The following is a 57,671-nucleotide window of genomic DNA, read 5'->3' as shown; positions in this document are numbered from 1 at the left end:
GTCGTATTCCCGCTTCGTCAGCTCGATCTTCCCGGCTCCCTTGCGCACCTCGCGGGAATCCAGATTGACGCTCAGGTCCTGGAACGACAGCAGCGCCTTGTTGTCCTCGTCTCTGTCCTCCTGTCTGCGGAAGACGACCCGAATCCGCGCCAGCAGCTCCTCGATCGCGAACGGCTTCGGAATATAGTCGTCCGCTCCGCTGTCGAGGCCCGATACCCGGTCCGTGACACTGTCTCTGGCTGTTAATATCAGGATCGGCGTTTTCTTGACGGTCCGGATTCGCCGGCATACTTCCATACCGTCTATACCGGGCAGCATCAGATCGAGCAGGATGACGTCCCAGTCCTCTCTCAAGGCGAGGTCCAGTCCCGACGGCCCGTCGTAAGCCGTCGTCACCGAGAATGAGGCGTGGCGCAGCTCCAGCTCGATAAACCTCGATAAATGTCTCTCGTCCTCGATCAGCAAAATGGTCTTCATCCCGCAGCTCCGCCCTTGGTTCATCTCATTAAGTGAGAATAGTTATCATCATTCTGCTGTTATTGTATAAGAAAAAGGCTGGCGCATCAACCTTTGGCGGATATGCGGTAAGGGCGGCGTCCTTAAAGAATGGGCGGGCAGGTGACCGGACTAAACGGACCGGACGACACAAATCGGGGTGCTGAGCTGCGCTTTGTAATCGAAACGGTTATCTCCCCTCCAGCTCCCGGACTCGTTTTGTCAGCTCCTGCACAGCCTTAATCAATGGCGCGATAAACTCGGTATAACGCAAGCCGTAAACCGGTTCGCCCGCAGGACCTCCATCATTGTCCAGGGGAACGGAACGGGTCAAGGCGGCAAAATCAGAATCCGCCATCCCGAGCCGGCTGATCACCCTCTCCACATCCTGCGCGACTAATCCGTAATGGACGCGCCCGCTTTGCCCGTCCGTCATCTTGAACTTGGAGGGAGTAAGCAGGTTAACGAAATCCAGTCCCAGGTCGGAAGCTTCAACGTCGTACTTCAGCCGTTCGTCCGACGTCTGGATGACCCCATTGGCCGCGTAAATATCGTTAAACCGATTGACCGGCTGCCCCAGATTTTGAACGCCGTCTGATGTGGGGTGCAGGTCGCCGTTTGCTTTATACAGAAACCTCGGTGTCCCGTTCAAAGAAACCGATACGTCGCCGCCTCCCGTAATAGCCTGATCCGCCGTCGAAGTCCCGCTGCGAAGCGTCAGACGCGATACACCGTCAATCGTACCGGCGGTATAAGACGCACCGTCCTGAATGATGGACAGCTGCTTCGCCAGCCGGTCCGCCGTCCCATTGCCGGACGCAGCCGCACCGGTGACAACCGCGGTCGAACCTCCGTCGCACATTACGCCATACCGCGCATTCTCGCTGGCATTGACCTTCGTCGCCCTTGCCACCGCTCCGAACGCGAGCGAAAGTCCGTCCCGGCCGTTATAGGAAGCCGTCGCATTCGTACACGATATTCTCCCTCCGTACTCGCCGTGAATTCCGTTTAAACTGTTGTACACGGCCGTCGCGCTATCCGCGCTGAGCTGGGCGCCCGCCCTGGCCTCGAACCCGTTCGCCGCATTGCCTGCCGAAATCGTATTCGGAGCAACCAGCGATCCGCCGTTAAACGCAAAGCCTCCAACGAGCCGATTGCCGATAAAAAAGGCCGCGCTCGTGTTAAAGCAGCCGCCGTAGTCCGCGATCACGCCGTCCAAATAATTTCCGGCGGCTATGCAGAACTTGATCTCGATCGCGGCGGAGGTGCCGACGTAATACCCTCTTCTGCCGTTTCCCGTCGATACGGCACCTTTCCCGTACACGCCCGAGCCGCCGGCGACGCATATGCCTTGCTGGTCAAACTGGCTCACGCATACGAACTCTCCGAGCGAAATCGAACCGCCGGAAATACCTAGCGGATTTTCTCCTCCCGGTGCCGCCGAGCCGCTCACGATCGTGTTGGACCCGACATAGATGCCGTGCGTGCCTTTCTCCGTCCCGGTCACATTGGCTTCATTCCAGTAGTCGTACATGTTGCCGACGATTCCCACATCCTCCAGAAGCCCGACGCTGGAGCCTCGTACGACAATACCGTCGGTATTGTTGTATTTTAGAATCGTGCCAATCTTGTAAAGATCGGCGGAAGCCAGCGTATGCGCCGGAAATGCCGGCTGACGGTAGCGGTTGCGGACCGTGATCTGATTGGAGCCTGCCGACACGACTTCCCAAAATCCCGCATGGGCGTAATGGTTGCCATCCCCCGACGTCTTGCGAATCATCACCCAATCTCCCGCCGCAAAGCTTCCCGAACTCGTCACGGCGAGCGTAACGAGATAGTGCCCCGCCGTCCCTGTCACGTTCGTCTGACCGACCGCTTTGGCGGTTAACGTCACATCCGCTCCTTTAATCTGAATCTGCTCGGCGTTCGGATGCGTAATCCGGGTAGCGCCCGGCATCACATAGGAACCTGCAGCCAAACGGATGCGGACTACCGAGCTGGACGGGATCATCCAGCGCTCGATTGCATGCAGCGCCGCATTCAGATCGGAATACTGCGCGGGTACGTCCACCGTGATAGCGGCTCCGGGGGGGACGAAATAAACTTGTCCGCCGGCTGCGTCTGCGGCCATCTGGGCGTCGCCGTTCCAATCCGCGGCGCTCGCCAGCTCGCCCAGCTTATCCGCCACGGTGCGGCCTTTGTAGCCGACCAGCTCAGCTCCCTTCACAGGGTCCGCGTTATTCGCCAGCTCCTCCCTCAAGCCGTTGTCCCATGGCTTGCCTTTATGTCCGTAAACCGCCTCCCCGACCGCGCCTGCTTCCGCTTCCGCCAATTCAAGCTTCAACAGCTCCGAGGACAATAAGGCCGCGCCGCCAAGCCCTGCGGCGGCAAGCAGCTTTCTGCGGCTGATCGATGGAGCGGAGCCGCCGCTTGGCGGCAGCTCCTGACGTTGATCTTCATCCTGACGAGGCATTCCGAATCACTCCTTTGCTGGGTGGTTGCTGCCTAAACCGGTTTATTTGCGGCCTTCCGCGTACTTCTTCGTCTGTTCCTCGTCGAACTGGCGCAGCGCCGTGTTCAAGTCGACTTGATCTTTAATGATTTTGCCCATCAGATTGGTGATGTCGTTTAAAGCTCTGCCTGCGAATTCCGTCGGCGGGAACGGCTTGGCCGGTTTGGTTTTAAATACGGCTTGCACGTTTTTCCCTTTCAGGATGTCGAGGTTTTTGCCGAACTCGTCTTCGAACTTTTTATCCTTCAGCACCGATATTTTGCCGTCGCGCACAAGCTCCAGCTGCACTTCGTCGGAGACGACCGTGCTCATGACCTGTAAAGCGGCTTCTTTGTTTTTGCTTGTTTTGGCAAGCAGCATCAAATGAATGTCAATTTGTGTGCCGATCCCCGGCTTCTCCGGAAATACCGGGTAGGAAGCCATATCCCAATTCGTGAAGCTCGACTTGATTTTGTCGTCGTTCATAAAGCTGAGCCAGTTCAGGCCGGCGATCATGGCGATCGTCTGGGTCTGGTTAAAATCTTTAATCCCGTTGCCGAGCGATTTGATATCCGAGTTGCCCGGGATCTCGTAGATGTCTCTGACCATCTGGAACACGCGTTTCCACGCATCCGTATTGGCAATCGATTTGTAGGTGGCCGGATCGATGAGAGGCAGCTCCAGCTGAGAGCCGGGACGGAATACCGAGTCGGGCTCCAAGCCCCGGTACTGCACATTGTCCGCCACCCGCGTCAACTTTTTGGCAAGCTCCGTCACTTCTCCCCAAGTCATGCCGTCCTTCGGGTACTCGACTCCGAACTTATTGAATATATCCTTGTTGTAGTACAACGCGTTAAACTGCAGCGTATACGGCAATCCGACCAGATAGGGGGTCTGATTCGTGATTTTGATCGATTCGAGCGCATCCGCCTTAAAGCCGCTAAGATCGGTTTTTTGACTTTGCACCAGCTCCGTCATATCGAATTGCAGATCCCACTGCTTGAAATCCTGCAGCGTGAGCGAATTCGTCGTAATGATATCCGGCACTTCTTTCGCAGCGATCAAGTTCGGCAGCGTCACCGTTTTGTTATCGATCAGCAGCGGCTTGACCGTGATGTGCGGATATTTCTTTTTCACCGGCTCGTATCACGTACCGTTCCATCTCTTTTTCTGTAAAATAACCGGGTCGATAACCGAAAGTGATCGTTACCGGCTCCTGCTTCACAGGCTGCACGGCAGCTGGCTGTGTGCCGGGCGCGGCATCGGCCCCTTGACCCGCTCCTCCTCCCGAAGCTTCTTTCCCTCCGCATCCGGCCAGCAATGACGCCGTCATCGCCGCGATGGCGGATAAAGCGACCGCTCGTTTTTTCCCCAGCATATGAATACCGACTCCCCTCATGTTTTCATCAGCTACAACGGACTTCCTTACTTGCTCTTGCTATCCTCGATGTGACGGTTAATTTTTTGATCCGCATCGCGCAGAGCGCTGTTCATATCCTGGCCGTTGAAATAGGCCTCGAAGCTTTTCAGCACGATTTGATTGACTGCGCTGTCTTCATAACGCGAGTAGGCCGGTGCCGGGACGGGAGAGCTTTTGAAGATCGACTCCAACCGTTTGCCTTTCAGGAAAGGCATGTCGGCGCCCAGCTGTTTTTTCATCTCGGGGTTTTGCAGCGGAGACAGCCTGGCTGTCGTTCGCGCGCTCAGCAATTGAACCTCGTCGGAGGTAACGACCTGAAGCACCTGCATCGCTTGATCCTTATGCTTGCTCGTCTTCGTAATCGCAAGCACGTGCGCATCGACATGGCCGTACACATTCGGCTTCTCCTTATAGCTCGGATACTGGGCCACGTCCCAATTCAAGCCTACTGCGGCCGCTTCCTCCAATGCTAGATTCAGCAGGTTGATCGTCGTAATCATCGCCAGATTCTGGTCTTTCAGGAAAGCGGGTTTGGCATTGGCGTTCAGGAAATTCCCCGGCTTATTGCCCGGTATCGAATAGATGGAGCGGGCAAGCTCGAACACTCTCCTCCATTCGTCCGTGTCGATTGCGGACCTTTCCTTCCCGCTGTTGACGTACGTGATCCCGAGCGGCTTGGACAACCGGGATACCGCCTCCGGATCGAGACCCCGGTACGAGACCCCTCCCTCGCTGCGGGTAACTCTTTTTGCCAGCTCGATCGTCTCTTCCCACGTCATGCCGTCTGACGGGTACGGGACGCCGAACCGGTCGAAAAGATCTTTGTTATAATAAATCGCATTAAACTGGACGGTAAACGGAAGGGCGTACAGCTCCCGCTGCCCCGACAATACGCGGATGGAATCTAGGACGACCGGCTCGAAGCGGGACAGATCTGCGCCGTGCCGGGCGGCAAGCGGCGTCATGTCGACCAATAAATCGTAAGCCTGAAAAGTAGACAACCCGCCATTCCACGTATACAGCAAATCCGGAGGCTGGCCGGCGGCCACCAAATCTTGAATCATCGTACCTTTGCCGGGCTTTAGCAACTCGATGTCGATATGCGGGTATTTCTTCTTGACCGGCTCGATAAACAAGCGGTTGACGTCCTTCTCCTCAATGCCTACCGCGGGAAACAAGCTCAGCTTAACCGGCGACGTATCGAACGCCTCCGCCTTCTCCGCTGCCTTCTCCACGGTCTCCTTAGCAGGTCCGCAGCCCGCCAAGGCGGGAAGTATGCAGAAACCGGCCAAGATCGACTTCATCCTTGCAGCTTTTCCTGCCTTCACTTGTATAGCCCCCTTAGAAACTGTCGATTAAATGTGTAGAAGTGTTATCTGGCCGTTCCAAGGGAAAAGTTGCCTTCTTCTGCTCAGACAGGTTGTCCGGAATCCCTTGATTTTAAAGGATTTTAAGGTTTGGGATTCCAGACAAAACTCGCCAGAAGGCAATCTTTTCACTTTCCACTAGGTTGTTCATAATGAATCGACAGTCTCCCTTAACTCCTGTAACGCACGCCCCATGATAGCCCGGATGTCCGCCCGAGCAGAGCGCACCTTTATTGCAGCGTCAAGCGCCAATAAACGATTTTTACCCGGTTCCACGTATATGTGATATATAGGTGGTCGCCCTGCGTTACGATAGCCGGATACGAAAATTCCCCCGGCTCGTCTTCCAGTACAAACTCGTCCCCCCACGTATTCCCGTTGTCGTGCGAGAGACGGACGACGAGCGGCGTTCTCGCCCCCCGGTCCTCCCCGACCGGATTGTATACGAGGGCCAGCGTTCCGCTCTGCATCCGGGCGAGATCGATGCCGCTGTTGTTGTTGGGCAGCGGCGTCGCATAAGCGGGTGACCAGGTTTCCCCTTGGTCCGTGCTGTCGCTTCGGTATATCGCCCCTGCGGTGCTGCGCAGCAGCATATGAACGCCCTCGTCCGATTCCCATAGCGTCGGCTGAATGATTCCTTTCCCCGGGAACGTTGCATGATCGATCGGGACGAGACTGCTGGCCTTCCACGAACCGCCGTTATCGCAGGACATATCGACAAAAGCGTCCCACTGCTGCAGCGTTTCGAGCGAAGCCGGAGCCAGCAGCATCCCGTTGCGCAAATAAATCGGCTTATTCCGTACCGGCCCGCGTCCCCCCGTATCGTTCTGAACAAGCGGAACCGGCTCCGACCAGCTTGCGCCGTCGTCCGTAGATGTGCACGTCAGCGTATGCCAATGAGGAATCGTATGGCCGACCTTATAATACAGGCGGAGCTTCCCCTCGTTCGTACGAAACAGAACCGGATTCCAGTGCGGCATCCCCTCGCGGTCCGCAATCTTTTGCGGCTCCGACCATTTCCCGTTCGCCCGTTTCGAGCTCCAGATCGCTACATCGCCCATTCCTTCCTTCGTGCCTCCGAACCAGGCGGCCAGAATACTCCCGTCCGGCAATACGTCCAAGGTGGAAGCATGACAGCTGGCAAACGGCCGGCGGTCACCAAAAATATATTCTTTTTCCGTTAAGCTGTACCTCAATACTCCTCGCTCCCATCCCGCAACACTTGATCGTTTCCGACTGCGGCCGCAATCTGGTATCACTATATCCCCGTACGAACCCGTTTCCAAGAAGCAAACGGGCGCCCGGTGCATCAATTTTCGCACTCCGGCGACCGATGATGCATGTATCTACCTGGCTGCATTTTTCCTACTCGAAGAAACGCACAACAGCCAAGCCCGAAACCTCTCGGCTTCGGGCTTGGCTGTTTCGTAATGCGTTCAATCCGGTATTCCAGCCGCCTCTCTGTTCGCGTCGGCTGCAATCGATTTGCGAAAATCGTTCGGGGACAAACCCTCCACCTTTTTAAACGTGCGCAGAAACGTCGTCCGGTTATGAATTCCTACCTTCTCCGCAATCGCGCCGATCGGCAGATCGGAGTGGACGAGCAGCTCCTTCGCTTTGGAGATTCGCACTTGGCTGATGTAATCGGTAATATTCATTCCGGTTTTCTCTTTGAATACGCGGGAGACGTATTTGACGGACACGTTCATTTTATCCGCGATTTTGTCCAGATATAAATCTTCATTGTAATGCTCGTCGATGTAGCTCATGATGGCGGACAGAAGCGCCCCCGACCTGTAAGCATGCTGCTGACGAACCATCGTCTCCGCGATCCCGCTATACAACCTGTGCAGCAGCTGCCGCCTCTCCTCCGGGTCGGCGGCGCTAGCCTGGAAGCGGAATAGCTGTTCCTCTTCCCGCTCCGTTAAAACCGCAGCGACGCCGATGCCCTTCTCGGACACAAATCTCAGCCCGGTATAGGCCATATCCGAGATGAGCGAGTGAAGCTGTTCGGCGGAACCGCCCTTGAGCTCGCATGACCTCAAAAGGTGATCGACCGCCTCCGACAAGCCCCCTTCGTCCCCCAGCTTCAGCAGATTCAGCAGCTTGTTTTCGTCGGAGAACAAATAGGAAGCGTCTACTCTCCTATCTGGCTTGTCCTCCCTCAGAATGACAAAATCCGGAGAGGACGTTTTCCTTCGCAACTGGTCCATTGCCTCCCGGTAAGAACGCGGGATGCCGTCCAGCCCCGGGTATAAACGGCCTGTCTCGATATGGATGCTGCAATAGATCGCATCATACCGGAACGTTTCCGCCAACTGCTCCAGCCCTGAACGGATGCCGGCGAACTCCTCCTCGTCGTCCAAATTAACGACGCAAATATATTGATGCTGCCTGCACTCAAGAACGTACAGATCGGCATAATCCTGAAGCGTTCCCCAGATCAGTTTCTTAAGCTTGCTATGAATGAGCATCCGGTCGACATCCTGCACCCCGGAATAAAAGGTCGTCTTAAACTCGAACAGGATCGTACAGCACGCAAAGCCGCTTTTCGAATATCCCATCTGATCGAGCAGCAGGCTTTGCTGTTCCCGGGACAGCTTGCCGCCCTGCAGCAATTGAAGCAAGGCAACGTCCAAATATTCCGTGGACACGTTGCGCAGCTTCTCCTCGAACTGCCGGTTGTACCGAAGCAATTGATCGATGCCTTGACCGATCCTCTCAAACTCGTCTGATGGCGTTACACGGCCGGGCGCCGGCTCTGTCCCGTTTTCGCCTTGATTGAGGATGTCCGAGATGCGCCGGATCGGATTGTAGATTCGAAAAGTAAATACGAATGAAAACGCAATGCTGATTACACCCAATACGGCGCAAATCAGGAGCAGCATGTTGACAATGCCACCAGCCTGCTTATTGAATTCGGCGGCAGGGGTGAGCGCGTAGTACTTCCATCCGTATATGTCGGATTGGACGATGGCCGCCAAATACTTTTTCCCTTCGATGGTTATCGGCTCGGACAAGGAGGCCGGCTTGCCGGCTATCCGGTCGATCTCCCCGGCGGTTTCGCTATTGGGAAACGCCTGATCCGAAGCTAGAATAAAACGGCCGTCACCGCTGGTTACGATGAAGCGGGTGTTCGGGTATGCGACGTTTCCCGAGAGCGTTTTTCGGATCGCGTCAAGCGATACGGAGGCCACGATGACGGCTTTGTTTCCCTGGATGACGCCCGAGGTCAGGAGCGGAACAACCTCCCTTTCGTAAAACGGAGTTTGGACCATGGAGCGGTCCAATATTTCTACCTGCGGCGCGTCGGTTCGTTTCCGTTCCCAGAAGCTCCGGTCATACTCGGCGAACCGGTAAAAACCGGTGAAAAAGGAACCGAAATCTTCCACTCCTCCGCTGGTGTAAACTTTATCATTATCGACATACACGAAAATTTCGTCCGTCGTCGTGTTTGCGATCGAACGGATTCGCCTCAAGCCGTTCAGCAACTGATGAACCTCCGTCCGTTCTTCCAGTGAATAAGCGGCGAAAGGCTTCATGAGCCGGATGACGGACGTGTCGCCAAACAGGCCGACAATCGATTCCTGGACCATCCGCAGGTCGTTATCTATCGCTAGGGCTGAAGACCGCATGTTCATCGTTATTTTCTCTGTAAACTCCCGCTTGAATTGATCGACGAAGCGGTCGTAGGTGAACGTACCGATCAATGCGATCGGAAGCAGCAGCGATAAGAAATATAGCAAAATTTGAACGAAAAGGCGGTTGACCCGAAAATACTTCCTCCATAAGTTCATTGCAAACTTCCCCCACACCGCTCTATGGCCGTACACGCGCCAATGCGTCGTTATAGATCGTCTCCATCTCGGGTACGCCGGCCCCAGTCAATTGCTCGGCATAAGCCTCGTATTCGCTTAACGGCCTTGTCCCTATTATAAACTTGAGCAGCTCCTGCTCGAGTGGGGCCAGCCGGGAACGGATGTGGGTCAACCGGTCCCGTTCCTCCTTCGTAAAGCTTGGAGCCAAGTTGTCGATGACAATCGCCCCCGGATCGCGCTTCAGCTGCTCGCTCCAGCGCAGCAGGTCGGGACTTGACAGCTCCATGACCGGCCTTTCATCGACAAGCGGAGAAATGGCCAGCAGACCGGCCCCGACTTCCGACTGCATCATGCGAATCGGATCGGCCGTCTGTTTGTAGGTTTCGGCGAGACGGGCGCTTACTCGGGGCTCTCCGTCCACGATCTCGTACGTTTCCCCACGAATGCCGAAATTCGATGCCAACGCTCCTTCGGGACTGTACAGCCAGTCGAAGAGTTTGATAGCCCGAAGAGGGTCCTCCACATTGGAGCTGATCGCATAAATATCGGATAGCCAACCTTTCGGATACAGAAATCCTCTTGTGCTGCCTTTAGCATTTGCAAGGTAAGGAATCAGCTCCAGACGATAGTCCGGATGATCCCGCTTTAACGCCTCGTTGAAATTAAGCGCAAACGTATAATTGTCGTAATAAAAAAAGGATTTCCCCGAGCCGAGGTTATCGCTCCAGCGCTGCTGACTGTTAACATCGAAGTCGGAATCGATCAGCCCCTCGCGGTACAGCCTGTTCAGGTACGTCAGCACTTCTTTGAATTCCGGCTTGTTCGTCCCGTACAAGTACCGCCCGCCTCCCAGGTCCGGATCGAAGTACATCCCCGCTCCCGAGCCGAGTCCGAAGGCGACCGCATTCAGAAACGATCCGATCCCTCGCGCCGTCCATGGAATCGAGTCCGGATACAGCTCCTTCAGTTTTTGCAGTACGGTATACAACTCGTCAAACGTACGGGGGACCTCGAGCTGATGCTTCTTCAAGATGTCGGTGCGAATCATCGGCGCTTTCGCATTTTGGATGTAATGCTGAGCCGTTACTGGAAATCCGTACAGTTTGCCGTCTACGTACAATCGCTGCATCAGCGGATTTTCCTTGAGGATGCTCCGGAAATGGGGCATCTGTTCCAAATAGTCGGATACGGGCAAAAAAATTCCCGTTCTTGCAAACTCAGTCATCTCATTCGGATTGATCAGCAAAATATCCGGCATATGGCCGGTCGTCATCAGCGACCTCTTCTTGTCCGAATAGCTGCTGAGCGGAATCGGGACCAGGTTTAACGTAATGCCGGTTATGCGCCGGATCTCCTTTAAGACAGGCGTGTCCGTCCGCAGAACCTGTGCCGGATGGTCGCTCCTTACTAACTCAAGCGTAAACGGCTCCGATGTTTGCGCTTTCATGTAGCTGCAGCCGGAGACCGCCGGGAGCAGAGCAAGAAGCGTACCCAGTGCAATTCGATTGAAAGCCGATTGCCTGTAACCGATCACGAAAGATCCCCTCCCTGTGAACAAGGTCGTTTGGCAATAGCCAATACAGGTTCAATTGTAGGTACTAAATGGAAAAAAGACAAGAATTATTTGTTCACCAATAAGGAACGTGGTTCTATATCAAATCAAAGTGTCATGCAATATCCTCCCTTCAAGCCGCCGCGATCAAAATCCGCAACCGGATTCGGCTGCGGCTACGATTACGTTTTCGTATGCGAAGCTTACAACATTGAAAGTTTTCCGTAAGTTAGATCCATGGCGCTCCGGGCGGCCGGATGCGATGATATCCATAGAGAATTCGCCGAAGCTGATGGTTTCGAAGCCGATATTGCTTCGCAAAACGTTGAAGGAGTGTACCGTACATGCTGGAAGTCAGAAACGTATCCAAAGTATATGAAGGCAAAGTAGCCTATCAAGCGTTGTCAGGTTTAAACTTTACGATTCAAAAGGGAGAGTTCGTCGGCGTCATGGGACCGTCCGGCAGCGGCAAAACGACGCTGCTGAATGTCGTCTCGACGATCGACAAGCCTTCGTCGGGCGAGGTGCTTATCGACGGCGTCGACACCCACCGGTTAAACAAGCGGCAGCTGGCGCTGTTCCGCCGCCAGGAGCTCGGCTTCGTCTTTCAGGATTTTAATCTGCTGCAGACGTTGACTGTAAAAGAAAACATTATCTTTCCGCTGACGCTGGAGAACGTCCCGATCGCCGAACAGGACAAGCGGGTGCAGCAAATCGCGGAAAAGCTCGGCATCGCGGGCATCCTGAATAAGCGCACCTATGAAATTTCGGGCGGCCAGTGCCAGCGCACCGCCATCGCGCGGGCGATCATCCACGATCCGAAGCTGATTCTCGCGGACGAGCCTACGGGCAACCTCGATTCGAAGTCGGCCAAAGACGTGCTCGAGACGCTTCAGAGGCTGAATCGCGACGAAGGCGCCACGATGATGATGGTGAGCCACGATCCGCAGGCGGCCAGCTACTGCGACCGCGTCATCTTCATCAAGGACGGGGCGCTGTACCGGGAGCTGCACCGTTCGGACGGACGCGAAGCCTTTTTCCAAAACATCATGAACGTATTGTCTTCCATAGGAGGATCGTCGGATGAATTTTCGTCAGTTCGCGTTTAAGAACGTTTTCCGCAACAAGCGTCTGTATGCCGGCTATTTTTTCAGCTGCGCCTTCTCGGTCATGATCTTTTTCGCCTATTCGATGTTCGTCTTCCACCCGGAGTTGAACTTCTCGACCCACGGCAGCTACGGCAAGGGCGCGCAGACAAGCATGGACGTGTCGCAGTATATCATTTACGTATTTACGTTTCTTTTCATTTTGTACTCGATGAGCGTCTTTCTGAAGTCGCGGAAAAAGGAGTTCGGCATCTGCATCATGCAGGGCATGTCCGATCTGCAGCTCCGGAAGCTCGTCTTCCTCGAAAATGTGATCATCGGGTTGACCGCTACCGCTTCCGGCATCGCGGCCGGACTGCTCTTGTCGAAAGGGATGCTGATGCTGGGAACGTCCGTGCTGGCGCTGGAGAAGCCGCTTTCCTTTTATTGGCCGGTCACGGCGGGATGGTTAACGCTCTTCGCCTTCACGCTGCTGTTCGTCGTGATTTCGCTCTTTACGGCCATCATCCTGCGAAGCAGCTCGCTGATCGATCTGCTGAAAGGAACCGCGAAGCCAAAGCCGGAGCCGAAGGCGTCCGCCGGGCTGGCGATACTCGCCGCCGTACTGCTGGCCGTCGGGTATGCCATCGCGTTTATCGTGAAAGGGATGCTCGTCCTGCTGGCGCTGCTTCCCGTCGTAGTCATCGTAAGCGTGGGTACGTACTTTCTGTTCACCCAGTTGAGCGTGTATATCATCAACAAGCTGAAACGCAAGCAAAAGCTGTATCGCAGCAATACGAACATGATTACATTGTCCGATCTGGCTTATCGGATGAAGGATAACGCCCGGATGTTTTTCCTGGTGGCGATCATCTCGACGGTCGCGTTCTGCGCAATCGGCACGCTTGTTGGGATGAAGTCGATGTTCGTCAGCATGATGTCGGAATCGACGCCCGCTTTCAAATACGAATCGTTTGCCGGCAACGCCCGAGCAGACGAGCATACTTCCCTGATCGAGCAGAGGCTGCAGCAGGAAAATACCGAGTATGAGAAATTCATCGTGAATATCAAAAGGCTCCAGGTAGCCGAATCGGGCAGACAACACCTCTTCATCCCGGCCGGCGACTACAACCGTTTGATGAACGAGCAGATCCAACTCGGCGATCGTGAAGCTTATCTGTATTTTCCCGACGATATGGGCTTCGGGCGACCGGAGGAAGGCGATCAGGCCAAACAGCTGAATGTCAAAGAAGGAGCTACGTTTGCGGTGACGAAAAACGAAGCGATCCCGGCCCCGCTGAAGCAGTTCGACTACGGGAGCATCGTCATCGTCTCGGACGCGGCTTACCGGTCGCTTCCCGAATCGGAGAGAGGCTCGATCACTTACGTGTATGAGGTGAAGAAGTGGGAGCAGACGCTGGATACGGCCAAAACGCTCAACGGGGAGCTTCAGGGCGAGCAGAAGCAGTTCAGCTTTACGTCCCGGGCTTACGAGATCAACGAGATGAACCAAAGCTTCGGGCAAATTTTGCTGACCGGATTGTTCATCGGCGCCGTCTTTTTCGTCGCGGCGGGCAGCTTCCTGTACTTCCGCTTATACGCCGACCTGGACAACGACCGGGTGCAGTACCGGGCGATCTCCAAGCTCGGTCTGACGGAAGCCGAGCTGTCGAAGATCGTCACAACGCAAATCGCGCTGCTGTTCTTCGTGCCTATAGACGTCGCGCTCGTTCACGGGGCGGTTGCGCTGAATACGCTGCAAAATACGTTTAACGCCAATCTGGTGAAACCTTCGGCACTTGTGCTGGGCACGTTCCTGGCGATCCAGATCGTCTACTTCCTTTTCATCAAGACGAGTTATTTGAGAAAATTGAAAAATGTGATGTAATGTGATCATACTTGCGCAACTACAAAAGGAGCGGCCGGTGACGGCCTGCTCCTTTTCTTCGTTCTAGCGTTCGATCTAATTAGGAAGAGAAAAGCCCGAATACCGTCAAGGTACTCAGGCTTCTCCCATACAACTATTCTAACATTAAGAAACGATTAAAGACCGCGCACCCGTCTTCTGTACAGAAGACCGGAAATACCTGCGGCAACCAGTGTCAAACCGGCCACTTGAAGCGGCAAATCACTGTCTTCTCCGGTTTTGGGAAGTTCCTTTACCCCCGCGCCGTTCGACTTGTTGTCGTCCGAGTTGGCCAGAGCCGAATGGTTTCCGCTCGTATCGGAGTTGTCCCGGTTAAGCTCTGCCGGTTCTTCGCCTTTCTCCTGATTGCGGCCTGCCCCTGCGTTATCCGAATCCCCTGGCGTTGTAGTACCAGGGTCCGCCGGTTTCTCCGTATCTGTCGGGTCCGTCGGTTTGCCTGGATCTACTGGATCGGTCGGATTGCCTGGATCGACTGGATTCGTCGGTTTACCCGGATCTACCGGGTTCGTCGGCTTGCCCGGATCAGTAGGGTCCGTTGGTTTGCCTGAATCTACCGGATCGGTCGGCTCCTCAGGATCGACTGGATCAACCGGATTTACCGGATCGACCGGCTTGCCTTGCTTCTTGTTTTTGACCTCGATTACCCCGATAGTACCTGCACTCGCTGCATCCAAAATAATGGTCAATTCCTTCGAGTCAAGCACATAACCGTCCGGTGCTGTAATCTCGGTCAACATATAAGTGCCGAATGGCATGTCGATAAACGGGAGCAATCCGTCCGGGCCAGTCGTATACGTCCCCATGATCACTTTGCCATAGGTCGAACCTGTGACTGTAATCCCGGTCCCGTAAGTCGAACCCGTAACCGTGATTCCCGCTCCATAAGTCGAACCCGTTACCGTAGTTCCCGTACCGTATGTCGAGCCCGTTACCGTAGTTAACCGCTCCAACTTGAAGATGGCTCCCTGCAGCGGCATTCCCGTGAGGTCGTCCACTTTCTTGATGAAGAAATTTCCCGTTTTCGGCACTATGACTTGCAGCTTATTTTTGACTTCGATCTCATGGGAACCCGCAGCTTCGGTATTGGCTGCCGTCAGAACGATCTCCCGTTCTGCCGGATCAAGCTCATACCCGGACGGCGCCGCGATCTCCGTCAAAATGTAAGTGCCAAACGCCAAATCTTCGTATTTCAGCAATCCATGGATGTCTGTCGTATACGTTGCATGGGTGACCGTAGTCCGGGTGCCGCTGGACGCCTTATGCTCCAGCTTGAATTGTGCCCCTTGCAGAACCTTGGCCTTCGTATCGGCATCCACTTTTTTGATGATCAGATCGCTTGTCGTTCTGATCTTATTCGTAACTATATACTCGTAGTAACCCAAAGTTTCGGTATTGGCCACGCCCAGCATGATTCTATGTTCTGTCGTATCCAGTACGTACCCGTACGGTGCTTGGGTCTCCGTCAAAATATAAGTCCCCAATTCCAAATCCTCGTACTTGAGCAATCCATCGATGTCTGTAGTATTCGTTGCACTCGCGACCGTGGTTCGTGTGCCGTTAGACGCCTCTCGCTCCAGCTTGAAATGCGCCCCGGGCAGGACCGTATTCGTGCCGTCTACTAGTTTCTTAATGTGCAGACTGCCTATTGTTCTGGCCTTATTTTTGACTTCGAATTCGAAAGCTTTCGTCACGGTCTCGGTATTGGCTGCGTCCAAACTAAATGTATGTTCAGTCGTATCCAACAGATACCCGGACGGCGCCTTGATCTCCGTCAAAATGTAAGTGCCGAACGGCAAATCTTCGTATTTCAGCAATCCTTGGATGTCTGTCGTATACGTCGCACCTGTGACCGTCGTCCGGGTGCCGTTAGACGCCTCTCGCTCCAGCTTGAATTGTGCTCCCGGCAGAACTTTGGTCGGCGTGTCGGAATCTACTTTCTTGATGATCAGATCGCCTGTCGTTCTCGCCTTATTTTTGACTTCGAACTCATGGTAACCCGTAGTTTCGGTATTGGCTACCGTCAGAACGATCTCCCGTTCCGCCGAATCCAGCTCGTACCCGGCCGGTGGTTGGGTCTCCGTCAAAATGTAAGTGCCGAACGCCAAATCTTCGTATTTCAGCAACCCGTGGATGTCTGTCGTATTCGTTGCATGGGCGACCGTAGTCCGGGTGCCGTTAGAAGCCTTATGTTCCAGCTTGAATTGTGCCCCTTCCAGGACCGTATTCGTGCCGTCTTCGACTTTCCTGATAACTAGACCGCCTGTTGTTCTCACTTTATTTTCGACTTTGAACTCATAACCTGTCGTACCGGCACGGTGTGGAGTCAGTTCGATGGAATGTTCCTTCGGATCGAGAGCGTACCCGTACGGCGCTTTAGTCTCCGTCAACATGTAATTCCCCAACGGCAGATCCACATATTTAAGCAGCCCGTTGCTGCCGGTCACATAGGTTGAATTGGAGACCGTGGTCCGGGTGCTGTCCGAATTGACCCGCTCCAGCTTGAATGTTGCGCCTTGCAGAACGGTATTCGTGCCTTCTTTGACTTTTTTGACGATCAGATCGCCTATGGCTCGCTTATTTTTGACTTCGAACTCATAAGGTGCACTGCCGGCCGTAGCGGCATCCAAAATGATCGTTTTTTCTGTCGAATCCGGCTCGTACGAGCGCGGGGCCGCAGTCTCGGTCAATATATAGGTGCCGAACAACAAATCTTCGTATTTCAGCAGGCCATCTGCATCGGTCTTGTTAGTCGCTTGGCTGATCGGAATCCGCTTCCCGTTCGACTCCCGCTCGAGCTTGAACTGCGCGTCTTTCAGAACGGCTCCCGTATCCAGATCGGTTTTTTTAATGATCAAGGTGCCGGTAACGCCGCTTCCGGTACCAGAGCCGGCAGTCTTCATAACCGTCTTGCTTTCGTTCGTAGTCTTTTCGCCTTTTGTAATCTGATCTCCGGTAAAGGTAACCGAATTGCTTACCGATACTTGGCCGGACGCGTTAATGAACGTCTGATACTCCAGAATGTAGGCATCCTTGATCGCATGATTCGGATTTGAATTTTTGAACTTGAGCACAAACGACTGCTTGCCGTTGTCATCCGTGGCAAAGTCCAAGGTGTAGTCTACATCTTTTACCAGTAAAGGTTTCGTCAAGTCTTTCGTTACCGTTCCATCCGAACTAACCTTTGTAGGATACAGCTTGAAAGAACTTTCCACCAAGATTTGATTTGCGCTAGGCTCGTCTTTCACTACTGCGTTCTCTACCAACGACTGTCCTCTATTAATCGGCAGCGTCCAATCCATAAGGACCTTGTTGGCTGAGTGAAGCGCACCGGTTTTGGAGACGAATTCGCCGCCATACTTAATCGGTACGGTTGTTCCGAAACTAGTAAGCGGAGTGCTGATGTTTTCGTACAGATCAGCTGTGTTCGAGATCGTCTTTTCATCAATTTTCACCCCGTCAAGACTAGTCTTGAACGTGATGTAATAGGGGTTGTTGATCACGGTGCCCGGCGGTTTGTCGAATGCTACGCTCAACGTGTTGTTGTTGGCCGCATTCGGTTCCGTGAACGTATACTCGCTGCTATTCACCTCGGCTCCAACTACGATTCCGTTCTCCGTCCCCGACAAAGTCATATGGTGTACGTTCAAAGAACCGGACACATACTTTTGACCTTGTCCGAGAATATCCTTCACAACCGCATCCGTAATCGGTCTGTTGTTGTAGTTGATACCGATTTTCCAGGTCAGTTCCTTCGTTACCGCATCGTAGGAACCTTCTTTAAATCCGTTGGCTTTGGTGAACGTATCCGGGATAAACGGGGCTGTGATCGTTTTCGATTTGTCCACCGTAACGCTGTTTTCAACTGCTTTCCAGTCCAGCTTGCCCCGGTTGTAAAAATTATCCTTGTGCTCCCCTTGAGAAATACCGAATGAATTATCGTGCGGCGGCTTCCATTCATTATCGAACTTCGTCGTGTACGTGATTCGATGTTCGGTCGTTACCGGTTTTAAAAATGTGATCGTAAAGCCGGTAGTCGGATCTTGAGTAATCGTATAGTCCGTGCCCTGGGTCAACGTCGTCGAGCCTCTTTGAACTCTAATCGGCCCATGCAACTGCAATCCGCCAAACGGGAATGTATCTGTAAAGACGAGATTTTGAACATCCGTATACCCGATCTCGTTGATCCGTACAGTCCAATCTATCGTTTTGTCGTTATAGTTTGGATTGCTCGACCCTTTATTGAGAAATTTCTGGCTGATGCTCTGTGTAGCCGACTTCGTGGTCGTACCCGTCGTTACGCTGTTACTCAGGGTATGGTCATCATACACATTCCCTGCTGCTTTGGTTTTGTACTTGATTTTAAAGGCTTGGCTGACTCCGCTAGGAAATTTCAGTTCAAAGCCGTTTTTTCCTGTGGCCGTAGCAGGAATTGTGGTATACCCGCTTGTCAGCTGGTTTCCAGTAACTGCGTTGCCATTCGAATCAAAGCTTACCTCATAGACCTCAACTTGTCCGTCCAATACATGCGTATCGTCAAACAGGTCTACAAGCACCGCTTGTGCAGCAGGAATCTGGTTCAACGAAAAGTTGTAGTCGATCTCCCAGCTTACCGTTTGAGTACTGGAGTCATAACCGCTGGTCTTCTTCTCCAGCAGCGTCCCGCGGTCGACCGTTACGGTCGGTGATGTTGCAAGAGGCTCCGTCGTGCCGCCTGTCAGAGTAGCCTTATTCACAAATGACTTTTTGTCATCCGTAAATCCGGTTGTAAACACAATCTGGTAGGCCGAATCGATATTGCCCAAATTTACGGCAAATTTGTTCGCTGCGACATTGGGATCATAGGTATAATCCGCAGCATTCAATTTGTTTCCACGCACGGTAGTACCGTTGTTTTTAACAATCAGCTCATAGACTTCCACATTAGCGGGCTTGGCAAGCCCCGGCGGAAGCTCGTCAATTACGGCAGCATTGCTTATTCGCTCGAGCTTCTTGTTAACGTCGATCGTCCAGTTGATCCACTGCGTTTGTTTGTTCCGATTGGGAGAACCCGATTTTTTGATCGTTTCCGTCACGTTCGGTTGAAACAAAACCAAAAGATCTTGCGTCTGATTATCCTTGATCGGGATCGAAATGGTCACTTCCGATTCGGATGTTTTGGTGATCTCACTGAACCACGTGTCGAACGTAAGCGTGCCCTTCACACCGGATCGTTTTTGGATCTCATCGTTAAAGGTCATGGTTACTTCGCGCGTGCTTTCCAGCAGCTTGAACGTACCGACTTTCACATTTCCAGCGATAAGCAAATCGCCGGTCACGTCGTTGTAAACTTCAAACAAGTTATGAATTTGGAATGTGAACGTATCGCCGGACTTGTACCCGTGTCCGTTCTCGAGCTCCCACTCGTAGTTTAGCTTTACGGCTGAAGCGGGCGCGACCCGATAATCGGGGTCTAGTGCCGCATCAATGATCGTTCCCTGGCCATCCTTCAAGATTACCTTCGAAAGAATACTGTCCGTAATCGCTGCCGCATGTGCCGTATTAAACAGACCCGTGAAGGTTTGGGCAAATAGCAGAAGCGCGATAGCGAGAACCGATATTTTCCTTCGCATGTTTCTTATGGGCCTCCATCTCTGTTGAATTAACGTTATGAACTTCACTTGCTCTTGCCTGCTTCGCTATTTTCATATCTCTCCTCCTCTCTAATGTGTTTGTTATTTTCAATGATCACCGTATAACAAATTTCTCTACAAATTCTCAACAGTTCCTAACACTCCGCCCCCGATATTTTATTCTCCTCAGTGTGAAAGTCAGCCAGCACAAAAAAGACCGCCCCTCGAGCCTGGGACGGCCTTCTCACCATATATGATTTACTAACCTCGAAGCTTCCACTGCTCCAACCAATTCAGCGTCGTTTCCGAAAGCCCGATCCCGAGTTCACCCTCCAGCATCTCCCGAACGATCCGGAATTGCCCTTCCACGGCAGAACGTTCTCCCATTTTGTCGTACACCTGCATCATTCCCAGATGACCCTCTTCAGAGTAGGGCTGCAGCTGCACGATCCGCTGATAGAGCGATAATGCCGCCGGAAGCATCCCCGTCTCGGTATAACACCCGGCGACCTGCACCGTGTGGTGCAGCCACATCATCCGAAGGCGCTGCCGCTCGCTTTCCGCCCAAGCGTACCCTTTATCCCCGAAATAATCGCCCGAGTACTCCTGCACCCATCTCCGGTGTTCCTCCAGGTGATCCGGCTGAACAGGTCCTAGATTACGGATGCCGTTCTCCCACTCCTCCACATCCAGCGCCACCTGATGCAAGTCCAGCCGGTAGCCGACCCGGCCGCTGATCCGGCTGATCTGTACATCGACATGCGATTCCTTCAACGTTTTGCGGATATGGTAAATGATCGTATACAGATGGGCCAGAGCCTTCTCCGGGTCTGTATCGGGCCAGAACAGATCGATCAGCGTTTCTTTGTATACCACGCTGCCGCGATGGTGGAGCAAATAACAGAATAACTCCTCTGTCTTCGTAGTTCTCCACCGGAACGGCTGCGCAGCATGCCCCTCCTGCTCGAACTGGAGCATGCCGAAACAGCGGATACAGCCGGCCTTGTTCTCACGCATTGCCGTCTGCTCCGCCAGCTGGGACCATTTTTTCTCCAGTCTCCTTACCGTCTTCATCAGCCTCCGGCTTTGAACCGGCTTGACGATGTAATCCATCGCATGAAGCTCGAACGCTTCCAGCGCAAACTGGTTATAAGCCGTCACGAATACGATATTGGTATCCGGACAGCTGTCCGTTATAATTTCCGCAGCCGTCAATCCGTCCATTTCCGGCATGTCGATATCCATAAAAATGACGTCCGGCTTCAGCTCCGGAGCAGCTTGAACCGCCTCCACGGGGTCCGTTAAGGCAGCGATTATTTCGATGTCCATCAATTCTTTCAGCAACTGCTCCAAATAGACGAGAGCCAGTCTCTCGTCGTCTACTAGCATAGCCCGGATCATAGTGTCACCGCTCTGTCGGTAATGTAAGCAGGTCCATTATACCATAGTTCGGGGACACTTCTCGTAGCGTGATGCGCTGCCATTCGACAAAATATTGAAAAGAAACGCCAGGACCGCTAAGTCCCGATCCATAACCGAAGCCCGTACAGGACCGCCAGATGGCCAGGGTAAAATCCGCGATAGAGCCATTTGTTCAGCTGTACCCGGCTATTCAGCTCCTGGGCGCACACGATCAGGAAAGTGCCGAATACGCTGAACAACTGGATCGCATAACCGAATCCGTATACGAGTACATGGGCGGCGTCCAGCAAGAAATGATAATGCACCAGCTGCCATTGCCTGAAATAACGGAACAGCAAGGCAATCATCACTCCGTAAAGTCCGTAGCTCATCGGAACCCAAAGAGCGATGCCGACAGCCCCGCCAACCAGAAGCAGCTTGAAGATGCCTTTTGCCCCGGAGTCGAGCGTGTACAGCACCCCCAGAGCCAACAATAGCGTAAAGATAACGTTAAGCTGCAACAGCTGCAGCGAGAGCGTGTACGGAAGCTGCGACAAAACGGCGAGTCCGAGCAATCTGAACGCGTACCTTTTTAAATTTCCCGTGTGCAAATACCCTTGAACTAAAAACCAGCCATACAGCGGAAACGCGATCCTTCCGATGACCCGAAACGCCGCAATATCCGGATAAAACACGATGCCGACATGATCCGCAAGCATGGTTATCATAGCGATGAACTGCAGCAGACTGGATCACCCGACTTTCGAAAAGGACGGTAGGGAAGCCGCGGCGCTGCCTGTCAGGACTTCAGCTTCGTCCAGGCTAATCCGCCGTTGAAGCTTCCCCGTTTCCCTTACAATAACATCCCCCGCCGGCAATGTTAAGACCTGATACCCCGATGCCTCCCCCGGTCTTCGTTTCCGGCGCTTTTATTTTTAATTATCCCCGGTCCAGCTTGCCGAACAAATCTTTGAATATCGGATCTCGATGGACGAAGTTTCGCATAGCGGATCAAAGGCCGCGACGAGTATGCGGCCATTGGAAGGCGTGCCCTTCCAGCCAAAAAAGGACCGCCCTAACCATAAGACGGTTAAAGGGGGTCCTCTTTTTTTACGTTTTGGTTACACACTACGCTAACGTGCGTGCTGCATCTGCATTTCCTGCTTCTGGTCTTTGTACTGCAGCTCGAACAGTTTGTAATAGTACCCTTTCAGGGCGAGCAGCTGATAATGGTTGCCGGTCTCACGCACTTTGCCTTTGTGCATGACGATGATCTGATCCGCATGCTGGATCGTGGACAGCCGGTGCGCTACGATCAGCGTCGTGCGGTTTTTGGAGATCGTCTTGAGCGCGTCCTGTACGACAAGCTCGGTCTCCGTATCGATATTCGAGGTCGCCTCGTCGAGAATGAGAATTTGCGGCCGGAATACGATCGCGCGGGCAAAGGACAGCAGCTGGCGCTGACCGAGCGACAGGTTGACGCCCCGCTCGCCCAGAGGGGTCGCGTAGCCGAGCGGCTGTTTGCGGATGAACTCATCCATATGCACCATCCGTGCGGCTTCCTTCACCTCTTCGTCGGTAATTCCCGCCTCGTTCAACCGGATGTTCGAGGCGATATCGCCGTTGAACAGGAAGACATCCTGCTGAACGACGCTGATCGCCCGGCGCAGCTGATCAAGCGGAAGATCGCGAATATCGACGCCGTCCAGCCGGATCGTTCCTTTCTGAATGTCGTAGAAACGGTTGATCAGCTGAATGATCGAGCTTTTGCCGGCCCCGGTCGCCCCGACGAACGCCACCGTCTGCCCCGGCCCGATCTTAAACGATACGTCCCGCAGCACCCATTCGCCTTCGTTGTAGGCAAACCAGACATGATCGAACTCGATCTCGCCGCGCACCTGCTTCGGCAAAGGCTTCGGCTCCTCTTTGTCCACGATCGACGGCTTCTCTCCGAGCAGCTCGAATATGCGTTCCGCTCCGACCATCGCCGTCTGAATCTGATTGTACTTCTCCGCAAGGCTCATCAGCGGGTTGAAAAATTGCCGGACATAATGAGTAAAAGCATATACGATCCCGAACGTAATCGCCCCGTCCAACACCGAGCCGCCCCCGTACCAGATCAGCAAAGCGATCGCGAGGTTGCCGACAAAGCCGACCGCCGGCTGGAAGACGGAGTTGATGACGGTATTGCGCATGCCCGCCTTGTAATGCTCCCCGTTCAGCTCGCGGAACTGCTCGAGCTGCCGCTCCTCCCGGACGAACAGCTGCGTAATCCGGATGCCGGACAAATTTTCGGCAAGGAAGGAGTTCAGCCGGGCGAGCAGAATGCGCATTTTCCGCTGCGCCTCGCGAACGACGATGCGGTACCAGACGGTCAAGGCAGCCAGAAGCGGGATGACGACGAGCATAAGACCCGTCAGTTTTACACTCATCTGCAGCATAATGATTAATATCCCGATCAGTACGATAAAATCTTTCACCAAGTTGACGATCACCTGCGAGTACAGCTGGTTGAGCGATTCCGTATCCTGCGTGACGCGGACGACGAGCCGCCCTACCGGGTTTCGGTCGAAAAACGTAGCCGACATTTTGCCCAAATGCTCGAACAGCTCGCCGCGGATGCGGTAAATGATATGCTGTCCGGTATATTGAAGCAGGTTCGTCTGTACATAGCTGAGCACGGCTCCTCCGATCACGGCGATCAGAAACAAAGCGCCCAGCATCAGGAAGCCGGTAAAGTCGCGGTCGCGGAACCCGGAGATCGTCGCGTCGTCCAGTAACACGGCTGGCAGTTGCACCCCTTCGCCAGTGAGACGGACCTCGCTTCCGCCGCCCTCGGCCGTCAGCTTCGCATTCGGAGCCACCCAGCCTTCGGCCAAGTACGACCCTTCTCCGACCTCCACGATCTGGACCTTCCGGAGCGCCTCGCCGCCGGCGGATGACGCCCCGGACTCGGCTGCAGCTGCATCCAGACGAACGTAGGCCGTCCCGTCGATGACGATCGGCTTGCCGTAGCTTTTCAACCGGTCCGCCTGTTCCGCTTCTACGGCGTACATCGGCTTATGAAGCCCGTTAATATGGTCGTCGATCGCCACTTTAATAATGTAAGGACGGGCCAGGTCGGTAACGACGATCAGAAAAGCAAGTGTAATGCACAGCGTAATCATCTTCCAGTGCGGAATCGCATAAGCGAGCATTTTCTTAAGAAGCTGCCCGTCCTTTATATCGACTGACGTTTTCTCTGCATGAATGCTCATCCGGCTTTCCCTCCTGAAGTAGCGCTCCGGACTTCGCCCTGCTCCGGCTGCTCCGATTCCCATTCATGCTTATGCAGCTCGACTGCCTCGTCGAGCAGCTGCTTGTGATACAGATCGGCATACAAGCCGTTGCGCTCCAGCAGCGATTCGTGCGTCCCGCGCTCGACGATGGCGCCTTCATCCAGAACGACGATCTGGTCGGCTGCCTGAACCGACGAGATGCGGTGTCCGATAATAATCGTCGTCCGTTCCTCCATCACCCCGTTCAGTCCCGACAAAATGCGGTCTTCCGTCTCCGTGTCGACTGCGGACAAGCTGTCGTCGAAGATGAGAATCGACGGCTTCTTGATGATCGCCCTCGCGATGCTGACACGCTGCCGCTGCCCGCCGGACAGCGAGATGCCGCGCTCGCCGAGCGCCGTCTGGAACTGGTTCGGAAATTCGATAATATTGTCGTACACCTGTGCCACCTTGGCCGCCTCCTCGATCTCTTCGTCGCGATAAGGCTTCGGGTCGAAACCGATGTTGTCCTTGATCGTGGTCGAGAACAAAAACTGGTCCTGCGGCACGATTCCGACATTGGCCCGGAGCACCTGAAGCGGAATTTCGTGAATATCCCGGCCGTCGATGAATACCGTTCCTTTCGGCGGATTGTACAGCCGGACGAGCAGATGGACGAGCGTGCTTTTGCCGCTCCCGACCCGGCCTACGATCGCAAGGCTGCTTCCTTTTGGCACGTTGAGCGAGATATTGCGCAGCGTGGCTTCGTGAGCTTCCGGGTAGCTGAACGACAAGTTGCGGATTTCGATATCGCCTGCGATCGCGGTGATCGAACGATCGGCGGCGGAATCGTCCGCTACGTCCGGCCGGGTGTTCAGAATCGCAAGCAGCCGGTTCTCGGACGCTTTGCCCCGCTGCATCGTATTGACGACCTTGCCCAAATTCTCGATCGGTCCCATCAGCAGGGACAAATACGAGTTAAACGCAACAAAATCCCCCAGCGTAATCCGGCCGCGCAGCACCATGATGCCGCCCAGCACAACGGATACGAGGAAGCTGATTCCGACTACGGCCGCGCTGAGCGCGCCGAACATCGAATTCGACCGGACCAGCTTGCGGTTCATGGAGACGGCGCGCTCATTGTCTTTGCGGAACAGCTGGTTCTGCTCCCGCTCTTGGACGAACGCCTTCACCACGCGGATGCCGGCTACGAACTCCTGCACCCGGCTCGTCAGATCGCCGATCGCTTCCTGAACGTTAGCCGATTCTTTCTGAATCCGCTGTCTGAACCGGTAAGCGAGAACGCTCAGCAGCGGCAGCGGCAGTAACGTGAACAGCGTCAGCAGCGGATCGATCGACGTGGCCATTGTAACGACCGTGATGGAGATCAGGACGCCCGCCTCCATCGTCTGAAAGACGCCGGATTGGGTAACCTCGCGGATGACGCTGACATCGCTGATCGCGTGCGACATCAGGTCTCCGACCCGACGGTTTTTGAAATATTGGGTCGACAGCGTCTCCCAATGCTTGAATAAGTCGTTGCGGATGCGCATATCCAGCAGGCGCGACAGCCGGAACAAATAAATACGCGAGGAAGAGCGGAGAATAGCGACTCCCAGACCCGCCAGCGCCATCCACATGGCGATCGTCAGCGCATGCTCGTAGGTTAGTTCCGACCGCTCCAGCTGGTCTGTGAACGTACCCAGCAGCATCGGGATGACGAGCTGCATCGCGCAAGAAATGGACAATAATGCAAAGCCGAATACATACGGAAAACGGTGCTCGCTGATGTGCTTCCAAATAATATGCTTCCTGCCCATCCTTGGTCCCCCTTGTTTTTCCTCTACTCCAGCGGTTCATGCGGATCTTTATAGTAAGCTTAACAAAATCTTCAAGAAGGAGACCATGGATATCCATGCTTTAAATAATGGACTATCCGATCATAATGAAGATAACGGGCAAATCAAGTATGGAGCGCTCACGTCCAAGGGAATGTTGCGGAGCGAACTTTCGTGATAAGAGCAGATTTGAGTTTGGCCCTAATATTGAAGCAACCTTCGCTAGGAGGAGGTAACAAGGTCGGGTTTGGCTACTTGCAGGGCCAACCGTCGTTAAGCGGAACGGACACGTTTATTGATTAGGGGATTCGACCTGGGTTGATTTCCACTTTTTAAAATTTGAACTCTTAGCAGCCGGGTTTCGTTCAATAGCGGGTAAATAGGACTAGTTTGCGAATTCGTGATTCATCTGGACCGATGCTGCCCAAATAGTGAGTAGATAAAAGTGGGGAGTTGCAACTCATATTGCCGATAGCGGGTAGATAAGAGCGGTTTGCACCCCTTTTTTCAGCTTCTATGCTTATAATCCGGCGTTTGGGGGAAATTAGGAGCTACCAACCGCTCTTATATTTGCTTTTAAACCCGTTTTGCAAGTAATAAGGGGTATAACCGCTTTTAACGGGGCGCTATCTTGCGCCGATGGGGAAGTGGCCGTGGAGAAGAGCCAAAAGTGGCATTGGGTGGGGACATTTGGAGAAGGGATTTAGGGAGAGCTTTTGGTGGGGCTCTTGATGGGGCTTTTGGCGGGGCTTTTGGCGGGGCTTTTGGCGGGGCTTTTGGCGGGGCTTTTGGTGGGGCTCTTGGTGGGGCTCTTGATGAGAGCTTTGGCGGGTGCTTTGGGCAGGGAGCTTGGGGCGGGGTGCTATTGGCGGGTGCTTTTGACGAGTACTTTGGTAAAGAGCTTTGGCGGGGACATTTCGAGGGGCATTTCGAGAGAGGGCATTGGAAGGGGGGGATACAAACTGAGGCGTTCGAGCCTGCCGGTCATTCGCCGTGTCGCCTTCCCGGCACCCGCCATACAATACGAGCGGGCATCCAACCTCCCGCAAACGTCCGTTTCAACTTGGTTGTCTCTGTATCAGATCGTCCGGCGAAAATGCCAAATATGCACCTTGGCCAAACCTCCGGGCACGAATTCGGCCAAACCGGACCATGCCGGATCGCCCATCCCCAGCCGCCTGGTCTTGAACGACCGATAACCGTCCTCATCGTAACCGCGCCACTGCTCAACGAACAGTCCGGGCTGATCCGACCCTTCATAAAGCTCGAACCGGGCGTCTCCGTCCGCAGCCGTCTTGATCCAGCTCATGTATGCGTCCCGCTTATCCGGGAACACTTTATATTCAATAAAAATAATATCCATAAAATCCCGCCCATTTCGTTTTATATTTTTTATTTTAACGCCAGTCGTGTTATGATAACAAGGAAGACCGATGAGGAGGAGACATCTTTTGGATACTGGAACGCATCTGGTAGTCGGACTCGGTTTGGCCGGATTGGCCTATGTGGATCCCGCAGTCGCATCTGACTCCGCTTTGGCTACCGCCGTATTGATCGGAACCGTGCTTGGCTCTCAGGCACCCGACCTGGACGGGCTGCTGCGCTTCCGCAGCAACGCGTCGTACATTCGCAACCATCGCGGAAAATCACACAGTCTGCCCGCCGTCGCCATCTGGACCGCCTTGATTACGCTTATGCTAGCCGTCTTGTTTAGGGGCGTTTCCGTACCGCACCTCGCTCTATGGGTGTTTATCGCCGTAGCGTTTCACGTGTTCAGCGATTTGTTCAACACTTACGGTACACAAGCATTCCGACCCATTACGGAAAAGTGGATATCATGGAACATTATTCACATTTTCGATCCGGTCATCTTCTCGTCCCATTTGATCGCGATATTTATGTGGTCGGTTCATATGGCCCCGCCCGCTCAAATTTTTACGGTACTTTACGGATTGCTGGCTCTGTATTATGTATGGAGGACGATCGTACATTTCGGCGTGGCCAGGCGGCTTAAGCTGCAGGACCCTCAGTACGCTCCGACGCACCGGTACATTTTAATACCGACGATCCATCTGTACGCATGGAACGTGGTGAAAGAGACAGAGCCGAATCATTACACGATCGGCGAATTCCGCAACAACAAGCTTCGCTGGGTCGACAAAGTCCGCTGTCACGATCATGCGGCGATCGACGCAACCAAGAGCCATCCGGACGTAGCCGCGTTTCTGTACTTCACCTCTACGGCTTGCGCCGAAGTGAAGGAACATTCCTGGGGTTATGAGGTCCGATGGACCGACGTCCGCTACCGCCACCGCAAGCAATACCCGTTCGTAGCCGTCGTATTGATGGATAAAGAGCTTCGCGCGATCGACTCGTATGTAGGATGGCGCAGCGAAGGACGTGTCGAGAAGAAGCTGAAGATCAGCACGTATAACCCTTAAGCACACACCGGTCCGGAATATCGGGCATGTCGGCCCCTTATCCTATGCTGGTAAAAGAAGTTCCGGCGCGGGCTCCAGTAGAACTGCGAAGTTGTATCGTTTCAGGAAAAAAAGCGCTCGCAGCGCTTCTTTTTCTTGTTGGCGATATTTTCGGGTATACATGCGTGATGCCGTGTCCGGTATCGCTTCCCTAATCAATAGGAAAGCTCAAGGGACTCGGTCCCTTGAGCTTGTTCAACGCTTATGCGAGGCTGATCCGGCGATTAGCGTGCGCCGCCGGACAGTTGTTGCTCGGCGATTTGCACCAGACGGCGGGTAATATGTCCTCCGATCGCACCTGCGTCGCGAGTAGCCATGTAACCCATGTAACCGTCTTGCGGAATTTGAATGCCGAGCTCTTGAGCCACTTCATACTTCATTTGGTCCAGAGCTGCGTTTGCTTGAGGGACTACCAGAGAGTTGCTGCTGCGAGATTGACCTTTTGCCATAATAATGATGCGCTCCTTTCAATCTGCGTTCATGTTTGTAAAGGTGGTTTGCAAGCTTGCAAACTTATTATGTTACGTAGAACGAAATATATGCGCGAGGTTTATAAAAAACTTTCGAAGTTTTTCCGGTGCGGAATCCCCCGTAGTCCGATCGCTTGTCCGGCTTCGGATTCGTAGGTTTACATGTACCGCTGTACGGTTTCGCAGTTCGAAAGCTTATAAGCTTCCGCCCGGGCCGCTGGTAAGCGTCCCATTGCTTTAACCCTTTGCCGCTGTAATCCATACTCCTTTTCGTTCGAGCGCAAAGGCTGTACACTTAAAGTTCGAGTTCAAAAAGTCCGGTTTACAGCACCGAGAAGATGGGATGAAGCTTGGAAATGAGGAGCGGAGCGTAGTGAAAGCTACGTGAGCACCGGAAGTTCCCGCTGAATTCCATATTCGATGTCGAGTAGGCTTTCGGATCGGCTTCGTGATCAAAAGTGGATTTTTTGAACAACCTCTTAAAGAAGAAACGGGGTGAAAGCATGAGTCGCACACTCGCTTTGCTGTTCGCTTTTGTCGGTACGCTCCTGCTGGTCGGCATAGGCGCCGCTCTCAGCTATCGCAGCCTGCTCGGCGCGCTGCTCCTGGCTGTTGTCTCCGTCGCCTTTATCGGCTGGGGCTTCGTCCTCAAAGCCAAACTTCGCCGCAAAAACGAAGCCCGGGCGGATTCAAGCGCGGAACCTAAAAAACCGTAACCGATGAAAGATCGGCTACGGTTTTTTTTCGAATCCGGCATACGTGTCGGGCCAAGCTCAATCTTTTCCGCCCCCAAGCAAAACTACCGTTTACGCAAGGACATTCGTTATGGAAAAGGGTTCGTTTAGCCGCCTAGAACCTATTTAGTTGAATCCAGCATCGCTTACCGTTTATGGCTTCACGAAGCCCATCTTCTCTTTAACGCCTCTTAACGTCTCGTTCGCGATAACCGATGCCTGCTCGGCGCCTTGACGCAAAATCGTTCTCAGCTCGCCGGAGCTGCGGATGTCGCGATAACGCTGCTGCAGTGGCTCAAGTGCGCCTACGACCGCCTCAGCCAAATCTTTTTTGAACGGTCCGTATCCGAGTCCGTCGTATTTCGCTTCAATCTCGGCGATACTTAGATCGGCACAATGCGAATAGATGCTCATCAAGTTGCTCACTTCCGGCTTATTCGCCGGATCGTACTTGATTTCCCGCCCGGAGTCGGTTACGGCCCGGCTGATTTTTTTGCGGATCACGTCCGGTTCGTCGAGCAGGGCGATTGAGCTTCCCGGATTCGGGTTGCTCTTGCTCATCTTCTTGGACGCATCGTCCAGCGACATGATGCGGGCGCCCACCTGCGGAATGTACGGCTCCGGTACGATGAACTGCTCGCCGAACCGGTTGTTGAACCGGTGGGCCAGGTCCCGTGTAATCTCGAGATGCTGCTTCTGGTCGTCTCCTACCGGTACGAGATCCGCGTTGTACAGCAAAATGTCGGCAGCCATCAGCGCAGGATAGGTGAACAGGCCGGCCCCTACCGATTCTTTGCCTTCCGACTTGTCCTTGAACTGGGTCATCCGTTCAAGCTCGCCCATATACACAAGCGTCGTCATCAGCCAGCCAAGCTCGGCATGGGCGGAGACGTGGGATTGCAGGAACACGCTCGCCTTCGCCGGATCGATCCCTGCCGCCAGGAACAGAGCCGCTACCGTTTCGGTTTGCTCATGCAGAGCGGCCGGTTCCTGAGGAACCGTGATCGCATGCAGATCTACGACCATAAAATAACATTGATGATCATGCTGCAGCTTTACAAAGTTTTTCATCGCGCCAATATAATTGCCAAGCGTCAAATTACCGCTCGGCTGAATGCCGGACAATACGCGTTTCATTTGGAGCTCCTCCTTTTCGTCAGAAAAAACAAAAAACCCCCGCCGCAAGGGACGAGAGGTCGTGGTACCACCCTAATTCGTTTTACGTCCGGGCACAAGTCGCCTTCATACGTAAAACCTTAGACGTTCCGGTAACGGGGAACTGCCGTTCCGCCTACTCCAAGCGCCGCCTTAAGGCAACGTCCGTTTCGGCTTCATGCTCCAGGACCCATTCGGACGACGCTCCGCACCGGTTTTGCAGCACCAACCGGCTCTCTGCAGCGGGAAATCGTCATCCTACTTGCTCCTGTCATCGCTTGCTTCTTGCTTATTGCCTGCGGATTAGCGGGTTTCGCGGTGAAGAGTGTACTTCTTCAGGCGAGGGCAATATTTTTTCATCTCGATCCGTTGCGGATGAGTCTTCTTGTTCTTCGAAGTCGTGTAATTGCGATCACCGGATTCGGTGCACGCCAAAGTAACGATAACGCGCATCTTACGCACCTCCTTTTCTATCGAACGCCAAATAGCCCGCAAATCATGCGGAAAGGTCCGCTAATTTTCAACTATGACAGCATAACATCTATAATACCAGCAAAGCCACTCCCAGTCAATTACGGAAAAGCGCGGAGCGCTGCGCCCGCTCGCCTTCTTTCCCCTTGTCCGCCAGCTCAAAAAAACGTATAGTCGAAGCATGATTGAAAAGAAAGGCAGGCATGTTGCCATGCACAACGAAAACCGCTCGGTCGAGGAGCACCGCAAGGAAGCGCCGTCCACCGTCCGCTGCTTGATCATCACCGTATCGGATACGCGCACCGCGGACACGGACACAAGCGGACAACTGATGCGTTCGCTGCTGGAAGAAGGAGGATACGAGGTCGTCGGCTACCGGATCGTTAAGGACGAATACGAGCCCATCCGCGAGCTCGTGCGCCAAGCTGCGGAAGACGTTAACGTCGAGGCGGTTCTGCTTAACGGCGGCACCGGAATCGCAATGCGGGACACGACCTACGAAGCGGTACGGGATACGCTGGATAAGGAGATGCCGGGCTTCGGCGAAATATTCCGGTATTTAAGCTATGCGGAGGATATCGGACCTGCCGCGATCTTAAGCCGGGCCGTGGCCGGCGTCTGCGGCAACACCGCCATCTTTTCGATGCCGGGCTCTTCCGGCGCGGTACGGCTCGCGATGACCCGAATCGTCGTTCCCGAGCTGGGGCATGTGATGCGGGAAATTTACAAGGACCGCAAGTAAACCTGGCCTCTCAGCTTCAGACCGCAGACGGGCAGGCAGCCCAGCGGTATTCTTGCACATGGCGGTTGATTACCTTATGAAAAGCCAGGCACGGCGCGCAGGGAGCTGCGCCCATCGCAGTTGCCGGACTAGTTGCCGGACAAGCCCGGCAACATGCCAGAACGGTGTGCCGCTGCATCAAGGTCAGTCAGTTAACCGCCAGTACGGCACACGGCCTTGTAACCATATCCGCAAGTGCCTTGAACCTCCTGACCGCTTTCGCGGTTTCGAGGTTCTTTGCTATTGGACCAAGCTAATCCGTCTCGCCTCCCTCATTAGGAAAACGAAAAGCTTTTCCGATTAGCGGTTTACCCGATTTCACTTTTTAAACAGTAACATTTACGAATAAATCGTGATATACTGGAAAAAACATGTCCTAACCGGCCGCTCGTCCGCATACGTTTATACTGTTTCTGCCGCAGCCCATAAGACGAAATGAAAGCACCTTTGCAGGCGAATCCCTTGCACGCAAAGCTGCCTTTCGAAAGCAATTTTTGATTTCGTAAAACTCATGCACATGCTTTCGAAGCAAGTTTTACTTCACAAAACTCAGCCCATGGTTTCGAAGTTAAGTTTTACTTCGTAAAACGCTGCCTATGCTTTCAAAGTTAAGTTTTACTTCGTAAAACTCTGCCTATGCTTTCGAAGTTAAGTTTTACTTCGTAAAACTCTGAGGAGGAATTCCCATTGCAAACGCTGCTGCGCAGAGGACCGCTCCTGGCCGGACTGGCTTGCCTCGTCCTGTTAACGCTGATCGCAACCCGCAAACCGCTGCCCGATTTGTCGGTCCTTACCGCTTTTCCGTGGGCCAACTTCAAAACGATTTTTATCAGCATCCTTCTGGAAGCGATCCCGTTCGTCCTCCTGGGCGTCTTGTTCTCGGCGCTTCTCCAGGTGTTCGTCTCCGAACAGACGATCCGCCGCTGGACTCCGCGCAATCCGGTGCTTGGCGTCGTCTTCGCCTGCACGCTCGGCCTCATCTTTCCGCTTTGCGAATGCGGCATGATCCCGATCGTGCGCAGGCTGATGCGCAAAGGAATGCCCGTCTACATAGCCGTTACGTTCATCTTGGCCGGACCAGTCCTGAATCCGGTCGTGTACGCTTCCACCTACATGGCTTTCCGCTCCAGGCCCGAGATGGCCTATTCCCGAATGGGGCTCGCCTTTGTCGTAGCGGCCGCGATCGGCCTGTACATCTATGCGTTCGTCAAACGGAATCCGCTTCGCGGGGAACCCGGGCTTCATGCTGCGCCTTCCACTACCTTGCAACCGGGGAGTGGAAACTCCGGTCGTCTTCTACCTCTGATCCGGACGCCGCGTCACGAACATGCAGTCGGCCGTCACCATCAACATCACCATGGTCACAAGCATGAACATCACGATCATCACGATCACCACCATCATGACCACAGCCATGCCGGAGCTCCGCGCAAAACGAACCGGCTGCTGTCGACGCTCAGCCATGCCTCCGACGAGTTTTTCGAGATGGGCAAATATTTAATATTTGGAGCGATGCTTACCGGCATTATCCAGGCCGTCGTGGCAAGGGAAAGCCTTGTGGCCGTCGGACAGGGCGACTGGAGCTCCCACCTGTTTATGATGGGCTTCGCCTACGTGCTGTCGTTGTGCTCGACCTCCGACGCCTTCGTCGCCTCCTCGTTCGCCACGACCTTTACGTCCGGTTCGCTGCTGACGTTCCTTGTGTTCGGACCGATGATCGATTTGAAAAATACGCTGATGCTGATGTCCGTCTTCCGTATCCGGTTTATCCTGATGCTGACCGCGTTAGTAGCTGCCGTCGTCCTGATCGGCGCACGCGCGCTGGAGCTGCTTGTCTTATAAGGGCCTTATCTTACGTTCGAGGCGCTTACGGCCATTATGTCCGATTGGAGCTGATTCTCCCATATGAGTTACACCCGCGCCTGGGTTCATCCGACGATTAAAGCGCTGCTGCTGTTCGGCTTTGCCGCTTATATCGCTTATTTGGTCAAAACCGACCGGATATTGTATTACATCTCTCCTCGCATGGTGTTGTACGTGAAGCTGTCCGCCCTGGGGCTATACGCCGTCGGCGCGCATCAGTTGTACACCGCCTTGTCCGCCTATTGGAAACGTCGCGCCAGCTGCGACTGCGGTCACGATCATACACCCGGTTCTCCCTGGAAATCCGCTGTCGTGTACGGGATGTTCGCCTTCCCCTTGCTGCTCGGCTTTCTGATGCCCGACACGACGATGGGAAGCTCCCTTGCAGCCAAAAAAGGGATGAATCTGAACAGCGCGGCGACCATCAAAACCGCTTCTCCGCCGTCTGGCGCGCAGCCCGGTCCCGCTTCTCCCGAAGCTTCGCCGGCGGTCGAGCCGTCCAAGACCGAGTCCGTTCCGCCGCCAAAGCCCGCTCCCGCGGAGGAGGCCGCCTCGTCCGGCACCCGTACCCAAGCCGGCTCGCAACCGTCCCTTACGGACGCTGAGCTCGAGAAGCTGTTTCCGTTCGACATGTTTACGGAAGCGTTCGCGAAACATGCGCGCAAGCTGTACCCGTCCGGCCTGATCACTGTGCCCGAGGAGCTGTACATCGAGACACTGACGACACTGGACCTGTACGCCGACCAATTTACCGGCAAAAAGGTGAAGCTGAGCGGGTTCGTCTACCGGGACGAGACGATGAATGAACGGCAATTCGTCATCGCGCGGTTCTCCATCCAGTGCTGCTCGGCGGATGCCGCACCGTTCGGCGTCCTGGTCGAGTCCGACAAAGCGAACCTGTATGCAGCCGACCAATGGGTCGAGCTGACCGGCACGATCGGCAAAACCACGTTCGGCGGCTCCGAGCTGATGGTGATCCAAGCGGCCCAGCTGTCGAAAATCGAGGCGCCCAAGGAGCAGTACGTCTACCCCAACTTCGACTTCGGTGCGTAGCCGCAGGCAGTATGGCTCCCCGCCTCCGCAGCACGCAGGTTCGCTTTTTCCGGGAACGTGACACGCCCGGGGACATGCATCCAGCGATAGCCACACGCTGGCCCCCGCAACTACGACTTCTGGTCGTAGTTTTTCTTTTGCGCATCAGCCGGCCCGGGGAAATGACGAATGACAGCGCAGGTTCCGTTTGCTACAATGGAAAGCGTGAATTCCGATCCGCAAAGGAGCATCGAACCATGGCTACAGTCGAGCAAAAGCAGTGGGACCAGACAGAGGTATATGTACTGGAAAACAGTAATTTTTCGTTATCGATCATCCCCGAAATCGGCAGCAACGCTTACCGGCTGTGGGACCGCATTGCAGAACGCGACGTCGTGCGCGTACCGGAAAGCGCAGCCCGCCTCCGCGAGAAATCGGTTCACTACGGCATCCCGGTCCTGTTCCCGCCTAGCCGGGTACGCAACGCGACGTTTCCGTTTAACGGCAAAACGTACGAGCTGGAGAAAAATACGCCGGACGGTCACCATATCCACGGCATGGCGCGGCACCGGCCTTGGCGGGTCGTGGACACGCACGCCGAGGGGGATGCGGCTTCGGTCACAACCGAATTCCGGACATCCGATTTCCCCGAGCTGGCTTCGCAGTATCCTCACGATATGACGGTGAACCTGCGGACGGAGATTAACGGTTCGACCCTTACGCAAACGTTCTCGTTCCGCAACGACAGCACGGAGCCCGCTCCATTCGGCTTTGGACTGCATACGTGGTTTTTGCTTGACGGTCAGCCTGAGGCCTGGACGCTGAAAATGCCGGTGACGGACATCTGGGAGCTGAACGAGAAGCTGCTCGCCACAGGGAACCGCCTGCCGCTCGGCCGGTACGAAACGCTGAACGACGGGATGAATTTGCAGGGGCAGGATATGGACATGGCGTTCCGGATCGGCGACAAGCCTTCGGCCGCCGTATTGTCGAAGCCCGGCTATACGATCCGTTATAGCGGCAACGAACCGTTCACCCAATGGGTCGTCTATACGATGGGCGAAACCAAAGAGATCATTTGCCTGGAGCCGCTTACCTGGACGCCGGACGCGCCGAATCTGGAAGCCGGTCCGGAGCTTACGGGCATGCGCGCTGTTGAGCCGGGACAGACGCTGGAACTTGTAGTCGTATTGGAAATAGAACGAGGTTAAGGAGAGAGATCAGGAGATGAGCTTGTCAGCAGCGGTGATTGGCACCGTGTTTATCGATTGCAAAGGATTTGCCCGGGATTCTTACATTCCGACTGGAAGAAACCTCGGCTCGATTCAATTCGTGCATGGAGGCGTCGGAAGAAACGTAGCCGAGAATTTGGCGAGAATGGGCGTACCGACCCGTTTCGTATCGTCGGTCGACGCGGCCGGTCTCGGCCAGGAGGTGCTGCTGCGCCTTCGCCGCACGAATACGGACACGCAATATGTAGCGGAAGCGGAACGCGAAGGCATGGGCATGTGGCTCGCCGTTCTGGATCAGGCGGGAGATCTCGCCGGCTCCATCTCGCAAATGCCCGATTTGTCGGCGATGGAACAGATGATATCGCAGCGCGGAGACGAGATCGTGCGCGCGTCCTCGCATATTATGCTCGAACTGGATTTGAACGCGAACATTTCCAGAACCGTGCTCAAGCTCGCGAAGGAGCATGGGAAGCCCGTGTACGGCATTCCCGGCAACCTCGACGTTGTGATGAGCCATCCCGAGCTGATGAGCGGGCTCGCCTGCTTTATCTGCAACCATGTGGAGGCGGAGCGTCTGCTCGGAACCCCGGTTCATAAGCTCGACGAAAGCGGTCAGCGCGATGCGATGCTCGGCTATATGCGACAAAGCGGTCTCGCTTCGCTCGTCGTCACGCTTGGTGCGGAAGGCTCGCTGTATGCGGTTGCCGAAAGCGGCGAGTTCGGGAAGCAGTCTGCGTTTCCGGTGAACGTGCAGGATACGAGCGGCGCGGGTGACGCCTTCTTCTCCGGAACGGCGATGGGACTGATGCGCGGGCTGGCTCTGAAAGACGCGGTCGTATGCGGCACGAAGGTGGCCGGCTGGACGATCGAATCGCCGGAGAACAACTGCCTGCAGCTCGATTCGCTGATGCAGAAGGACGAGATCATTCAGTCGCTGCTGGTTAAATAAATCCGGGTAAGCTCGCAGGCCCGGAACTGAATATCGGCATATGCCGTCAGCCCTTCCAAGAGCGCCGCAGGTCAAAGGACCGGGCGTTCTTCTTCATTCCGGCGTATGTTCTGCCCAGGCTTCCATCTTCCTGCAATCCTCCGCGCTTTTCAAACGTTCCACCAGTTCGCGCACGACCGGCAGCGTATCGGGGAAATAAGGCCGGTAATCCAGCTCGCTTGTATAGGCGAGGAACCGCTCCCCCAGCTCGAGCAACTGCTCGCGGCACTGCGCGGCCGCTACGACGAACGATTCCTGCTCGCGGCAAGTACCGTCCTGCGATTCTTCAAGCAGCGTCCACTCCGCCTTTCCATTGCCGAGATGGTTCACCCGGAACGAATGAACCCTGCACTCGGGGTCGCCGCAGCCGCATACGAAAAACGGCATCCGTTTCCACTCCTGCGCCGAAGCGAAACGGTTCGGTTCCGTACTCTCCAAGCCGCTTAACAGAAGCGCGGGAAGTCCTACATCCAGACAAAGCGGCTCCTCAATCAGCAGTTCCCCGTCGATCGACAGCCTAACGTCCGCTTGAATAATTTGCAGCCCTTTATCGAACGACATCCGGCCCACCTTCAGTTCGAACACGGTTATTCCCCCTTTTCTCCACTTTTCCCGGAATTACTTTCCTTGTCCGGCATACCGGATTTGTAGAACGCGGATGAATTGGACCTATTTTCCAGTTTCGGACATGAGTATTCCTTATTTTTCTGCTCATACTACTAGTACAAATTTAGAGCGAAGATATGGCTTGAAGACAGGAATTGGCCGCCTGGCGGCGCATTTTCATCCTAATCAGACAGCTCTGAAATTGTACTAGCTATCAACGGAGGTGATATAGATGGCACAAGGACAAAACCGTTCCAGCAACTCGCTGGTAGTCCCTCAAGCGAATGCGGCTCTGGACCAAATGAAATATGAAGTGGCTCAAGAGCTCGGCATTCAAATCCCGCAAGACGGATACATGGGGTACATGGCTACCCGTGATGCAGGAGCAATCGGAGGCAATATCACTCGTCGTCTGGTTCAAATCGCTGAGCAGCAATTGAGCGGCGGGTTCTCCCGTTAATCGCATTCGTACCGAACACCCGGTTATTCGCTGGACAACCAGCTGATGCCGGGTTTTATTCATTTCCGGTTGTCCGGACGGGTCCGGGTTAACCAGCATTTTGTTCCATTATATCACGATAGACACCACATTAGGCCGCAAGTTCGAGTATAGGCAAAAAAGAACAGGCACGTCCTCGCACGGAAGACTCTGCCTGTCCTACCCGATTATTTGTATCCTCGGTTGGCCTATTCTGCTCTCTTCCCGCTTCGCTCCGCCGCCGCGCTAAGTGGCCGATCTCAGCTCCTCCAGATGCTCAAGCGCCCTTTGAACGAACAGATCCCCGGTCTCCTCCTGCAGCCGGTTCATCGAGGTGATCCGTGGTTCATACCCTCCGAGCCGGTAAGACTCGGGCGTGCACACATACGTTCCGGCAAACCCGTTGCACAGCTCGTTAATGAGCGTCTGCCCGTATGGAGAGCGAGCCTTGATCTCCAGCCCGAACTCGACGAAAATTTCCGCAGGCAGGCCGACGATGGCCAGCTCGCCGATCGTAATCGCCTGTATTTCCGCTTCCGTGGAACCTTCGCCGCGTCTGGCCGCTTCCAGCAGCTCCTTGGCGAAATTCCGCTCCACATGTCCTTCAGGCAGCCGGTCGAGCGCCTCATGCGCAGCTTGAATCTGCTCTTGCGTCGGTTGACGGTATTGCAGCTTCACAGCCGAGTGCCGTTCGCCGATTTTGATTTCGCCGAATGTATCAATTTTCTCCCGGACCTTCAGCACTTCGCCCGCCAAAATGCGTCCCATCTTGATATAATGCCGCGACGGCTTGGCATAATCCTCGATCCGGCCGTTCATCACGTTGTAATGATTAATATTACCGCTCGTTCCCATCATAAACAGGCTGACTGTCTGCTCGCCCAGCGCCTTCTTCAGCATAACCGAGAGCTCGCCCGGGAAGTCGGCGCAATAATCGGTCCCCCCGACCGTGTCGGTATGGACGGCATAATTCGTAATGACCGCCATCGCCCGTCCTTGCGCGTCGTCGATCCGAACGACGCCGACCTCGGGATCGATCGGACCTGCGGGGCGGTCCACTTCCGGATTGCGCAAGCCCGGATTGGTCCTGAGCGTGCCGTCCTTCATAAAGAACCGCCGATGGAAGGCGATATCCGCCTCATGCCCCGACCCGAAGCCGATTCGCGCTTCACGGCGTCTGTTATACGCGAGTATGACCGTATCGGCCGCTTTGTCCGCCAGCCATTCCAGGTAAGATTCATCCGCCTCCAGAAACGTTGTCGACACGACAGCCGGTCCGGTATGCGTATGCGTCGCCGAAACCATTACGCGATCAGGCGGTATAGCCGTAAATTGGGCGACTCTCTCCCGAATTCGTCTGACTACCCCCGTCGGCACCAAAATGGTGTCCAGCCCGACAAATGCGACAGCGCTTCCATCCGCTTCGGCGACGATCGCTTTCGCGTACAGTCTGTCCAGAATCCCCGTCGACTTCCGGTCGGCAAAATAGCCGGGAATCGTACTTCCAAGCGCCGGTGTAATGTCTGTTTCACTCACTCCGCACAGCAGCACAGCGTTCACTCCCTATTTTAATAAACGTTAGACTTCAGCCCTATCATATACACAGCCGATACCAAAAAGCTTTAGCCGAATGGACAGGAAATTTGTACTTTTGAGCAAAATTCGGCTGTGCACGGGCAATTGAAATAAAGCCGCTCCCCGCCGCCGGGGCGGTCGCTGGAACAGCTCTATTTCGGATTAGCGGCAGGCTTATGCTGCCCCCTGTACCACTTTACGCCTTCAACCAAGCATACAGCATATCCGCCATCTGCTGATACCCTTCAACCGCCGGATGAACGCCGTTGGATTGAATGATCTCGCTCCGGGGATTGCGCGCGTTGCCCCGGACCGATTCGGTCGGCATATTGCGGACACCGTCCAGGTTTACATGCATTGGGATGAGTTCGATCCCGGCGCGGCCGGAGAAACGTGCCAGCAGCTCCCGGTTCCACTGGAACCATTTGCGTTTATACTTCCGGCGGCTATGAATCGCGCCGTAGCTTCTGCCGAAGCTGTCCTGTGTGCGCGACGGCGGAATAACGAGCATCATGCCGATACGGATGCCCGGATCGTACTTCCCTATATCCGCAATGATCGCTTCCAGCAGCGTCATGTTCTTCACGAGGAACGGCTCCATCGGCCCTTCTTCCTGAAAGTGGAACACATCGTTGATCCCCAAATGGATGCAGACGTCGTCCAGACCCGGCCTGCCGTTTGTCTCCATATACCGGGTGAAGTCGAAGGTCCCCCCGTCAAAAAGGAACGGGCTCTCCGGATGCTCCCAGTAATCCTTCACCTTCCAGCCGCCCCGGCCCTCATGGACATTGGGCGCCGTCCCCCGGGTGCCGACCAGCGTCAGATCGGCCGGGTCTCCCGAGAACAAACGCAGCAGCTCCGCCGTATATTGACCGGCCCCCGTCGTGCTGTCGCCGATAAACATAACGCGCCGATGGCTCCCGGCTCCCGCATCGGCCGCTTTCACCCGGACGATCGTGCTTCCCCTATCAAGCCTCTCGCCTTCCTCCGAGTACACTTCCACCGTAAGCGGATAATCTCCCGGCTCCTCCGGCACGCACGTCCACCCTTCATTCCGGTGACGGCCGATCGGGGCATTCACATCAAAATCATACCGGGTCGCTTCCCCGCAAATCAAATTATCGAAATACACGTTCACTTCATGACCGACGACAGCCGGAATAACCGGCGGCATAAGCAATTCATACGGCCGCAGCAACATGCGAACGACTCCTCTCCGATCCGAAATCCGGGTCCGCCCTTACAGCCCGGCTACGAAAGGCTCCAATACCGCCATCGCTTTTTTCTGCATCGCGCTCGATACTCCGTAGAAGAAACCGTGCTGGGCGTCTGCAAAATAAACGACCTCGGACGATCCGCCGAGCTCCTGAATCCGCTTGCTCATCCGGTACACATACTCGTGAGGGAAATATTTCTCGTGCTCGACGACCAGGAACAGAAAGTCCGGCCCGCCCGCCTTCACATACCGGTCCGGCGAAGCGAGGGCAAACTTGTCGGTCGCATCGCCATAGGAAGCGCCGATCACTTTCTCGATGCTCGTCTTGATCTCCTCGTTCATATCCGGCCATAATTCAAGCGTCCCGGGACCGTTGATCGATACGCACGCATCCGGCTTCCGCCAAGGCCCCTGCAGGCGAAGCGACGCTCCTGCACTTACCGCCTCTTCCGGCTCCATCTGAGCGAGCAGCGACGCCAGATGGGCCCCGGCGGAACTGCCCAGCACGACGATCTTCCGGATCTCAGCGCCAGACTGCTCCAGATAACGGATAAACCGGTCGTAGCCGTCCATAACGTCCGCCAGCTGCTCGTGCCATTTGGCGCCCGGAGCGAGCCGGTAGCCTACGCTTGCGCACCAGTAGCCGAGCTTGGAGAAGTGCTCCAGATGCGGGTGAAACGCATCCCGGGCTCCCGCGCTCCAGCCGCCGCCGTGCACGTAAAACAGCGCCGTGTCCTTTACCGCTCCTTCGGGTTTCACAATGTCCGTAGCCCGTTTGACCACGATCGGATCGTCGTGATACAGCGTGATTAACTCCATCGGTCTTCCATCCCCTTCAATTTCCAGATCTGCAACGACCATTACTTCGCTGAAGGGTACTTTAATTCCTTGTACGATTTTGCAAAAACTGCCCCGTCATATCCCGCGTAGCTCTCCGGAATTTCGCTCAGCGCGACCGCAGCGCCTCCCTGCTCGAACGACAGCTTGGCTGCGATCGCGGCCAGCTCCACTTCCACCAGCTGTTCGATGGCGATGTCGGCCGGAGCGGAACCCGCCAAATAAGGCAGAACCGTTTCTAATAAAGACTGGTACAGATTGCCGTTGTTCACCTTGATGTAATCCACCCGTTTCTGGGTGACGACATTCGCATAAAACGGCAAGTAACCCGAAGTTTTGCCTACGCTGACGACTCCCCGGCGGCCGTCTTCCCACATCAGCTCGTATTGGCGCTGGCTTTCAGCCGAACCGCCGATATACCGGACCTGGCGCACGCCCGGTCCCATGAGCCCGTGCAGCATCGAATACGCATGGATGCCGTAGTTGAATTCGTCGACGGCACAGCCGGCGAGCGCGTATACCCACTCTTCCCTAGGGACGCCTTGCTCGCGCCACTCCCGCACCTCATTGCAGCTCCGCAGCGAAGAGCCGCCGGTGATGCGTGCGCCGCCCTTAACCCACTGGACGATCTGGTTCAGGTCGCGTACGTTGCCGGCGATCGGCTTATCGAGGAATACCGCTTTGCCGGCTTCCACGAACGGCCGCGCGCGTTCGATGTGAATATCCCAGTCGCAGCTGTGAATCAGCGCTATGTCCACCCGGTCGACCATATCGGCTACCGATTCGCACACTGTGGCAATCCCGTGATCCTGAGCGAACTTGGCCGCATACCCTTCCGGGTTGATGATGCCTCCGTCATATACGGCCGCAACTTCGTGTCCGAGCTTGCGCAAAATCGGGACAAAGCTGCCCGGATGGGACGTATCCAGATCGACGAGTCCGATTTTCAGTACAGTCATTGCTCTGCTCCTCCTTGAAATAACGCTTCATAATGCGCCCCGATATCGAGCGCTCCGCCCGCCGTCTCGTAGAAGTCCGGACCGAGCCGGTACATGCCTCTCTGCGCCTCGATCCAACCGGCCCCCGCACGCGGATGCCAGCTTAACATCCGTTCCCAGTCGCGGTAATTTTGGTGACCGTTCGTCTCGATGACGCCGACCTTCAGCTCAGGCAGCGGAGCGAGCCGGGCCGCCAAGTTTTTGTTCCAATCGGCCAGGAACGGGTTCGCGGTCAAATCCGCGCAAAAGCACGGCACGTTGCGCTCCCGCGCCAGCTTCGCCACCTTGAGGCTCATGCTCATCGTTTTGGCGACCGGCTTCAAAGCCAGCGCGCCGTATCCGAGTCCGATCCGCTCCAGCGCGTCGTGCTCGTCATGAACGCTTTCGTCCGCCGCCAGCCGGACCGGAAGATCGGAGACGTCTTCCTTGTTCTCCTCCGCGAACGGCTCTTCGAAGAGAACGATCTGCTCCAGCGCACCGATTCGCGAAGCGTGATCAAGCAGCCTCTTCAGCCGCTCTTTGCCGTCGTACCGGCCGTTGGCGTCCAAATAATAAGCAATTTTGCCATTGCGGGTATACTCGGTTCCGTAGGCCGAGGCCAACTCATGAATCGCCGTCAGCCTGTTGCAGTCCCACTCGAGCATCTTATCCTGGCAGCCGTCCTGATCCGGATCGGCCCCAACCTTGATTTTGAGCAGAAAGTATCCTTCGTCCAGCACCTGCTTAATCCCGCTATCCGACATCCCGTAGGGGATGAGCGGTATGCTTGCGAGATTGTCCTGCGGCTCGGCGAGGGCAGAGCGGTATTCTTCCGGCACCAGTTCCCCGAAACGGCTGCACTTCCCTCTGCTGTACAACCCCCAGGCGGCCTGATCGACCGTAACCAGCGCGTTCAAGGCGAATGTGCTTCTCAGATCGCTCAATCCGATCGAGCTTCTCCCGTATTCGTACACGTCCGGGAGCAATTGGTCCAGCAGTTCGAACGGAGTGTCGTAGGACACCCCGGCCAGCTTGGAGAGAGCGTGGCGGGTCATGTCCGCCATCATCTGATTCCCCGCCGCTTCCCCGTACTGGACGAATACCCGGGCATCCGACCAGAGCACGCTTTGGACGCCCGCGCCAATCCCCGCTTCGCCGTTGTCGCCCTCAAGCCGTGTTACCGACTGCCACAGCTCCGACAAATACGCTCCTTTAAAACCGAACGGTGACAGCAGCGGCTCTTTCTGAACCGCATACTTCGTCTGAACGATTTTCATGCCGGCAGCACCTTCCCGCCATCCTTCGAAATCGCCCGCTCGACAACCTCCTTGATCGGCTCCGGCTTGCCGCTGCTCAGCGACTCGAACGCCTGAAGGATCATCAGCGTGGCGTACAAGCCGTCCACATGGTCGATCGTCGCCGGCGTCCCGTCCTGCAAACAGCGGAGAAACGCTTTGTTCTCCTCCATAAATCCGGACTCCGTCCCCTGGAACACCTGCGTTTCCTTGCCGGCTTCCGTATACGTAAGCGTAGTCAGGCGATCGCTGATCGTAATCGATTTGCCTTCGGCGAACAGCTGCATGAAAAACTTGCTCGTCAGCGGCGGGCAGGCGCTGTCCCCCTGCACCAGACAACCGGCAGCGCCGTTGTCGAAGCGGAAGACAGCCGTCATGTTATCGACAACGCCGCTCTTCTGATAATAGTTCGCTCCAGCGGCATACACCTCAACCGGCTCGCCGCCCGCGACGAAGCGCAGGATATCGGCGGAGTGGCAGCCTTGGCTGAGCACGTTGCCGCCGCCCTTCACCGGATCATTCGCCCAGATCCCGTCTCCCCAGCGGTTGTCCATCATTTGCATTGTCACCATGACCGGCTGCGGGATCAGCTCTTTCGCTTTCCAGAGCAGCTCGTAATATCTCATCTTAAACGCCGTAAACAGCGTCTTGCCGCTGCGCGTCACCGCTTCGCCGATCCGCAGGCAATCTTCCATCGTCATCGCCAGCGGCTTCTCTACAAGCACGTGCTTGCCGGCATTCAGCGCACGGATGCAGTATTCGGCATGGGTATCGTGCTGGGTCGTAACGTAGACGGCGTCCAGCTCCGGATCGTTAAAAAATGTCTCCGTGTCGCTCGTAGCGAATTTGCCCCCGAATTGCTCCAGCATCGCCTTGGCGCTTTCCTCATAGACGTCGCAGTACCCCGTCAGCTCCATTCCTTCCAGTTCCGCAATGCATTTGGCATGAGTTTTCCCAAGATTTCCGCAGCCGATGATACCGACTTTAACCGTTTTCATCCGTTTTTTCTCCCCTCGATTGCCGATTCACCCGCGACATACCTCAAACTGATGTACATCTCATTCGGAACCGACTGTATTTTGTTAAAACTGATGTACAACTTGATGTATATTTTTCGCTTTTATCATAACTACGAGCTTTGAATGTGTCAATTGTTATTTTCGAGTGCCAAATTGCCTTCATTTCTACCCCATATACATCAGTCTGCTGTACTTTTTGTTTTACTTCCGGTATGATGGACTTGAAATTGTCTACGGAAAGGTTTTGAGCTGATGAACGATTCCGACAAGCCAAGCCGCAAAACGTTCGGCACCCGTCTGAAATCCATGATCGACAGCCTGCGTTCGGAGATAGGAAGAGGCGCGTACGGCCCCGGAGACTACCTCCCTTCGGAAAAAGCGTTGACCGAGAAGTACGGGTTAAGCAACAAATCGGTCCGCAAAGGGCTTGACATCCTTGTGGAGGAAGGCCTTATCGTCAAGCTCGACCGGATCGGGAGCAAAGTCACGGAGAAGGTCCCTGCCGGCGCCGCCACACTGACCCTCGGCTATCACAGTTCCATTGAACGGGATATCGGACTGGCCGCTTTGCTGGACGATTTCCGCTCGCTCCACCCGTCTGTCAGCGTCAAGACGTTGCCTATCAAGTCCAGCCCCGACTATATGGACACGTTGAAGGAATATGTCGATAACGGAATGTTCGATGTATTTACGATCAATAATCTCGATTTTCAAAATATGATCGACCGGAACTGGCTCCAGGAGCAACTGCTGGAACAGCTGCCCGCCGACGAGTTGTTGTATCCGTTTGCACAGGAAGCGTTCACTTATAACGGAGAACTTTACGTGCGTCCCATCATTTTTTCGCCGATCATCCTTGCTTACAACCGGGCTCATTTCCGGGAATCGCAAGTGTCCGAACCGGACGGCGGCTGGACGTGGGCGGAAGCGGTCCGGCGCGCGGCGGAGCTGACCGTGCCCGGAGTTCGCCACGGGCTTTACTTTTATTTGCTGTCAGACAACCGATGGCCGGCCTTTTTGCTGCAAAGCGGCATGAAGTTCGGGCAAGGGGAAAACGGCGAAGCTTCGGACAACCTGGAAGGAACGGCGATGCTGGAATGCATTCGTTTGTGCAAAACGATTATCTCCGACCGCTCGATTTTCCCGAGTTATCTGTCCGAGAACAGCGACGACGTCAATGAGCTGTTTCAGCAAGGAAAAGTATCGATGATCATGACGAACTATATGACGATTAACGAGTTCAAAAATACGAATCTCGACTACGATATCTCGCCGCTGCCCTACTCGTACGAGCAGCGCTCGCTCGTCAACGTCATCGGCGTTGCCGTATCCAAGCATTCCAGACATGTCGAAGCGGCTCGACAGCTCGCCGATTATTTCGCCTCGCCGCGGGCCCAGCGTCTCATCCGGGCCGGGACGCTCAGCTTGCCCGTGAGGAAAGAGGCGGCCGAAGCTCCGCTGCAATCCGGCGAAGGGATGAACCGGCCCTCGCGTTATTTTCTGTTCCGCGAGATTATGGCGTCATACCGGCTCCACAGCGGACTGAATTTGTCTTACACCGCCTTTACCGCCCTGCGCCAGCTGCTCAAAAAGTATTGGTCCGGGCTGATCGGCGAAGACGAGCTGTGCCGCCGCATTCGCGAAGAGGTTACCGGACCGCGATAAAAGACTGGCCGCGGTTCTTACTGCGTTTTTTCCGTTAATCCGGCATTGCTCCGGATTGGGGAGAGGCCACGGTGGTCTTGCAGGCAACTTTCTTATTGCGGGGTTAATACGCTGTCTTACCAACAGCGTGTTAGGCTGCTTGGCGGATTGGGCGGTACGACGCCAAAAGGAGCTGCCCCATCATTTTTTGGTGTTCCGCCCGGCCAGCAATGTACAACAAAAAGACGCTTCCGTCTCCACCTCTACAGGGGTTCGGGAAGCGTCTTTTGCACATAACTGCGGGACCGGCTAATGCGCTGACGCCCTTTTTGGAGCAGTCCCGCAGCTAACTCTGAGATATGATTAATCGGAATAACGGAAATTAGTTCGTCTGGCGGTACAGCAAATTCGACATATTGTAGTTCGATTCGAATTGCACACTTGCGCAAAGCTTGTTCTGGCGAACGGTGAAGTCGAAATTGATCTCTCCGTGCGTCCAGCTTGTTTTGTACTTCAGTGCCTCCATCGACATTTTCTGCAGCGAACGCTGCTGAATATCGGACAGACCGGACGATTGCGGTTCAACCTTTCCGTCCGCTCCTTCGAAAGGCAGATGACGAATCCCAAATTTTCCGATAATGTTATTGCGAATTTGTACGAAAATGGTCCCGGAGCATAGTTGGGAAAGCTCTGGCTGCAGTTCTTTAAACACCATGTCCAGCTGCCGGGACAGTGACAGCTGATTCGAAATCATAAATTCCCTCCTTTCTTTCAATAATATGACATTTGGTGTAATTTATGTGGGTCTTACGTCTCATTATAATCACCTTCTTCTCCTTTTTCAACAACAATTTACAAAATAAACCACGAAATTTAGTAAATTGGTCCTAACGATGCGGAATTTATAACAAAATCTTATAACAAACGATCGGAACCTGATATAAGAAATGAGCTAGTTGAAGACATAGCAATTCGATCGTTGTCCTTCCCGGGTCAGGTCAGTCCTCTCTATATGCCTTTCTTCGCGCCTCCCTTCCGTCTCTCCTGCCCGTTTGAAGTTAAGAGCGGTTTGGGAGGCTGTCGATTCAATGTGGACAACCAAGTGGAAAGGGAAAAGATTACCTTCTGGCGAGTTTTGTCTGGAATCCCCTACCTTACCATCCTTATTCAATCAAGGGATTCCGGACAACCTGTTTGAGCAGAAGAAGGTAACTTTTCACTTGGAACGGCCTGCTGACACTTCTACACATTGAATCGACAGCCTCGTTTGGGCCCCTTATTAGAGCACTTCCGTCTTGAAGCTGGAGATGAAGAGCGGTCTGTACCTCTTATTCCTGCCGGTTCGGTGGAATATCGTGGCTTGAGGGATATTAGAAGCTGCAAACCGCTCCTATTTCCGCAGCAGATCGGATTTTCAAACAAATAAGGGGTAACAAATCGCTCTTACCCATAAAGGTACCTACCGGCGCGATCATTGCCCATCCTCTCTCCTTTCCGAAAGAAGTAATCGCGGTAGCTTCGCCACCACAAAGATGCGGAGAAGAACCGGGATATTCGGATGAAACGCGCAAAAAACCCGTTCCAGCAAAGGACGGGTCTTCCTGTGTGTATAATATGTTCCGGGCTTAGCGGCCGAACGGGGTGTGGGCTTCCTTGTGCATCTCCAGCACTTTGGAGATCGGGATGCCGGTCTTCTCGTGCACTTCCAGGACGGTGCTTCGCGGATTCGATTTCAAATAGTCGCGCATCGTAAAATAGTATTCGTTATGTTGAAGCTGGCAAGCCTCGCAATACGTCCGCTGGTGCCGGATATAAAGCTTCCCGCAGCTTTTGCAGTTGTCGAGCGGCATTCGCGTCTCCCTCATTTCCCCGCGTGGTACGTATAACTTTCGCAGCATTTCGCTAAAATTCGGGGGTCCTTATGATTATTATAGTACGCTCCGCTCCGCCGGGTAGAGTACTTTTACCCATTCGAAATAAGACAATAGACCGATAAACACCCGTCATGCTATAATCAGAGTCATCCGTACTAATATATGGGAAATGGGGTCGAATCATCGTGAACGTTTTCCACAATTTATCATTCAAAAGGAAGCTGCAGCTCGGCTGCTATACGATCGTCGCGGTTTTCTCGCTTCTGACACTCGTGTTCGCCTCGATGTCGGACGTTTCGCTGGTCAGTTCGCTGCTGATCCTGCTCGTATTGATCGGCGCCAGCATTCCTTTCATCAGCTTTCTTGAGAGAGCGCTTACAGGACCGATCGAAAGCATCTCCCGGGTAGCCCTCAACATCGCCAAGGGCGACTTTTCCATGAAAGTTCAAGTCGATTCCAATGACGCGCTCGGCGAGCTCGGCAAAACCTTCAACCAGATGATCGACAAGCTGCGGGGCATCCTCAACGAAACGACGACCATCACCCGTTCCGTAGTCGATACGAGCCGCGAAGGAAGCGATAAGAACAGGCAACTGAAGGATGTTATGACCCAGGTGACGCAATCGGCCAACGAACTCGCGTCCGGCTCCAGCAAAATTTCCGAGGAGATTACGTACATCTCTTCCGCAATCAAAGATATCGAAGCTAAAGTAACCGTTTACACCGGCTCGACCAAAGAAATGAACGACAAGTCCGAAGCGATGATTCGCCTAGTGGAGCAAGGCCAGCGGGCAGTCGTCAGCCAGGGCGAAGGAATGAAGCGCAACGTCGAGGCGACGGCAACCGTATCCGAGACGATGGACCGTCTCGCCGAGCAGGCGAAAGGCATCTCCCGGATTACCAAAACGATCTCGGAAATCGCCGAACAGACGAACCTTCTCTCGCTGAACGCTTCGATCGAAGCGGCCAGAGCCGGCGAGCACGGCAAAGGTTTTGCCGTCGTTGCCCAGGAAGTGCGCCAGCTCGCGGAGGAAGCGACCTCCTCGACGAAGGAGGTGTTCGGACTCGTCCGCAGCATCGACGACGGCATCGAGCTCGCTCTCCGCCAGATGGCCGACAACCAGGAGATCGTGCAGATGCAGACGACCTTGATCCATGAGACGGAAGCCATATTTGCGCAAATCGTAGTCAGCATTGAATACATAGCCGAGACGATCGCCCAGTTCGCCCGGGAAAGCGACCGGATGCTCGAAAGCGCCAGCCTCGTGTCGGCTACGATGGAGAACATCGCGGCAATCACCGAGCAATCCGCAGCAGGCACGGAACAAGTATCCGCCTCGATGAATGACCAGATCTCGGTCGTCGACGCGCTGGTCACCCAATCCGAACGATTGATGCAGACGGCCGGACAACTCCAGCGCACGATTCAAATATTCAAAATTTAAATGTCGACCGAAGTGAAGGGGCTGTCTGCAAATCTTGCAAATTTTCGAACCCCACTTAGAACCGAGCGCGGGAGACTTCTGCCACTTATAAAGCTTCTACTTACCGGAAGTTTTATTTCCGTTATCTGATGAACGATGCAGGAATACGCCGCATAGCGGAACATTTAGTTCCGTTATTTTCAGCAAAACCGTCTATTTCACCCCAGAAAACCAAAATAACGGAAACGATCCTTCCGCTATAGCATGAGAATGACGTACTTTGCGGAAATAACGGAAGTCACACTTCCGCTACTCGATGGCGACCGTTGAGTATGCCCAATTTGTGATCAAAAACGCTATTCAAGTATCGCAATCTAAAAACACAGGGCGGTCCGTCTGCGTTCTCACGGCTCCGCCCTGCTGGTTTTGTCCGACTTCTGTTTGTTTGCCCCTGCCTTGTTCTGCCTTGTTCTGCCTTGTTCTGCCTTGTTCTGCCTTGTTCTGCCTTGTTCTGCCTTGTTCTGCCTTGTTCTACTCTCTTCCGCTCCACTCCAGTCGTACCGCTCTGCCTCATCCTTCGCTTCGTACGACAAAGGCCGCTCCCAGCTACTCCGTCATGCGCAGGAACTGTTCTACATCGGCGACCGCCAAATCAACCGCGCTTTGCCAGAAGTCCGGCTGCGTCAGATCGACGCCCAGATGTTTGGAGGCAAGCTCCTCCACAGTCATGCTGCCGGTATCGCGAAGCAGCGCAATATATTTATCCTCGAACGCCGCACCCTCGCGCTGAGCGGCTGCATACAGCCCGGAGCTGAACAAGTAGCCGAACGTATAAGGGAAATTGTAGAACGGGACGCTCGTTATGTAGAAGTGAAGCTTCGACGCCCAGAAGTGCGGGTGGTATTCCCCTAACGCATCCTTGTAGGCACGGCGCTGCGCGCTTTCCATCATCTCGTTCAGCTTCTCGACGCTGACCAGCCCTTTTTGACGTTCCTCATAAAACTCCGTCTCGAATAAAAAGCGGGCGTGGATATTCATAAAAAACGCCACCGAGCGCTGAATCTTATCTTCCAGCAAAGCGAGCCGCTCCTCGTCACTCGAAGCCTGCTTGACAGCGGCGTCGGATACGATCATTTCGGCAAATGTGGATGCCGTCTCCGCCACGTTCATCGCATACTCCTGGGCAAGCGCCGGCATGTCGTTCATCACGTGCTGGTGGTACGCGTGTCCGAGCTCGTGAGCGAGCGTCGACATGTTGGAAGCGTTGTTCGCATACGTCATGAAGATCCGGGTCTGACCCTTGATCGGAAATGCGGTACAAAATCCGCCCGGACGTTTCCCCGGCCGGTCTTCCGCTTCAATCCACCGTTCCTCGAACGCTTGCACGGCAAAATCGGCCATCTTTGGGCTGAATTTGCGGAACTGCTCGATGATCAGATTCGCCGCCTGTTCGAACGTAATCTCATTGGCCGCTTCGCCGACAGGTGCGTCTACATCGTGCCAGGACAACGTTTCCAGGCCGAGCAGCTTCGCCTTGCGGTTCAAATAGCCGACGAACACGGATTTGTTCCGGTCGATCACGTCCCACATGACCTGCAGCGTCCTCCCGGACATCCGGTTAATATCCAGCGGTTCTTTCAGAATCGAATCCCATCCCCGGTGCTTGTAAGTCTGGATGCGGAAGCCGGCAAGCCGGTTCAGCGCGTCTGCCGAGAAATCGGCCGATTCGCCCCACGCGTTCTCCCACAGCGAGAACATCCGGGTGCGAACTCCGCGGTCGCCGCTGCTTAGCTTGTTGGCCGCCTGACCGGCGGACAAATAAACGGTCTTTCCCTTTTCCTCGAACGGGATTTTGAGATGACTGACGACCGTGTTGTACGCCTCTCCCCATCCATGGTACCCATCCACAGCCAAGTCCGCGATCAGCGACTCCTGCTCGGGCGGCAGCTTCTCCTTGGCGCTCTGGCGGCGTTCGTCCAGCGGGAACGCGATCCCAGCGAACGTTTCAGATTGCAGCAGCCGGGCCCAGCTCTCGTCCGGAACGCGCTGAAGCAGCTCGTCGAACCGGGTCAGCACCGAAGTATATGCAGCGCCGATCGAGGTGATGCGTCCGTTCAACTGCACCGCTTTTTTGTCGGACTGGTTCTCCGCGGCGAGACAGCTGACGAACGAATCGGCTTCGCGGAGCATAAGCGTTACTTGCTGCAACTGCTCGACCAGAGCCGCCAGCGTGTCCGCATCAGGGGCTTCTTCACGGCCCGATACGGCAAGTACCTTCGTACGGAACTCCTCTACATTCCGCTCCATACGCTCAAGGAACGACGCGAATTCGGGAGAGCCGCTTCCTCCCGGAAAAAAGACATCCAAGTCCCATACCAAGCTGTACGGTTGTGCCATCGCGATCTCACCTTTCTTCATCGGATATGACAACATTAAACCATATTTCCTTGAAATAATGAAACGCAAAACTAGTCGAGAACTGCCCCGATCTGATGTATAATGGGTACAGCACAGCAAAAAAAAGCCAAAAGACCTCTGGAGGAATGACCTTTGAGACCGTTGCAAATATCGCCCGATACCGCCGTTAAGCTTGCGAAAGCTTTGAACGTGCCGCTAGAGAGGCTTATGCATATGCCCCAGCACATCTTAATCCAAAAGCTCGCGGAGCTGTCGCGCAGTGAAACCGGCAGCCCGGACGAATCTGCGTCCAAGACATCCGATAAAGACCAATGATTCCATTTGAGAATACGCTGCCTTACGAAACGATTCAGCAGGACGTTTACTTGATCGAATGCCCGTACTGCGGCGAGCGCAACGTGCTTCTCCCGCTTAAGGCGGAGCATCTGGAGACGATACGCGAAGGACGCAAGCGGCTGATCGTCTTTCCCTGCTGCCGGGAGCAGATAACCGCCGTAAACGCCGATCGCGATTACTTGCTGGCCAGCCGTCCGATCCGGCGGCGCTAATTGCCGACCTGAAGGCGATCGGGCGGTTATCGTTTTTCCGTACATGTATGCAGCCCATCAGGAGCGATTAGCATGAACGAATACCTCATACCGGTAACGAACTCCTGTACCTTGATTGCTTTAAGCTACGTCGCGCTGAAGATGCGTACCCGCGTATTGGGCGGCATGAACGAAATGATTCTCGTTCCCCTGTTCACCGGGTGTTCCTCGATCCTCATGATGCTGCTTCCGATCCCGACCGATCTGATCATCCAGGATCTCCGGTATATTCCGATCATGATGGCAGGCTTGCGGTTAGGCTTGCCGCTTGCGCTGCTTTCCGTCATTCCCCCGGCGATCTTCACGTTGTATTTAAACGAGCCGTACGTGCTGTACGAGCTTCTGCACGGACTGCTGTTCCCGGCGCTCATCAGCTCCTTCCTGCACCAGAAGGAGTACCGGGCGGGTTTCGAGCGAATCCGGCTATCCGTCGCGGTCAAATTAGCGGCGCTGCTGTTTGCCGTCAAAGCGGTCGGAGGTTATTTGGTCCTGGCCGGGCTCCGCCCCGATTATTTATGGATGAACGGGTACATGTTCGCAGTTACGCTGGCTTGCCTGATCGTACTGATCGCCATGCACAACGAGGAGAACAAAAGCTGGCTCATCCAAAGGCAGCTCGAGCTCGAAGCGAACCAGGACCGGTTGACCGGCTTGCCGAACTTGCGAAGCTTTCTGGAGATCGCCGACCGGACGCTGCGCAAAAGACGACTCGGCATTTTGATGATCGACATCGATAATTTCAAAAACTTCAACGATTCGCTCGGACATTTGCAAGGAGACAAGCTGCTCCGCGAAGCCGGACAACTGCTGAGGGCGGCGATTGGGGAGAAAGATTACATCGCCCGGTACGGCGGGGAAGAATTCATCGTCATGTGCGATTCGATCGACAGAGGCTTGCTCAGTTACTTGGCGCACAAGCTGTGTCACACGACAGCCGAGTATCCATTCGTCGGCCGGGAGGTGCAGCCCGGCAAAGCGATCTCTATCTCGATCGGAATCGCCGTAGCGGACCGCGCGGGCGACGACCTGTACCAACTGATCGCCGAAGCTGACCAAGCTTTGTACGAATCCAAAAAAAAGGGAAAAAACCGCTACTCGTTATACGAAGGACGCGAGGCTACCGTCCGCTACTAATAAACCCTGTCCGGAAAAGAACGGAACCGGCAGGGTATTTTGCATGCTGCCGTCCAGATATTGACTTTCCAAGAAACAGGAAAACCTCCCGCCACTAGATCGGCAAAGGAGGTTTCTTTGTACACATTCAGACATTCCGCCCGACGGCTACCCGGTAAAAGTGCGGCCGCTTTAACTGCTGCCCTGCTTCATTTCCTCCGGCAGCTCCATCTGGGCCGCCAGCATATCTTCCCGCGTCTGCACCCATTGCTCCCGGGAAGCGCGGATCATAGCCGCATCCATAATACTTTTATCGTTGATCACTCGCCCGAACCATAAGACGGCCTTATGATAGTTGCCGAGCCTCCGGTTGAGTTCCCCGATCAGATACATCAGGCGCGCGTTATTGACATCCGTGCCTTCGACCTCGTACACCCTCACATACGCATCCAGAGCAAACTGCAAAAAGCGGCTTTCCTGCTCCTTATTCCCCTTATAGCGATACATCCACGCAATATGATGAAGCAGGCCGGCGATAACCCGGTCCTTCTCTCCTTTGATCTGCGCGCATAAGAGTGCCAGCTTGTAGGATTGCAACGCTTCGTTCCAGCCGCGTTCGCCGGTCAGATCCAGCGCGTTCCAGCTGCGTCCGAGCTTCTCGTAATAGTCGCTTTTGTGCTTCGCGGTCATACTCTCCGAGAAACTTTCCGAAAAAGAAAATCCGCAGTATGGGCATACGCGGACGACATAATAATCCGGATTGACCGCCTTGTAGTGAATGCAGAAGTCGCTATCGGTTACGGTCGCCTTCTTGAAACTGGGACGCACTCTCGACGTATTGAACGGCTGCTCGCAGCACATGCACGTTACATTTATGGAAAACAGGGGCTCCAGTTCCGACACTGAACCGACATCCTTTCTCGGCCGATACCGACACGATTGTTACACAGCTTATGAATTGACGAAATGGTAGGCCGGCGCCTTCAGTCGTTCGAGAACGAATTCCTGCAGCTCCGGCTCGAGGCCGACCTCGGCAAGCGCCTGCTTCATGCAGCCCAGCCACGCGTCGGCCCGCTCGGGCGTAATGGCGAAGTGCATATGTCTGGCTCTCATCATCGGATGACCATACTCATCGGAAAACAATTGGGGGCCGCCAAAAAACTGCGTCAAAAACATATATTGCTTCTCCATGACCGGTGTGATGTCTTCCGGAAAAAGCGGTCCTATATCGGGATGAGCTTGTACTTTCGGATAAAACGCTTCGACCAGCCGACGGACCGTATCCGCTCCGCCGATCGCTTCGTATAAGGATTTTCTCCCACTATTCTGCGGATTCATATGCGTCACCTGTCCTATCTATATTCTCTAAATTATACACCAAGCAAACAAAATGGCGCCAACTTATTTTTAAGCGGCGCCATACGTTTTAACCGGCTTAAGGCCGGATCGTTAATTGTCAATGTCTTCCTCGGCCGAGCTCATGAGCGTCTCCTTGATGACAAAAACGAAGGCGCATACAATTAATCCGGTGACAACACTCATCATATCGCATCACTCCGTCTTTTCTTTTTTTTAGTTTACCATATCCGGTCCGAAATATCAGCCCTTTCCTAAAAAAATGAATCCGTTTTCAACTCGATTTGTCCCTGCATGTCCGCAAGGTTCGAAACATAAGTATGTAGAAGCGCGGCGGAAGACGACGGGAAAGGCATGCTGCTTCTTGCCTTCTCGTCCCCGGCCGCCTTTTACCTAAATTCAGCGAATGGCAAGGGATGTGTGCGGTTATGGTGTCGGCTCGAGTCTGGAAGACGGCGGGAATGGCGGCTTGTTTAGGTACGGTAGCGTTTCTGATGACCTTGTTTCCGGGGCCGTCGCTGACTGCCGCGCTTCGCGGGTTGTCGATCTGGTGGGATATTTTGTTTCCGGCTCTGCTGCCGTTTTTCGTTATTGCGGAGCTGATGCTCGGCTTCGGACTCGTGCATTTTTTCGGAGCTCTGCTCGATCCAATGATGCGTCCTCTGTTCCGTGTGCCGGGAATCGGCGGCTTCGTTATGGCGATGGGGTTCGCTTCGGGTTATCCGGTCGGGGCTAAATTGACGGCCCAGCTGTGGGAGCAGCGGTTCGTTAACCGGGACGAGGGGGAGAGGCTCGTCGCCTTTACGACGACTTCCGATCCGATCTTTCTGATCGGAGCCGTATCGGTCGGTTTTTTCCATGATGTCGGACTAGCGGTTATCCTCGCGGTCGCCCATTACGGATCAGGCATCGTGCTCGGCCTGCTGATGCGGTTTCACGGCGGCAAAACGCAGACGGCCGCCGTTGAAATCGGGTCCGGCCGCTTTTTGTTATGGCGCGCCATGCAGGCGATGCATCAGGCACGGCTGCGCGATGGGCGCTCCTTCGGCGAGATGCTGCGGGATGCGCTGCAATCGTCGCTGAAGCTGATTCTCGTCGTAGGCGGGCTCGTCGTATTTTTTTGCGTCGTTCTGGAAGTGTTAACGAAGTCGCATATTATGAACGGCTTGTACCTCGGAATCGATGCCGTTCTGCAGCTTGTTGCCTTCCCTCCGGAGCTGTCCCAGGCGATCGTAAACGGCTTGTTCGAAGTAACGCTGGGCGCCAAATCCGCCGCCGGCGCCGGAGTTCATCTTACGATTATGAGCAAAGTGGCGATTGCCGCTTTTATCTTGTCCTGGAGCGGACTGTCCGTGCACGCTCAAGTCGTCAGTCTGCTGAGCCGGACCGACCTGCGCTACGGCCCGTTTGTTATCGCCCGGCTGTTACACGGCCTGATGGCGGCCGCGCTCATATTCGTCCTGTGGAGACCGCTGTCCTCGGCCGGCTCCGCCTTTGCAGCGGCCGTTCCGGCATTCTCGCCCGCTGACGGGTTTTACCCGGCTTTACCTTTTCTGTATTCCATATCGGGCTTGCTGTTTGCAGGGTGCATGGGTGTCATCGGGATTTTGTTCCTCCTCTACCGTTGTTTTCGTCCGCTCATTCGCGGAAGACATTAGATCCGCCGTGCGCCTTCTGTTTCCGGCATTGTTTTGTATGCCGATATTGATTATGATGAAGAAGACATGCTTACGTGCCGGCTTTGCCTTCGGCAAAGCTCTGTAGTTGCTTACGATGCCAGCTTTGC

At 54.6% G+C, this 57,671-nt stretch carries 45 protein-coding genes and 1 other annotated feature (1 of these 46 running past the window's edge); of the genes, 16 read left to right on the top strand and 29 right to left on the bottom strand.

Annotation, left to right across the window (positions count from 1 at the left end; translation table 11 throughout):
- The 8 genes from PV433_RS09595 to PV433_RS09560 form a co-directional block, all read right to left on the bottom strand.
- Positions 1–477, bottom strand: partial view of a response regulator transcription factor gene (locus PV433_RS09595; RefSeq protein ID WP_332071928.1) — the 5' portion only. Its footprint begins 201 nt before the window's first position; the window shows 477 of its 678 coding nt (coding positions 1–477); its start codon is at positions 475–477; its stop codon lies beyond the left edge, outside the window.
- Positions 478–685: 208 nt separating this feature from the next.
- Positions 686–2,968: a tail fiber domain-containing protein gene (locus tag PV433_RS09590; protein WP_332071927.1), complete on the bottom strand. Its 2,283-nt coding sequence runs from the start codon at positions 2,966–2,968 to the stop codon at positions 686–688.
- A gap of 42 nt (positions 2,969–3,010) precedes the next feature.
- On the bottom strand, positions 3,011–4,123 hold the full coding sequence (locus tag PV433_RS09585; protein WP_332071926.1) for an ABC transporter substrate-binding protein: 1,113 nt from the start codon (positions 4,121–4,123) through the stop codon (positions 3,011–3,013).
- Complete coding sequence (locus tag PV433_RS09580) at positions 4,074–4,364, bottom strand: hypothetical protein (RefSeq protein WP_332071925.1); 291 nt, start codon at positions 4,362–4,364, stop codon at positions 4,074–4,076. Before PV433_RS09580 ends, PV433_RS09585 begins: the two co-directional genes overlap by 50 nt.
- A 47-nt stretch (positions 4,365–4,411) precedes the next feature.
- Entirely contained in the window at positions 4,412–5,734 is a 1,323-nt protein-coding gene (locus PV433_RS09575; protein WP_332071924.1) for an ABC transporter substrate-binding protein, read from the bottom strand.
- A gap of 269 nt (positions 5,735–6,003) precedes the next feature.
- The gene (locus tag PV433_RS09570) at positions 6,004–6,969 is read right to left on the bottom strand and encodes a sialidase family protein (RefSeq protein WP_332071923.1); all 966 of its coding nucleotides are present in this window, start codon (positions 6,967–6,969) and stop codon (positions 6,004–6,006) included.
- A gap of 240 nt (positions 6,970–7,209) precedes the next feature.
- Positions 7,210–9,570 carry a helix-turn-helix domain-containing protein gene (locus PV433_RS09565; protein WP_332071922.1) on the bottom strand — a complete coding sequence of 787 codons (2,361 nt, stop codon included), beginning with the start codon at positions 9,568–9,570 and terminating at the stop codon, positions 7,210–7,212.
- 22 nt (positions 9,571–9,592) lie between these two features.
- Positions 9,593–11,125 (bottom strand): extracellular solute-binding protein, encoded by a 1,533-nt coding sequence (locus PV433_RS09560; RefSeq protein ID WP_332071921.1) that lies wholly within the window; start codon positions 11,123–11,125, stop codon positions 9,593–9,595.
- Between the two features lie 362 nt (positions 11,126–11,487).
- Between PV433_RS09560 and PV433_RS09555 the strand changes: the two genes are divergently transcribed.
- Together PV433_RS09555 and PV433_RS09550 are read left to right on the top strand one after the other, a co-directional pair.
- The gene (locus PV433_RS09555; RefSeq protein ID WP_332071920.1) at positions 11,488–12,252 is read left to right on the top strand and encodes an ABC transporter ATP-binding protein; all 765 of its coding nucleotides are present in this window, start codon (positions 11,488–11,490) and stop codon (positions 12,250–12,252) included.
- Entirely contained in the window at positions 12,227–14,116 is a 1,890-nt protein-coding gene (locus PV433_RS09550; RefSeq protein WP_332071919.1) for an ABC transporter permease, read from the top strand. Before PV433_RS09555 ends, PV433_RS09550 begins: the two co-directional genes overlap by 26 nt.
- Before the next feature lie 155 nt (positions 14,117–14,271).
- On the opposite strand, the gene PV433_RS09545 is transcribed toward PV433_RS09550, so the two are convergent.
- The 6 genes from PV433_RS09545 to PV433_RS09520 form a co-directional block, all read right to left on the bottom strand.
- Positions 14,272–19,764: a SpaA isopeptide-forming pilin-related protein gene (locus PV433_RS09545; RefSeq protein ID WP_332071918.1), complete on the bottom strand. Its 5,493-nt coding sequence runs from the start codon at positions 19,762–19,764 to the stop codon at positions 14,272–14,274.
- Between the two features lie 261 nt (positions 19,765–20,025).
- Positions 20,026–21,165 carry a response regulator gene (locus PV433_RS09540; protein WP_332071917.1) on the bottom strand — a complete coding sequence of 380 codons (1,140 nt, stop codon included), beginning with the start codon at positions 21,163–21,165 and terminating at the stop codon, positions 20,026–20,028.
- Positions 21,166–21,281: 116 nt separating this feature from the next.
- A complete protein-coding gene (locus PV433_RS09535; RefSeq protein WP_332072051.1) occupies positions 21,282–21,908 on the bottom strand; it encodes a TraX family protein in 627 nt (208 codons plus the stop codon).
- A gap of 390 nt (positions 21,909–22,298) precedes the next feature.
- The gene (locus tag PV433_RS09530) at positions 22,299–24,422 is read right to left on the bottom strand and encodes an ABC transporter ATP-binding protein (RefSeq protein WP_332071916.1); all 2,124 of its coding nucleotides are present in this window, start codon (positions 24,420–24,422) and stop codon (positions 22,299–22,301) included.
- Positions 24,419–26,242 carry an ABC transporter ATP-binding protein gene (locus tag PV433_RS09525; RefSeq protein WP_332071915.1) on the bottom strand — a complete coding sequence of 608 codons (1,824 nt, stop codon included), beginning with the start codon at positions 26,240–26,242 and terminating at the stop codon, positions 24,419–24,421. Before PV433_RS09525 ends, PV433_RS09530 begins: the two co-directional genes overlap by 4 nt.
- A 1,096-nt stretch (positions 26,243–27,338) precedes the next feature.
- Positions 27,339–27,623 carry a hypothetical protein gene (locus PV433_RS09520; RefSeq protein WP_332071914.1) on the bottom strand — a complete coding sequence of 95 codons (285 nt, stop codon included), beginning with the start codon at positions 27,621–27,623 and terminating at the stop codon, positions 27,339–27,341.
- An 88-nt stretch (positions 27,624–27,711) separates the two neighbouring features.
- On the opposite strand from PV433_RS09520, the gene PV433_RS09515 reads away from it, so the two are divergent.
- Entirely contained in the window at positions 27,712–28,701 is a 990-nt protein-coding gene (locus PV433_RS09515; RefSeq protein ID WP_190925703.1) for a metal-dependent hydrolase, read from the top strand.
- 263 nt (positions 28,702–28,964) lie between these two features.
- Here the strand turns inward: PV433_RS09515 and PV433_RS09510 are convergent, their stop codons facing one another.
- Positions 28,965–29,189, bottom strand: a complete 225-nt coding sequence (locus PV433_RS09510; protein WP_190925705.1) for an alpha/beta-type small acid-soluble spore protein — start codon at positions 29,187–29,189, stop codon at positions 28,965–28,967.
- Between the two features lie 524 nt (positions 29,190–29,713).
- On the opposite strand from PV433_RS09510, the gene PV433_RS09505 reads away from it, so the two are divergent.
- A complete protein-coding gene (locus PV433_RS09505) occupies positions 29,714–29,926 on the top strand; it encodes a DUF5325 family protein (protein WP_332071913.1) in 213 nt (70 codons plus the stop codon).
- 171 nt (positions 29,927–30,097) lie between these two features.
- Here PV433_RS09505 and trpS read toward each other — a convergent pair whose 3' ends face one another.
- Both trpS and rpmG read right to left on the bottom strand, forming a co-directional pair.
- Positions 30,098–31,081, bottom strand: coding sequence for a tryptophan--tRNA ligase (gene trpS, locus PV433_RS09500; protein WP_332071912.1), 984 nt, complete (start codon positions 31,079–31,081; stop codon positions 30,098–30,100).
- Positions 31,082–31,125: 44 nt separating this feature from the next.
- Positions 31,126–31,383 (bottom strand) — a binding site (T-box leader).
- 19 nt (positions 31,384–31,402) lie between these two features.
- Positions 31,403–31,552, bottom strand: a complete 150-nt coding sequence (gene rpmG, locus PV433_RS09495; protein WP_120751850.1) for a 50S ribosomal protein L33 — start codon at positions 31,550–31,552, stop codon at positions 31,403–31,405.
- A gap of 229 nt (positions 31,553–31,781) precedes the next feature.
- On the opposite strand from rpmG, the gene PV433_RS09490 reads away from it, so the two are divergent.
- The 5 genes from PV433_RS09490 (at position 31,782) to PV433_RS09470 (ending at position 37,427) form a co-directional block, all read left to right on the top strand.
- The gene (locus PV433_RS09490; protein ID WP_332071911.1) at positions 31,782–32,312 is read left to right on the top strand and encodes a MogA/MoaB family molybdenum cofactor biosynthesis protein; all 531 of its coding nucleotides are present in this window, start codon (positions 31,782–31,784) and stop codon (positions 32,310–32,312) included.
- A gap of 726 nt (positions 32,313–33,038) precedes the next feature.
- Positions 33,039–34,193, top strand: coding sequence for a permease (locus PV433_RS09485; protein ID WP_332071910.1), 1,155 nt, complete (start codon positions 33,039–33,041; stop codon positions 34,191–34,193).
- Between the two features lie 63 nt (positions 34,194–34,256).
- On the top strand, positions 34,257–35,267 hold the full coding sequence (locus PV433_RS09480; RefSeq protein WP_332071909.1) for a TIGR03943 family putative permease subunit: 1,011 nt from the start codon (positions 34,257–34,259) through the stop codon (positions 35,265–35,267).
- Positions 35,268–35,503: 236 nt separating this feature from the next.
- Positions 35,504–36,457 (top strand): aldose 1-epimerase, encoded by a 954-nt coding sequence (locus PV433_RS09475; protein ID WP_332071908.1) that lies wholly within the window; start codon positions 35,504–35,506, stop codon positions 36,455–36,457.
- 16 nt (positions 36,458–36,473) lie between these two features.
- Positions 36,474–37,427, top strand: coding sequence for a carbohydrate kinase family protein (locus tag PV433_RS09470; protein ID WP_332071907.1), 954 nt, complete (start codon positions 36,474–36,476; stop codon positions 37,425–37,427).
- A gap of 93 nt (positions 37,428–37,520) precedes the next feature.
- On the opposite strand, the gene PV433_RS09465 is transcribed toward PV433_RS09470, so the two are convergent.
- Positions 37,521–38,051: a hypothetical protein gene (locus PV433_RS09465; protein ID WP_332071906.1), complete on the bottom strand. Its 531-nt coding sequence runs from the start codon at positions 38,049–38,051 to the stop codon at positions 37,521–37,523.
- Positions 38,052–38,304: 253 nt separating this feature from the next.
- On the opposite strand from PV433_RS09465, the gene PV433_RS09460 reads away from it, so the two are divergent.
- On the top strand, positions 38,305–38,532 hold the full coding sequence (locus PV433_RS09460) for an alpha/beta-type small acid-soluble spore protein (RefSeq protein WP_332071905.1): 228 nt from the start codon (positions 38,305–38,307) through the stop codon (positions 38,530–38,532).
- A 264-nt stretch (positions 38,533–38,796) separates the two neighbouring features.
- Here the strand turns inward: PV433_RS09460 and PV433_RS09455 are convergent, their stop codons facing one another.
- The 6 genes from PV433_RS09455 to PV433_RS09430 all read right to left on the bottom strand — a co-directional run bounded on the left by PV433_RS09455 (position 38,797) and on the right by PV433_RS09430 (position 45,448).
- Positions 38,797–40,101: a neutral/alkaline non-lysosomal ceramidase N-terminal domain-containing protein gene (locus PV433_RS09455; protein WP_332071904.1), complete on the bottom strand. Its 1,305-nt coding sequence runs from the start codon at positions 40,099–40,101 to the stop codon at positions 38,797–38,799.
- Between the two features lie 220 nt (positions 40,102–40,321).
- Positions 40,322–41,326 (bottom strand): SGNH/GDSL hydrolase family protein, encoded by a 1,005-nt coding sequence (locus PV433_RS09450; RefSeq protein WP_332071903.1) that lies wholly within the window; start codon positions 41,324–41,326, stop codon positions 40,322–40,324.
- Between the two features lie 39 nt (positions 41,327–41,365).
- Positions 41,366–42,160 carry an alpha/beta hydrolase gene (locus PV433_RS09445; protein WP_332071902.1) on the bottom strand — a complete coding sequence of 265 codons (795 nt, stop codon included), beginning with the start codon at positions 42,158–42,160 and terminating at the stop codon, positions 41,366–41,368.
- 41 nt (positions 42,161–42,201) lie between these two features.
- The gene (locus tag PV433_RS09440) at positions 42,202–43,137 is read right to left on the bottom strand and encodes a Gfo/Idh/MocA family oxidoreductase (RefSeq protein ID WP_332071901.1); all 936 of its coding nucleotides are present in this window, start codon (positions 43,135–43,137) and stop codon (positions 42,202–42,204) included.
- Positions 43,134–44,432 carry an enolase C-terminal domain-like protein gene (locus tag PV433_RS09435; protein ID WP_332071900.1) on the bottom strand — a complete coding sequence of 433 codons (1,299 nt, stop codon included), beginning with the start codon at positions 44,430–44,432 and terminating at the stop codon, positions 43,134–43,136. The genes PV433_RS09440 and PV433_RS09435 overlap by 4 nt, the downstream gene beginning before the upstream one ends.
- Positions 44,429–45,448: a Gfo/Idh/MocA family protein gene (locus PV433_RS09430; RefSeq protein ID WP_332071899.1), complete on the bottom strand. Its 1,020-nt coding sequence runs from the start codon at positions 45,446–45,448 to the stop codon at positions 44,429–44,431. Before PV433_RS09430 ends, PV433_RS09435 begins: the two co-directional genes overlap by 4 nt.
- Before the next feature lie 273 nt (positions 45,449–45,721).
- Here PV433_RS09430 and PV433_RS09425 point away from each other — a divergent pair, with 273 nt between their 5' ends.
- Positions 45,722–47,134: an extracellular solute-binding protein gene (locus tag PV433_RS09425; RefSeq protein WP_332071898.1), complete on the top strand. Its 1,413-nt coding sequence runs from the start codon at positions 45,722–45,724 to the stop codon at positions 47,132–47,134.
- A 361-nt stretch (positions 47,135–47,495) separates the two neighbouring features.
- On the opposite strand, the gene PV433_RS09420 is transcribed toward PV433_RS09425, so the two are convergent.
- On the bottom strand, positions 47,496–47,867 hold the full coding sequence (locus PV433_RS09420) for an O-methyltransferase (protein ID WP_332071897.1): 372 nt from the start codon (positions 47,865–47,867) through the stop codon (positions 47,496–47,498).
- 871 nt (positions 47,868–48,738) lie between these two features.
- Positions 48,739–48,963, bottom strand: a complete 225-nt coding sequence (locus PV433_RS09415; protein WP_332071896.1) for a hypothetical protein — start codon at positions 48,961–48,963, stop codon at positions 48,739–48,741.
- 209 nt (positions 48,964–49,172) lie between these two features.
- Here PV433_RS09415 and PV433_RS09410 point away from each other — a divergent pair, with 209 nt between their 5' ends.
- Positions 49,173–50,432 carry a methyl-accepting chemotaxis protein gene (locus PV433_RS09410; protein WP_332071895.1) on the top strand — a complete coding sequence of 420 codons (1,260 nt, stop codon included), beginning with the start codon at positions 49,173–49,175 and terminating at the stop codon, positions 50,430–50,432.
- Between the two features lie 585 nt (positions 50,433–51,017).
- Here the strand turns inward: PV433_RS09410 and PV433_RS09405 are convergent.
- The gene (locus tag PV433_RS09405; RefSeq protein ID WP_332071894.1) at positions 51,018–52,808 is read right to left on the bottom strand and encodes a M3 family oligoendopeptidase; all 1,791 of its coding nucleotides are present in this window, start codon (positions 52,806–52,808) and stop codon (positions 51,018–51,020) included.
- Positions 52,809–52,961: 153 nt separating this feature from the next.
- On the opposite strand from PV433_RS09405, the gene PV433_RS09400 reads away from it, so the two are divergent.
- The 3 genes from PV433_RS09400 to PV433_RS09390 all read left to right on the top strand — a co-directional run bounded on the left by PV433_RS09400 (position 52,962) and on the right by PV433_RS09390 (position 54,550).
- On the top strand, positions 52,962–53,144 hold the full coding sequence (locus PV433_RS09400) for a YycC family protein (RefSeq protein ID WP_332071893.1): 183 nt from the start codon (positions 52,962–52,964) through the stop codon (positions 53,142–53,144).
- Positions 53,141–53,377, top strand: a complete 237-nt coding sequence (locus PV433_RS09395; RefSeq protein WP_332071892.1) for a hypothetical protein — start codon at positions 53,141–53,143, stop codon at positions 53,375–53,377. The genes PV433_RS09400 and PV433_RS09395 overlap by 4 nt, the downstream gene beginning before the upstream one ends.
- Positions 53,378–53,449: 72 nt before the next feature.
- A complete protein-coding gene (locus PV433_RS09390) occupies positions 53,450–54,550 on the top strand; it encodes a GGDEF domain-containing protein (protein ID WP_332071891.1) in 1,101 nt (366 codons plus the stop codon).
- 171 nt (positions 54,551–54,721) lie between these two features.
- Here PV433_RS09390 and PV433_RS09385 read toward each other — a convergent pair whose 3' ends face one another.
- Both PV433_RS09385 and PV433_RS09380 read right to left on the bottom strand, forming a co-directional pair.
- Complete coding sequence (locus PV433_RS09385) at positions 54,722–55,390, bottom strand: DUF2225 domain-containing protein (RefSeq protein ID WP_442951496.1); 669 nt, start codon at positions 55,388–55,390, stop codon at positions 54,722–54,724.
- Positions 55,391–55,480: 90 nt separating this feature from the next.
- Positions 55,481–55,867 carry a globin domain-containing protein gene (locus PV433_RS09380; protein WP_332071889.1) on the bottom strand — a complete coding sequence of 129 codons (387 nt, stop codon included), beginning with the start codon at positions 55,865–55,867 and terminating at the stop codon, positions 55,481–55,483.
- A gap of 446 nt (positions 55,868–56,313) precedes the next feature.
- Here PV433_RS09380 and ylbJ point away from each other — a divergent pair, with 446 nt between their 5' ends.
- A complete protein-coding gene (gene ylbJ, locus PV433_RS09375) occupies positions 56,314–57,543 on the top strand; it encodes a sporulation integral membrane protein YlbJ (RefSeq protein WP_442951494.1) in 1,230 nt (409 codons plus the stop codon).
- Positions 57,544–57,671: the final 128 nt, after the last annotated feature.

It is taken from the genome of Paenibacillus sp. GYB004, from assembly GCF_036577605.1.
Lineage (GTDB): Bacteria > Bacillota > Bacilli > Paenibacillales > NBRC-103111 > Paenibacillus_AB > Paenibacillus_AB oceani.
Note: the sequence above shows the minus strand (reverse complement) of the source record. Positions and strands in the feature narration are given on the sequence as shown.

Bases quoted from the DNA above. Each gene is read 5' to 3' on its own strand.
- PV433_RS09540 (WP_332071917.1), bottom strand. From the start codon at position 21,165: ATGATCCGGGCTATGCTAGTAGACGACGAGAGACTGGCTCTCGTCTAT.
- PV433_RS09525 (WP_332071915.1), bottom strand. From the start codon at position 26,242: ATGGGCAGGAAGCATATTATTTGGAAGCACATCAGCGAGCACCGTTTT.
- PV433_RS09440 (WP_332071901.1), bottom strand. From the start codon at position 43,137: ATGACTGTACTGAAAATCGGACTCGTCGATCTGGATACGTCCCATCCG.
- PV433_RS09380 (WP_332071889.1), bottom strand. From the start codon at position 55,867: ATGAATCCGCAGAATAGTGGGAGAAAATCCTTATACGAAGCGATCGGC.
- PV433_RS09505 (WP_332071913.1), top strand. From the start codon at position 29,714: ATGAGTCGCACACTCGCTTTGCTGTTCGCTTTTGTCGGTACGCTCCTG.
- PV433_RS09590 (WP_332071927.1), bottom strand. From the start codon at position 2,968: ATGCCTCGTCAGGATGAAGATCAACGTCAGGAGCTGCCGCCAAGCGGC.
- PV433_RS09530 (WP_332071916.1), bottom strand. From the start codon at position 24,422: ATGAGCATTCATGCAGAGAAAACGTCAGTCGATATAAAGGACGGGCAG.
- ylbJ (WP_442951494.1), top strand. From the start codon at position 56,314: ATGGTGTCGGCTCGAGTCTGGAAGACGGCGGGAATGGCGGCTTGTTTA.
- PV433_RS09545 (WP_332071918.1), bottom strand. From the start codon at position 19,764: ATGCGAAGGAAAATATCGGTTCTCGCTATCGCGCTTCTGCTATTTGCC.
- PV433_RS09420 (WP_332071897.1), bottom strand. From the start codon at position 47,867: ATGATTTCGAATCAGCTGTCACTGTCCCGGCAGCTGGACATGGTGTTT.
- rpmG (WP_120751850.1), bottom strand. From the start codon at position 31,552: ATGCGCGTTATCGTTACTTTGGCGTGCACCGAATCCGGTGATCGCAAT.
- trpS (WP_332071912.1), bottom strand. From the start codon at position 31,081: ATGAAACGCGTATTGTCCGGCATTCAGCCGAGCGGTAATTTGACGCTT.
- PV433_RS09445 (WP_332071902.1), bottom strand. From the start codon at position 42,160: ATGGAGTTAATCACGCTGTATCACGACGATCCGATCGTGGTCAAACGG.
- PV433_RS09435 (WP_332071900.1), bottom strand. From the start codon at position 44,432: ATGAAAATCGTTCAGACGAAGTATGCGGTTCAGAAAGAGCCGCTGCTG.
- PV433_RS09405 (WP_332071894.1), bottom strand. From the start codon at position 52,808: ATGGCACAACCGTACAGCTTGGTATGGGACTTGGATGTCTTTTTTCCG.
- PV433_RS09470 (WP_332071907.1), top strand. From the start codon at position 36,474: ATGAGCTTGTCAGCAGCGGTGATTGGCACCGTGTTTATCGATTGCAAA.
- PV433_RS09565 (WP_332071922.1), bottom strand. From the start codon at position 9,570: ATGAACTTATGGAGGAAGTATTTTCGGGTCAACCGCCTTTTCGTTCAA.
- PV433_RS09490 (WP_332071911.1), top strand. From the start codon at position 31,782: ATGCACAACGAAAACCGCTCGGTCGAGGAGCACCGCAAGGAAGCGCCG.
- PV433_RS09430 (WP_332071899.1), bottom strand. From the start codon at position 45,448: ATGAAAACGGTTAAAGTCGGTATCATCGGCTGCGGAAATCTTGGGAAA.
- PV433_RS09475 (WP_332071908.1), top strand. From the start codon at position 35,504: ATGGCTACAGTCGAGCAAAAGCAGTGGGACCAGACAGAGGTATATGTA.
- PV433_RS09480 (WP_332071909.1), top strand. From the start codon at position 34,257: ATGAGTTACACCCGCGCCTGGGTTCATCCGACGATTAAAGCGCTGCTG.
- PV433_RS09550 (WP_332071919.1), top strand. From the start codon at position 12,227: ATGAATTTTCGTCAGTTCGCGTTTAAGAACGTTTTCCGCAACAAGCGT.
- PV433_RS09460 (WP_332071905.1), top strand. From the start codon at position 38,305: ATGGCACAAGGACAAAACCGTTCCAGCAACTCGCTGGTAGTCCCTCAA.
- PV433_RS09450 (WP_332071903.1), bottom strand. From the start codon at position 41,326: ATGTTGCTGCGGCCGTATGAATTGCTTATGCCGCCGGTTATTCCGGCT.
- PV433_RS09580 (WP_332071925.1), bottom strand. From the start codon at position 4,364: ATGCTGGGGAAAAAACGAGCGGTCGCTTTATCCGCCATCGCGGCGATG.
- PV433_RS09415 (WP_332071896.1), bottom strand. From the start codon at position 48,963: ATGCCGCTCGACAACTGCAAAAGCTGCGGGAAGCTTTATATCCGGCAC.
- PV433_RS09425 (WP_332071898.1), top strand. From the start codon at position 45,722: ATGAACGATTCCGACAAGCCAAGCCGCAAAACGTTCGGCACCCGTCTG.
- PV433_RS09520 (WP_332071914.1), bottom strand. From the start codon at position 27,623: ATGGATATTATTTTTATTGAATATAAAGTGTTCCCGGATAAGCGGGAC.
- PV433_RS09385 (WP_442951496.1), bottom strand. From the start codon at position 55,390: ATGTGCTGCGAGCAGCCGTTCAATACGTCGAGAGTGCGTCCCAGTTTC.
- PV433_RS09555 (WP_332071920.1), top strand. From the start codon at position 11,488: ATGCTGGAAGTCAGAAACGTATCCAAAGTATATGAAGGCAAAGTAGCC.
- PV433_RS09510 (WP_190925705.1), bottom strand. From the start codon at position 29,189: ATGGCAAAAGGTCAATCTCGCAGCAGCAACTCTCTGGTAGTCCCTCAA.
- PV433_RS09390 (WP_332071891.1), top strand. From the start codon at position 53,450: ATGAACGAATACCTCATACCGGTAACGAACTCCTGTACCTTGATTGCT.
- PV433_RS09395 (WP_332071892.1), top strand. From the start codon at position 53,141: ATGATTCCATTTGAGAATACGCTGCCTTACGAAACGATTCAGCAGGAC.